Genomic DNA, 57,671 nt, shown 5'->3' on the forward strand with positions numbered 1-57,671 from the left:
AAAAAATTTTAAAAGCTGTTAGCGTCAGATTTACTCCTTCAAATTGAGCAAGTATTAAGTCAAATTGGTATTAGTTCAGGTAAGGTTTGAACTCGTCACTTGCATACGTCTTTATCCCCTCTGCACTCTTATACATAAGATAAACAGGCAACTGATGTTGCTGAGCATAAGCTTTCGCACGCTCAGTTCCCATCACCGTTAACGCTGTCGCGAGACCATCAGCAACCATTGCAGAAGGATGTAGCACTGTCACCGATACCAGCTCATGCTTTACAGGGCGACCAGTCATAGGATCAATTAAGTGAGTGAAAGTTTCGCCATCCATTTCATAAAAAATACGATAATCTCCCGAGGTCGCAATACCATTTTTGCCAGGTTCGATTACACGATGAATTTGACGTTGACCAACAGGCGCATCTGGCTTTTCTATCGCAATACGCCAATTACCGTCCGGCTTCTTACCTGATACACGCAGCTCTCCACCAATTTCCACCATATAATCGTGAATATCGTGACTTTCAATGACTGTCGCGACTTTATCAATACCATAACCCTTAGCCGTGGCAGAAAAAGATAGCTCTAGTCCAGGGATAATCTTTGCTAACCCAGCATCGGTAAGGGCAAGCTTATCTATACCAATGCGTGAGCGCATATCATCAAGTGCCAGCTGTGATGGACGTTTAGTTGGCCTTTTATCGGGCCCAAATCCCCATAAGTCAATCAAGGGCCCCATAGTTACATCTAATGTTTCCGTGGATTGTCCTAACCGAATTGATTCTTCGATCACAGTGCGGAAGTCTTCGCTAATTGGCATCACAGTATTAGCTGGTAACGCATTAAATTGATTTATCTCAGAGTCAGGAATATAAGTCGACATAGACTGATTTACCGCTTTTAGCGCTTGCTCTACCTCATCGTGCAGCTGTGCTTGAGAAAGGCTGTTTTGGCCCGGAAATACCTTGATATTATAGGTAGTTCCCATTGTTTTACCCGATAACACGATTTCAGTTGGCGGTTGCTGTTTTTCTTGGCAGGCGCTTAGAAAAAAGAAAAAAAACGAAACTATAAAAATTTTAGAGATTAAATTACCACTTATCTTCATCACAATTCCCTGAGTTTAATAAAAAAGCCCTCAAACAAAATAGGTTGTTTGAGGGCTTATATTTTATCTTAAGTTCATTATCAGACTAAAACCTAATTAACCACCGAAGTCATCAAGTAGGATGTTCTCGTCTTCAACACCTAAGTCTTTAAGCATGTTGATAACCGCCGCATTCATCATCGGAGGACCACACATATAGAACTCACAATCTTCTGGTGCTTCATGATCTTTCAAGTAGTTTTCAAGAAGTACATTGTGGATGAAGCCTGTATAGCCGTCCCAGTTATCCTCTGGTTGAGGATCTGAAAGTGCTACATGCCATTCAAAGTTGTCGTTGTCAGCAGCTAAGCCGTCAAAGTCTTCTACATAGAACATTTCACGCTTAGAGCGCGCACCGTACCAGAAAGAAATCTTACGCTTAGAGTTGATACGCTTAAGCTGGTCGAAGATATGTGAACGCATTGGCGCCATACCAGCACCACCACCTACGAATACCATTTCTGCATCAGTTTCTTTTGCAAAGAACTCACCGAATGGGCCAGAAATCATAACCTTATCACCTTCTTTAAGTGACCAAATGTACGAAGACATTTTACCACATGGTAGCGTAAGGTTATTTGGTGGCGGAGTAGCGATACGCACGTTAAGCATAATAATACCAAACTCTTCTGGGTAGTTTGCCATTGAGTATGCACGGATCGTTTCTTCGTCAACTTTAGACTCTAGATTGAAAAAGCCAAAACGCTCCCAATCTGAACGGTATTCTTCTGGAATATCGTAGTCTGCATATTTAACGTGGTGAGCAGGGGCTTCAATTTGGATATAACCACCCGCACGGAAAGGTACAACTTCACCTTCAGGAATAGCTAGCTTTAGCTCCTTGATGAAAGTTGCTTTGTTATCATTAGAGATAACAGTACATTCCCACTTTTTAACACCGAAGATTGAGTCTTCAACTTCGATTTCCATGTCAGTTTTAACATTAACCTGACACGCTAATCGGCAACCTTCACGCGCTTCACCTTTAGAAATATGGTCAAGCTCGGTAGGTAGGATATCGCCACCACCTTCTTTAATGTGTACTCGACATTGGCCACATGAGCCACCGCCACCACATGCAGATGATACGAAAATCCCCGCGTTTGCAAGCGCACCTAGAAGCTTACCGCCCGCTGGGGTTTTAATCGCTTTTTCAGGATCGCCGTTTATATCAATTGTCACGTCACCGCTTGCTACAAGCTTAGACTTCGCTGCAATGATGATAAGCACCAACATCACAACGATAGCGATGAACATGCTTACGCCTAATACAATAGTTTCCATCGTATAGTTTCCTCGCTACCCTTACAGTGAAATACCAGAGAATGACATGAAGCCAAAGCCCATCAGACCTACAGTAACAAAGGTAATACCTAAGCCACGTAAACCATCTGGTACATCCGCGTATTTCATTTTCTCACGAATACCCGCTAACAACACGATAGCAAGCGCCCAACCCACACCAGAACCTAGACCATAAACTACTGATTCACCAAAGTTTAGGTTACGTTCAACCATGAATGATACTGCACCGAAAATCGCGCAGTTTACTGTGATCAATGGTAAGAAGATACCAAGCGCGTTGTATAGTGCAGGGAAAAACTTGTCCAGAGTCATTTCTAGAATTTGAACAAGTGCTGCGATAACACCGATGAACGTCAAGAAGCGTAAGAAGCTTAGGTCTACCTCAGGGAAGCCTAACCATTCAAGAGCGCCTGGTGCTAGTACAGCGTGATAAACTAAGTTGTTCACTGGTACTGAAATACCAAGTACAACGATTACCGCGATGCCTAAGCCTAGTGACGTCGTTACTTTCTTAGATACCGCCAAGAAAGTACACATACCTAAGAAGAAAGATAAAGCTAAGTTTTCAATGAAAACCGCTTTTATGAATAAGTTGATATATTGTTCCATCTCTCTCCCCTTATGCCTTTGCTTCTACTTGCTCTTTCTTCCAAGTACGTAGTGCCCAAATGAAAGCACCTACGATGAAGAATGAGCTGAATGGCATAACTAGTAGACCCATAGGCTGGTACCAACCACCTTCAGAGATAAGTGGTAGGATTTCTACACCGAATAACGTACCAGAACCAAATAGTTCACGAATGAAGCCTACAGTTAATAGTACAACAGAGTAGCCTAAACCATTACCGATACCGTCAAGGAATGACATAGCCGGAGGTGACTTCATTGCATAAGCTTCTGCACGACCCATTACGATACAGTTAGTAATGATAAGGCCGATGAAGGTCGATAGCTCTTTTGCTGTGGTATACACAACCGCTTGTAGTACTTGGTCTACTACAATTACTAGCGATGCAATGATCGTCATTTGTACAATGATACGCACACTCGAAGGAATGTGATTACGGATCATCGAGATGAATAAACTTGAGAATGCACAAACTAATGTCAATGCAATTGACATGATAAGCGCATTTTTAAGGCTTGATGTAACTGCTAGTGCAGAACAAATACCCAAAACTTGCAGAGCAATCGGGTTGTTTGCAAAAACAGGACCAAACAAGACTTCCTTCATTTCTTTTGCATTAGCCATTAGTTCAATGCTCCATTACGTACTTTCGCAAGGAATGGACCAAACGCTTTGTCGCTCGTCCAAAAATCAACAGTATTATCAACACCGTTCGACGTTAGTGTCGCACCAGATAAACCATCTATCTTGTGCTCATTACCGCCAGCACTACCTTTCACTACATCGATAGGAAGCTCTTTATCATCCCAAAGTGCTGTCCACTTAGGATTTTGGATTTCCGCACCTAGGCCTGGAGTTTCCATGTGCTTGTAGAAGTTAATAGACTTGATTGTCTCGCCATTCGGTTCTAAAGCTAAGAAACCATACATAATTCCCCACAGACCGTAGCCTTGAATTGGAAGAATAATGGTAGATAGCTGACCTTGGTCGTCTTTTGCAAAGTAAACTGGTGAGTTATAGGTAATACGCTGAATACCTGCAACGTCTTCTTCTTTAGACAGCTTGTAGCTACGCTTAGCGTCAAACTTGGTCGCTTCAAAGTCGAAAGACTCAGGTTGTACGTCTTCAACAAACTCACCGCTTTCAAGGTTAACAACACGTGCTTCGATGTTCTGATTAAATACTTCAGAAACATCTTTCACTTTGTCAAAACCTGCAACAGCAAGTATGTTGCGCTGAATATCTTCGTTTTTGTTAGCTTGCTGCATAGGGCGAAGCTGTACAGAAGCAAAAGATACAACGATTGCACACACTAGACATAAGCCAACAACTACGCCGAGCGTTTTGCCCATTGATTCATTATTAGTTGACACGTGCCAATCTCCTCTTCACATTAGATTGAACTACGAAGTGGTCGAACAGAGGCGCAAATAAGTTAGCGAATAGAATAGCTAACATCATGCCTTCTGGGTATGCAGGGTTAACAACACGGATAAGTACAACCATTACACCAATAAGTGCACCGTATAACCACTTACCTTTGTCTGTAAATGACGCAGATACTGGGTCTGTTGCCATAAAGAACATACCAAATGCAAAACCACCAAGTACAAGGTGCCAATGCCAAGGCATTGCAAATGCAGCGTTAGTTTCAGAACCAATCGCATTAAGAAGGAATGACATCACAACCATACCGATGAATGTGCCCAGAACGATACGCCATGACGCGATACGAACATAGATCAAGAACAAACCACCGATCATAATTGCAAGTGTAGATGTCTCCCCCATTGAACCTTGAATGAAGCCATAAAACGCATTCCACCAAAGTTCCATGTTACTGTAATCTAGCGAACCTGCTACTGCTTGACCTAAGTATGTTGCGCCAGAGAACGAATCAACTGCTGTCCATACAGTGTCACCTGAAATGTCTGCTGGATATGCAAAGAACAAGAAAGCACGACCTGCAAGCGCTGGGTTTAAGAAGTTACGACCCGTGCCACCAAAGATTTCTTTTGCAACTACAACACCAAATGTAATACCTAGTGCAGCTTGCCACAACGGAATCGTAGCTGGCAGGATAAGTGCAAATAAAACAGATGTAACGAAGAAACCTTCGTTAACTTCGTGCTTACGAACCGATGCAAATAGGATCTCCCAAAAAGCACCGACAGCAAAGACAGTACCATATATGGGTAAGAAGAAACATGCACCATAAAACATCTTGGCACCCCAACCTGCATCAGCAGTGAGTACACCGCCAAGTGATTGGAAAATAGTAACCTGCCATGTATTTGCAAGTTCAAAACCGTTACCTAGCGCTACTGCTGCTTGGTGACCGATGTTAAACATACCAAAGAACATCGCTGGGAATGTCGCCATCCACACTAAAATCATAATACGTTTTAGGTCGATGTTATCACGGACGTGAGTTCCGCCTTTGTTTACGTAACCTGGCGTATAGAAAATTGTTGCCACCGCTTCATACAGGGCATACCACTTTTCGTGTTTACCACCAGGTTCAAAGTGAGGTTCAATGTCTTCTAAAAATTTCTTTAAGGCCATTTTTAACCTTCCTTCTCGATAGTAGTAAGGCAATCACGCAGGATTGAACCGTACTCATATTTGCCCGGACATACAAATGTACATAGCGCTAAATCTTCTTCATCTAGCTCTAATGCACCTAATGCAATCGCGCCATCTAAATCACGTGCAACCAAGTCACGTAGCAATAGTGTTGGCAAAATATCGAGTGGCATAATACGCTCATAGTTACCGATTGGTACCATCGCACGCTTAGAGCCACCTGTAGACGTTGTCATTTTAAACAAACGGCTAGGCGCCAAATGCGCGATAAAAGTACGTGTTACAGAGAACTTGTTACTGCCTGGAGCAATCCAGCCAAATAGTTCCTTTTCACGACCTTCAAGTAGTACCGATACTTGGTTATGATAGCGGCCAAGGTAAGCATGAGGGCCGATTGCTGTTTTACCAGCTAACACAGAGCCAGAAATGACTCGGTTATCACCGTCTTCAAGCTCGCCTGCAACTAAATCTGTTAGCGACGCACCAATTTGAGTTTTTACTAAGCGAGGATTTTTAACACGAGGTCCTGCCAGCGCAACCACTCTATCTGTATAGATTTCACCTGTCAGGAACAACTTACCAAACGCGATGACGTCTTGGTAACCAAGATGCCAAACTTGCTTGTTTGCGCCTACAGAATCTAAGAAGTGAATGTGAGTACCCACGTTACCTGCTGGGTGAGCACCTGAAAACTCGTGAACTTCTACTTGTGAGATAGAAGAGCTTGGCACGTTGGCACCGGCTTTCTTACACACAAATACTTTGCCTTCAGTCAGACGAGACACTACCGCTAGACCGGCTTCAAACGCTTCCACGTTTTCAGCGATAATAACAGCAGGATCTGCTGCTAACGGGTTAGTATCTGTCGCTGTCACAAAGATCGAGCTAGGTGTTGCACTCGGCACAGCGACACGGCTGAATGGACGCGCTCTAAGTGCTGGCCATTGACCAGACTCGATTAGCACTTCCTTCACTTTTTCAGAGTCTAAGTTGCTTAATTCAGCAGCTGAGAACTTCTCAAAAGTGATTTGCTCGTCGCCTTGAACTTCAATAACAACTGATTGAAGAACACGCTTAGCACCACGGTTGATTTCTTTAACTACACCAGAAGCTGGCGCAGTAAACTTGACGCCTGGGTTCTTTTTGTCTTCAAAAAGAACTTGGCCTTTTTTGACTTGGTCATCCACACGAATTTGCATGGTAGGACGCATACCAATGAACTCTTCACCTAGCACAGCCACTCGTTTGACGGCAGAGCCATCATGAATAACTTGCTGAGGTGCGCCCTCTATTGGTAAATCCAGACCTTTTTTTTATGTTGATCATACGCACTTGCATTACATTAACGGAAAGAAACTGAAAATATCTTTAGTCATCACTGCGCCACCTCGTTTGTACTAAGTTTTGGGTATATAAAGAGCAGAAAGTTATGAGTCCGGTTAGGGTTCTCAAAAGCCCCTTAAAACACCGCTCAACGCGAACAAAAAAGCAGCGTCGTGATAAAAGTCCTCACATATTTCTCTGATTTTAACATTAATCGTACTGAGTATGCGAGTGGAATTATGAAATTAATACGACTTTAACGTGGATTTAGATTAGTTGAAAAGCGTCAAACTTCAAGTCACGGAGCTAGGCGATTTGGCAATTATTCTTTAGTCGAAGAATAAGCTAACTAACCTGAACGCTGGATAAGAAGTTAGTTAATCAAAGGACGAGGTGAAGATTAAACAAACTCATTGGGTCAAACTTAATCACTTATCACAACATAGCGCATGGCCTGTACCATGCGCTACAATATCAGTGAACTCTGTTACTTTTACCTACCTTGCATCTTCCTCTTTAAAAGGAGGGAGCGTATCGATAAATGTCCTTGCTGGATGCTTTTTCCTGAGTTTAGCCATAAACCCAAGCATAGGTACATCCACATACTCAGAATCGTCCTCTTGTAAAATACGCTGTCTCACTTTTGATAACCGATAAAATGGCACAGATGGGTATAAGTGATGCTCGACATGTAAATTAAAATTGAACATCGAATACAAAGATAACCAACCGGGTTTCATCGAACTTGAGCGAGAAACAGAATCCTGTTCATATACACGTAGCGGCTTAGTTCGCGTCGCCATACTATGCACATATAAACCGGAATGTGGTGGTGCAGTTACAGCTTCATAAAAGAAAAAGTGGATTAGCGCCGCAATCGTAATGAAAGTAAAATAAGTCTGAACACCAACATACATGCACACCAATACGTGAGGTGTTAGCATCACGATGACTGAAAACAGTGCCTTCAGTGCCAGTTTGTAATTTTTGTTCATAAATTCTACCAATGGATTAAGCCACAGAACCGCAAAGAAGAACTGAATAGTAGGAAACGGCAACCATAGACGCCACACCACATTAAACATCTGTAATGTAACGGCTGAAACACTCTTAATTTTTCGCAACTGAGTTGACGATGGATCTTTATCCGCAAACCCAGTCCAACGATGATGGCCCTGATGAATATGCACCCACGACGTATATGGGATTAAGGCCAATGGACTGACAGCAAAACCAAAAAAGTCATTTACACGTTTGTTTGTAAACACGGTGCGATGTCCAAACTCATGAATAAGCACCGAAGATCTAAACATTAGCCAACCGAGTAATAGCTGCAGCACAAAAAAGCCAAACGAAAACGCTTCAACCTTTGTCAGTCCCCACAGCACAGCGGCAATAAAAACCGCTTCGACAAGGACAGTGATCAAACCAACTTTGTTGGATATTTTAAATGCCCCTTCATCATTCAGCCGCTTTTTTATTATCTTATAACTTTCCACTTTCATTGTTTTTTCCTTAAATACTGGATACAGATGATATGCCTTATCTTATTTTTCTAACAAATAAGGTATCGATTGCTTGCCACCAAAAGGGTCTTATTAAGACCCATGGCTCAATAACTCCTTAAGCTTTTTCACTAATACCACGATATTAGGTGGCTGTATTAAAGAGAAATGATTGCCAGGAATATGTGCGCATTGAACCTTGGATACACACTCTTTCCAATGAGCCTCAAGCGGTACCGTTAGGCTCAACACACTTCCCTCTTCAGCCATAAGTAGGTCGACGTTACCGTGGTAGCGTGACGGCTTATGAGTGGCAAAAAGCTGTAGATTTTTTGCAAAAATATCAAAGCGCTCTTGCACTATTGACTCAGGAATATGCTGAAACATATGCCCCTTATCTTTCGCTAGTTGTAATAGGCTTCTGGGCAAATCCTCAAACTTAGCACCGCTGATATACTGAGTTACTTCGTGCTGCTCAATTACAATGTCCAGTTCGCGAGCAAAAAAGTACAGTAGCCACTCTGGGTCGCGATAAATCTCGATATTATGCTGTTCAAACACAGGGTTTCGACTATCAATTAAAATAGTTTTATCTATTTTCACATCAAACTCATCACCAAGTGCTGCCATTTCCACTGCCACAGTACCACCTAGTGACCAACCAGCTACAACATATTGCTGGGCACCAATATGTTGATTGAGAAGCGCTAAATACGAGCGAGCTAAGTCGCTGAGTGAGTCTGTCGGATTTTTCTCGTAGTGCTTTAAATCCGAAGCAATAGCGTAGATTGCACGATCTGAGGACAATAGTTGAGCTAGTGGAACATAACTTAAAATACTCCCACCAACAGGGTGGATGAGTACCACTGGTGGTAAGTCTGAAGCGTGCTTATTCAAACACACGAGAGGTGATTCAGCGCCATTTTCTTCATTAGATTGAATAAACTCAGCAATGTCTATGATGGTATCGTAGCGTAGCAAGTCCACAACATTAATTGGTTTGTTCACCAAAGCGGAAATCATATTGGCAGCTTTTACCGCATTAAGTGAGTTAGCGCCTTGATTCCATAAACTCTCGGCAGCACTCAGCTGAACCTGCCCTAGCACTGTTGTCCAAATATCAAAGATGCTTTGCTCAAGTGTGTTTAATGCTCTGTTTTGTCGAGCTTCCTCTGCTTCCATCGAGACAACAGGCAACCTCTTGGTATCAATTTTGCCATTTTTATTTAATGGCATTTCAGGTAGTTGTATTACCTGCTTTGGCAGCATAGCCGGAGATAGACGACTTTTAAGTAACACAACGATGTCTTGTCGCAACTGATAATCTGTTGTTAGTGCATTATCACTTGTACAGTAAGCTACTAGGCGTTTATCGCCGTTGTCTGTAGTGTGCACATGAACGAATACCTCTCTCACCCCTGGACACTGATGTATCGCCGCTGTCACTTCACCCAACTCAATTGTGAAGCCATTGATTTTGACCATGTCATCGCGACGACCGATAAACTCTATTTCACCAACATTGTTGTATCGAACAAAGTCTCCCGTTGCATATAAAGTTTGACCATTTGCCAAATGAGGTAATACACGGAACTTAGCCTCTGACAGTGCTTTGTTGTTTATATAGCCTTGCGATAGCCCTACTCCACCTAGGAAGAGTTCACCACCAACACCTATACCAGACATCTCTCCGTGCTTATCAACAACATACATTTGTGTGCCACTAACCGCTTTGCCGATTGGGATCGTTGTTGCACTCAAATCTTTTTCAGACACGATATGATAAGTTGCAACCGTGGTGCACTCTGTCGGACCATAGCCATGGATCAGTTTGCCACTAAAGCGGCTTTCTAAAGCCCTTGCTACAGCTGCCATATTGACTTTTTCGCCACCAAATATAATTTGCTTTACAGATGCCAGAGGGAAATGCTGCGTATCTGCCAAACGATTAAGTAAAGCGGTCGTCACCAGAATGATAGTCACTTCATGATAATCAATGGTTGATGCCAGTAACTCAGGGTTTAGCAGAACATTTTTACTGATGCACACCACTGCCGCACCATTGAGCAGTCCGCCCCACAGCTCAAACGAAGAAGGGTCAAAGCTGAGGCTAGAGACATGAGCCACTCTATCTTTTGGCTTAATATCGATGTAGTTTGCATCAACAACACGACTAATGATTGCCTGATGAGAGACTGGCACTCCTTTTGGATTTCCGGTTGACCCTGAGGTATAAAAGATACATGCGGTGTCAGCAGCAAAAGTATGAATTGGCATATTTGACTTGCTGTAATCTTTTGTCACCTCAGCCAAGTGGCTTAGTGCTATCACCTTAGCCTCAACATCTAATTGTTCGGCCAAAGTGTCTGCCGCGACCAGCAAACTTAACTGTGCGCCCTCAACAATAGTTTTTACTCGTTCAATCGCATCTTCAGCACTAATCGGTACGTAAACACCACTACATTTTGCAATTGCCAATATAACCGTGATCACTTGTACACTTGATGGCGCGTAAAAACCAACCCTAACTCCAGGTGCGACTCCTTGAGATTTTAGATAGTGTGCAATTTGGTTTGCTGACTCATTTAACTCGGCAAAGCTAAGGGTTTCGTCTTGTGCAATAAGTGCTGCGCTTTGTGGTGTTTTAGCAGCTTGAGCCTCAAAAAGTAGTGCCAAGTTTGACATTTCATGTGGCAATGAAACGGGATCAGGGCTTTGTCCCCAAGCGACTATTTTTGCGCGTTCAGCGTCATCCAGCATGTTGAGCTTAGAGATTTGCGCTGTGCTGTTGCAAAGCACCGACTCAATCATATTTTGTAGATGGCTCAGCATATACTCAATCGTCGCTTGTTCAAATAGCGCCGTATCAAAGTGCATACTCAACTTATATTGTTCATTTGTGCCAAAGACAGCCAAGCCTAAATCGTCGAACGAGCCTCTTTGCCCTGATAGCGGATGAATTTCTTCAAAGATCCCCGTACCATTTTTTCTCATCAGCTCGCCGACCTTCGTTAAGGTCATAGAGGTTTGGAACACTGGTGAGCGGCTCACTTCCCGAGATTTATACAGCTCATTCACTATCTGAGTGAATGGGAATGTTTTGTGCTCAAAAGCGTTGATTAGGGCGTGTTTACAAATCTCTGCCAGTTCATCAAAACTAATCTCATCTGAAGCTTGAACGCGGGTTGCCAGTGGATTAACAAAATTGCCGACCGCAAAATCATTGTCTACTAATTCTCTGCCCGCATTTGAAATACCTATCACAATATCATCTTGACCGGTATACCTATTCAATAGTGCAAAGTACACACTCTGGAAAAAGACAAATGGCGTGATCCCTTTGCGCTTGCTAAATTCATCAATCCTACTTGATAGACCAGCTGGCAAGGCAACATTGACCCTCCCCCCTTTATACTGCTTAACTGCTGGCCTAACTTTATTTGGTGTCAGCTCCAACACCGGCAAACTATCAGTTACTAATGTTTGCCAGTACTGTTTGTCTTTTTCCGCTTGAGGGCTTGCTAAGTAGGTCTTTTCATTTAGCACATAATCAGCAATATCATAGGGCTTCGCAAGCGTCAGTTCACGCCCATCAGCCGCATTTAGATATAGTGCTTCAAGCTGCTCCATCAAAATTGCGATTGAGTAAATCTCAGTAACAATATGATGGGTGAGAAGTACAAACCATGATTGCTGGCTTTGACCGTCATTTAGCGACACGATATAAGCACGAAAAGGGCGTTCCAAGGATAAGTTAAAAGGTTGATCAGCAATCCACTCAAGTTTGTGGTTGAACTCATCTGAGCCACCCTGTAGCTGAATGTGTTCTATCTCGTAGTCTTCATTCGGATTGCGTAATTGGTAAAATCCTTCCTCACATTCATGGAATGTTGAAGACATTACATCTTGGTGCTTCAACACGGCATTAAATGCGTGTTGTAGCTTTGTATGGCAAGTACTGTGACTTAATTTATACGCAGTGATCAGATTGTACGCTGAGCTATGCGGATGCAATTTAAAATCAGCCCAATAACCCAGCTGATTGGCCGACATTCCAGACACACGTTTGCCTGTACTTAAAAAGTCAACCAACTCTGCCTTTTGCGCTTTTAGCTCAGCCAGCTCCTGTTCGCTCAGTGCCCCACTGGCACTGCGATATTTAAGCTTGTCTCCATCAAGCCAAAGTTTTACACCACTTTTTTCAAATCTTAAAATTGTTTCGATAGCCATTAAATTTCTCCTTCAACCAGCGATGACTGCTCAACGTCAGCGGTATGCGCTTGACGATCCGATGACTGGTGCTTCATGTCTTCCAGAATTAATACAGCAAGTTCCTGAATAGACGCTCCTTTTAAGATTTCTGAAATAGGCAATTCACGATTGAGCTGCTTTTTGATACCGGTATTGACCTCAAATGCCGTAAGTGAGTCCAAGCCCAAGTTCATCAATGGCGTGTCGGTTTGTATTTTTTCAATGCCAGAGCCAAGTGACTCAGAGACAAACTGTCGTAATAACTCCATCAACATCTGCTTTTTGTCATCCTCACTCACTGTGGGCTGTAGTAATGCTGCGATTAAATCCGATTTACCATCATCGCTTGTGGTTTGCTCAGTAGCAGCTCGAAGCTGCTCAAAAATGGCTAATGGGCGACGAAACTCCATGACATCCAAGAATTTAGAAATATTAATATTTGCAATCACTGGGTTGAGCATTCGATTTTCAATGACACTGCCCATTGCTTGTAGTGCCTCATTGTGTGACATTAATTGGAGCCCTACTTTTTCAGCTAACTGAGCATTGTCTCCGGCGACTGCCATACCAGAATCAGCCCATGGCCCCCAGTTTATCGACGTAGCCGGTAACGCTAACGCATTACGGTAATAAGCAAGACTATCTAAGAAACTGTTACCCGCGGCATAAGCGGCCATGCCTCCAGATCCCCATACCGACGCCACCGAAGAAAACAGCACAAAATACCGAGCTTGAGAAGCTAGTTGGTGTAAGTGCCAAGCACCTTGTACTTTTGCAGCTAGCACATTTAACATCTCAGACTCTGACAACGACTCGAATGCTGTCACTTGGTTAACACCTGCAGTATGGAAAACACCATCAATGGCACCATATCGGTTTGAAACATCAGACAAGACTGACTCAAGCTCAGTGTAGTTAGTAACATCGACAGAGATGTAGTCCGCCACGGTAACATGCGTGCGAAGACGCTGTAGTGCTGCGGCAATATTTCCACTCTCATCTCGCGCAATAGCCTGCTGCTCAGTGCTTCTGCCAAGTAATATGATATGTTGCGCACCTTGCTCAGCTAGCCACTTGGCAGTACTCAAGCCAAGTGCTCCAAGACCACCGGTGACAACATACGCTTTGTCTTTTGCGACGCGTAAATGTGAAAGCGTTGGCGCATTCAACTCAGACACTCTAGGGGCATAAGATATACAGCCACGAACCGCAAGCTGGGTCTCATTATTTGCGGCAAACAGTGCAGATGATAAGCCAGCCAACGCTGCGCTATCAGATAATTCATCACAATCTACCTGCCTTTGCCACACTGAGGGGGCTTCAAGAGCGATGGATTTACACAACCCAGCAATTGCCCCTTGTAAAGGATCGTAACGATATTGCGTACCAGCAATAGATGCAGCAAACTGGGTAATAACTGCCAGTGATACTCCAGCTTTGAGTGTGCAAATATCACGTAATTGACCAAATAAAGACGTTAACCGAGTTAATACGTCTGATGTTGGCTGTTCGCCACACAGATCCAGCCCCCAACCAAATACGATGCGTGTTACCGCACTATTACGATGAATAAGTGACTCATCCAGTGCAGCCACGTCGCTAATAACCTGGTAACTTTGCGCACTCAAATCACCGTAGCCTGTTGGTATCGTCTTATCGAATATTAAGGTATAGGTGTAACCTTGACTGCTTAGCCATTTTGTCCAAGGTGCAAGCTTGCCGTGTTGATCTGCAAAAATGAGTATATTACCGACGGCTCCGGGTTCAACCAAGGTATCGGTTGGGCGTGTTTGCCATTGTAGCTGATAAAATTTATCTGGATTATTCAGCGCCACATCCGAGTGAAAATGCGGTTGTACTTTAGGCAAAGGGTAATGCTTTAGCTCCATTGGATAAGCCGGTGTGTCAAGGCGCACATGGCGACTATCTTGATAATATCTCTGCCAGTCTATGTCAGCACCCGATTGATAGGCACTGTGTAGCGCTTTTACCAGCGCATGATGCAATGTTTGCGCATCTGACACTTCAATACTCCACGCGCCAAATTCAATAGCACTGGACAACATCATTGTGCGGTACTTCAGCGCATCTTCCCCAGCTTCAAACGTGGCATTGGCATGCTCCATTAGTTGCCTTGCTAACTCGGTATTCGCCAATTTGAATATACTCGGTAACACACCAAGCACTTTGCCCCCTGCGCTAGATTGCAAGCAATTGACTATGGCTGACTGCGCTTGGGCTTTTTCTATCTGACCACAGCTTAAGCGCGCAGATACATACATCAGGTCAAGGGACGCTTTAAACGGCAACCGCTGAGTCGCCAAACTCAGCATTGGTAGATCACCCGCCTCTGCGTTAATTTCGCTGAGCATAACGCCAAGCGAAGCCACATGCGATAACCACAGCCCTGATAGCAATGCGTTTGCCAACAAACATTGCAGCGGATCTGTCCATTCTATTTTTTCCGGCCAGTGGGCAAATGTATGCTGCTCCTGAACGCGATAGTATTCACTCGCCTTACTCAACATTTGTTTGGCTTTGTTATTGTTGAGCGCCCATGTGTGTAAGACAGGTAAAAAGTGATGGTCGCGCTCGGTGAGCGTGCAGCTAATCACAGGCTTTGCTGTCCCCTGTACCACACGGTTATTCAAAGCAGGTGTAAACTCTGTGAGTTGCGCTAGTAAGTCGGCTGTGCTGCTAGCCATAAAGCACGCCCGTATAGGCCAGTGCTCACTGCTAGTATTGGCAGAGAAGCACACCGAATGAAGGTCAAGCGCGCCTTGCGTAATATAGTCTTGAAATTGCTTAATCCGAGCTGCTAGCTGAACTTCAGATTTAGCCGATAACGCCAATATCGCGCTACCCTTTTGCTCACGCTCAGTCGCAGGCTGTTGTGATGAATTAAACTCATCTGACACAATCAGGTGCGCGTTCGAGCCACAAAATCCAAATGCGCTCAATCCCACATATTTAACTGGGTCATCATCCCATGCCGCGAGTGTTTTCGGTAAGGTGATTGACGTTTTTTCTAATTCTAGCTTCGGATTGGGTGTATCTAAATTAACGTTAGCTGGAATTTGTTGGTGCTTAAACATCAGCAACACTTTTATCATAGAAGCGATGCCTGCGGCACTTTCTAAATGACCAATATTTGGTTTTACCGAGCCAACCAGTAACTTTTTGCCACTTGGCGTATCACGTTTGTAAGCTTTAGAAATCGCCTCAATTTCTATGGGATCGCCCAGTGGCGTTCCAGTTCCATGAGATTCTACATAGCAGACTTGCTCTGGAGTTAATGCACTTTTTTGTAACGCTGCCTGAATCACCTCAACCTGCGCTTTACCGTTAGGTACTGGTAATGCGCTACTTCGGCCATCATGATTAATCGCAGAAGCCTGAATGACACCAATAATATTGTCGTTATTTTCAAGCGCATCACTTAGGCGTTTTAGCACTACAATTCCAGCACCTTCACCGCGTACATAACCATCTGCCTTTTCATCAAAAGTACTACACACTCCAGAGGGGGACAGCGCTTTAGCTTTACACATAATCATGGTCATGGCAGGGGTAAGCATCATATTGACACCACCAGCCAGTGCCAAATTACACTCACCATTAAGCAGCCCTTGCGCTGCCATATGAATACTAGTAAGTGAGGATGAACAGTTTGTATCCACTGATAATGAAGGCCCATGTAATCCTAAGGCATGAGATAAACGCCCAGAGGCAATCCCAATCCCATTGCCAGCAGCGGTATACATATCTATGGAAGCAGGATTTTCGACACTAAATTGGCCATTATCCTGATTCATAATACCTATATATACCCCACTGGCGCTGCCTTTAAGCTTACTGGCCGGAATACCCGCATTACCAAGCGCTTGCCAACAGACTTCCAATAACAGGCGGTGTTGTGGATCCATATACTGCGCTTCTCGAGGCACAATACCAAAAAAGTCATTGTCAAATTGGTCGATGTCAGTTAAAAACCCACCGGCATTGGTATACACCTTTCCATCGGCATCCTGATCCGCATCAAAGTATTGCTCAGCATCCCAGCGCTCACTTGGCACATCAGTAATATGGCATTCGCCATTTTTAAGTAGCTGCCAAAATGCCTGAGGATCATTCGCACCAGGGAAGCGGCAGCCCATACCTATTACCGCTATTTTTTCTTCATTTTTCGCTTGTAGCGTACTAATTTGTGCCTTCTGCTTTTGAATGGTATTCAGGGCATTGGCCATTAACTTCTGATAATTATTTGGCTTTGTTTTATCCATCATCGTCCCTTAATTCAGTTCCAGTTCTTGCTCAAGCAGTGCCGCTAAGTCATCCAGCTCCATATCTTGCAACTCGTCTGTTGGTGACTCGATTTCTATCTCACTTGAATACTCAACTTCAGCCACCCCGGTGTCCAATTGCAGGACATCGTTGACAATATGGTCAACCAGCAAGTTAAGGTTCGAGTAGTTGAAAATCACTGTTGAAGGCAATGAGATCCCAAGCTCAGCATCAATGTCCTTTTTGAGATCCATCGCGGCTATTGAGTCGGTTCCCATTTCAAAGAAACCTTTCTCTGGGTCTATCGTAGCTGGCGAGTCAATTTTTAATACTTTAGCCAGTGTCTCTCTCACAAACTCAAAGATTTTTTCGTACCTGAGCTCTGGCGACATATCGCAAATTTCTTCAATGAAGCGGATCTGACCGGCTCTTGAACTAGTCGGTGCCAACTCATCATATAAGTGGTCATGCTGTGCACCTGGGAAATTCTCTCTAAATACACGCCAATCTGCTTTTAGAGCCACGACTGAGTGTAACTCTGAACGTGCAATCTGCTCGAATAAAGCCATTCCCTGATTAAGGGTAAATGGCTTCATACCAACGGCCTCAAACAAATCAGATTGACTATGGCTTTCAGCCGCCATACCCACCGAGCCCCACGGTCCCCATTGGACGGCAAGCGCAGGCAACCCTGAATGCTTTCTATGCTCAACGATATAATCAATAAAGCTGTTCGCGGCGGCATAAATGGCTTGCCCTGGTGTACCCAATACAGCTGATGCCGATGAAAAACAGTAAAAATGATCTAAATCGATGTCTTTGGTCAATTGATGTAGATTCCAAGTACCTTCAACTTTCGAGCGGCTGACCTGCGTCACGGATCCCATATCAAACTTGTGTAATGGTGAGTCTTGAACAACGCCCGCAGCATGTATAACACTACCAAGGGATGGTAAATCATCACCAAAACGTTGGAATAACTGCTCCATACTGGATTGATCGGCAATATCTACCGCAACCACCTCGACACCAACCTGTTGTGCTCGTATCGCTTGTAAAGTGTGCTCCACCTCATCTGACCAAGTCGTTCTTCGCGACAACAACGTTAGATGCTTGGCTCCTTTACCAACCAGCCATTGACTGAGCTGAAGTCCCAATCCGCCTAAACCTCCAGTGATGAGTGTGGTCTTCTCACCAGCCACAGTATACTTATCAAGCTCAGACGTTGGCCGTGTTTTAGTCAGCCTCATGACCTTACGCATACCATTGTCAAGCAGTACTCTCGGTTCTTTGTCTTGATAGCGGCTATGCTCAATCACACCTGCAACAAGGTCTGATAGGTTTTCAGCATTGAGATCAAGAGTTTGACAACTGAACTCAGGATGCTCGGTTCTGACGACTTCAGCAATTCCCCAATGTGGTTTAGGTGCCCCAAGTAATGCCACATCACTTGTGCCATAATTAACAAACAGCAAGCGGCTATAAAGCTCCTGACCAATTAGGTTTTTGACCAGTGTGATAATGCTATTCACACTGTCGTAGTAGTTTGTTACGCAAACGCCTTGCTCTGCATTTTTTAAAGCGAAGATGATCTGATCTGGTTTCGTCGTTAACTGAGTCAGTGCTTCACTTAATTCATGCTGATCCAATAAATTGAGTCGACGTACTCCCGCTACCACTCCTTTGTCTTTGTTTGCATGCTTGAAAACCTGACATTCACCGAGGGTGTGAGATGCAAATGTTTGATGTGAGATAATCTCTTGGTCATCGTCAAGTATAAGCCACAAGCGCGCTAAGTCCTGCTCTGTATATGCCGTATCGTCGCTGTGGGCCTGTGTACTTTCTATCCACTCTCGCTGGAACAAAAAGCTTCCTTCTTCAGACTTTGACAAGAAAGTACTGGCATTGGTTTTATGTACCGAGAAAGAATCGATGGTAGCAACTGGCTCGCCTGAATCTGAAAATAGTGCAATATCTCCTTTGAGTATCGCCTTATCCTCAGCAATATCATCATCTAACTTGGCAAAACACCAAAGGGTTTGTGGCGCGCTTAATTGCTCACTGTGTGTATGAAGTTTATTAAAGCCAAATGGTACCGCGGTGATTTCTTTATTGTCGCCCATCTGGTTGACTGCCAATGCACCAAATACCTGGAAACATGAGTCAACTAGCCCTGGGTGCATACAATATCGCTCAGGTGCAATTATCGCTTTTGGTGTGTTTAATTTGGCAATGATATAGCCATCACCAAACCAACAGCTTTCCACCCACCTAAATGTGTCTCCATGGGCAATTTTTGTCATCTGCTCGATGCGCTCATAAAACTCAGGCATTTCCCACTGTTTTGTCGCGGCTGTAACCAAAGCGTTGGGGTCTATAGCAGCATTGGAGACAGACTCTGATGAAGTGAAGTAGCGCCCATGGGCATGAGTTAAAGCCCCCTGTTCAGACTGCGTTGAATTGACGGCAAAATCAGCATGGTTTAACGTTGTTGTTAACTGTGTACTCTCATTACCATCCGCAAGTAAAATTGGTGCACCAAAAAAGACATTTTCAAGTACCAGCTGTGACTCAGTGCTGTGATTTGCCAAGGCATTGAGTACCAGAGAAACGTGGTAACCGCCAGGTACCACTACTTCGTCATAGACTAAATGGTCTTTAAGCAGTGGCTGACTTTGTACGTTACACTGGGTTTTAAATGATGATGAGTGCGATCCCTTTTGAACATCCACAAAAAATGGGTCTTGCACTGACGCGTGACGCGCATGTACTCGTTTTTCACCTAACCAAAAAGACTCTCTCATAAATGGATAACTAGGTATTGCTGTTGCTGCGACCACTTGGTGATTAAAAACGCTCAGCCAGTTTATATCATGCCCTGTGCGATATAACGTGGCTAGCGTATTAGTGATATAGGTGGCTTGAGGTTGCTCTTTATCTTGTGAGCACAACCATTGATAGTGCACGAAGTCGAGAGTAGACTGGAGTGCTAATTTCGTCAGTACCGGATGCGGGCCGACTTCTATAACATCTACTTTTTTATTCGCCGCTAACGTGCGCAAACCCTCAACAAAATTAACGGGTAACTCAACATGCTGTACCCAGTATTCTGGATCTGTTAGCTTTTGATATTCTTGCTTTCCTGTACAGGTAGAAATGAAATCGAGCTTTGGTGTACTGTAGTTAACTTGCTGTGCTATGACTCTAAATTCTGCCAACATTGGTCGCATTAAAGGCGAATGGAAGGCGTGTGAGACATCGAGCATCACACATGTGATGCCTTTTTCCTTTCCTCGTTCAGCCACAACTTTAATGAGGGATTTATCTCCTGATAACACCGTTTGCCTTACTGAATTGTAAGAGGCAACGGCAATCTTCTCTGCTGGTAAGTCCGCCATCAATTCCTTGACGACATTACCATTTGCAACAACAGCCAGCATGGCACCATCACTGGGTAACTTTTGCATTAAACGGCCACGCGCAAGCACCATTTTCAGTGCATCTTGCAATGAAAATACACCTGCGATACATGCCGCTGCATATTCACCAATGCTGTGCCCCATCACGATTGAAGGCTGTACGCCCCAAGATTGCCACATTTTTGCTAGTGCATATTCAAGCACAAATAAACTCGGTTGCGTAAATTCAGTTTGTGACAAACGTTTGGCATCTGCTCCCCACATTACCGCTTTGATAGAAAAGCCTGCTGCTTTTTCGATGAATGCTTCACATTCGTCCACGGTACTTTTAAAGACGCGGTTTATGCCATAAAGGGCTTGTCCCATACCTTTATACTGTGACCCTTGCCCTGTAAACATAAAGGCAACCTGCTCACTTTTTACTTGCGGTTTTGATGCTGCTAGTGGCTTGGCCATCTGCGCTTGAAGCGCATCACAGAGCGCTTGTTTATTTGCTCCGGTAACCGCTAACCTATAAGGATAATGAGCCCGCCTCATCGCTGCATTTGCAACAACCTGTTCATGATTATCACTGCGTTCTAGCAGCGATAAATAGCTTTGTGCTAATATCGTGAGTTGTTGCTCAGACTTCGCTGAAATAGGCAACAATAAGGCATCATTATTGATCTCAGTGTTGCTTTGCTCAGACGGCGTATGAGAGGCCAAGATCAGGTGTACATTCGTACCAGAAAACCCAAAAGCACTGACCGCGGTATATATTTGAGTCTGCTCAGATAAATCGACAGTTTGTTTCGTGACCTGTATTTGCTGCTCATCGATTTCGATGAACTGATTTAGCGTATCGTAATGTACTTGTGGCGGCAGTTGTTTGTTTGCGGCGATCAACGCAGCTTTAATCACAGAAGCGACACCAGATGCTGCTTCTGTATGTCCTAAATTTGCTTTCACTGATCCCACATAAAGAGGATTATCCGCATCACGAGCAGGTGTATATACCGCTTTAAGGGCGTGCATTTCAATCGGATCACCAAGAGGTGTCCCAGTTCCATGAGCTTCTACATAATGTAATGCCTGCGGCGTCACTTTGGCATTTTTCAATGCTTGCTTGATCACCTGTTGCTGCGAATTGCCATTTGGTGCGGTAAGGCTTGAGCTGTGGCCATCATGGTTCATAGCGCCACCTTTGATCACAGCCAAGATCGTATCTTGATCTCTAATGGCGTCACGTAAACGCTTCAACGCAATAACACCGCAGCCTTCACTGCGTACATAACCATCCGCACGATTATCAAATGCCTGACATAACCCTGAAGGCGACAACATTTGTGCTTTTTGTAACGGTACGAAAGTATCGGTTGTCAGCATTAGGTTTACACCACCAGCAAGCGCTACATCGACCTCATTATTTTGCAAGGTTCGCATGGCTTGATATATCGCTGTCGCCGCTGAAGAACATGCTGTATCAAATGTCATCGCAGGCCCATGCAGCCCTAAACAGTATGCAACTCGCCCTGCGATCGTATTAACTGCATTTCCCGTAGCCCAATATGCTGAATCAGCAATATCACCGTACTGATAACACAGATCAGCGTATTCATTAGCCGCTGAGCCAATAAATACACCAATAGCAGCTGTATTTTTTGTTTCGCCAGCATAGCCTGACTGCTCCAGCGCTTGATACGCAGTTTCAAGTACCAGTCGCTGCTGCGGATCCATGGATTCTGCTTCTCGTTTTGAGATATTAAAAAACGCGGCATCGAATAAGTCGACATCACTAATAAGTCCGCCATGTAATTTGGCATGGCCTTGGCCTTTTAATGTTTCGTGAATTGTTTCAAGCGATCCTTCAATATCTTGTTCTACGACAGATTTACCGGCCATCAAAGCTTGCCAGTAATCATCTAGCGAATTGATGTTACCAGGGAACTTACAACCAGCACCGATAATCGCAATCTGATCTGCGCCTTGCTCTAATTCTTCGACGCGAGATTGCAGCTTTTCTATGGCTTTGTATGCAAGCTTTAATGTTGAATTTGTTTTACTTTCCATTTTTACAACTCTACTTCTAAAGTTTCTAACTTATTCCGTAATAGCGACTCTAACTCTGCTTCATTAAGGTCATCCCACTCAGGCTCTTCTTCATCTTCTGACACCGAATGTGCCGACGCTTCAATATCAGCTAGAGTGACATGCTCAATATCGAATAACTCGTCATATAAGAAATTGCTTAATAGGTTGGCAGTGGGGTAGTCAAAGGATGCCGACACTGGAATGTTGATATGAAATGTTGCCTCTAACCCTTCTTTGAACTCGATTGCTTTTAAGCTATTCATGCCCAAATCGGTAAAACCATCATCAGCTGAAATAGTCGCGCTGGCGACATTCAGTGTCACAGCAAGCTGCTCCATTACTCGTTCTAGAATCTCTTTGCGACGTGAGGTCTCTGGAAGCGCTAATAGTGTCTCTTTAAGCGGTGAACTTAAACGTGAATTTGCTTGTGGGTGTAACCCAAAAACAGACTCTGAAATGGTAGCAAATAGGCGATTTTCACCATGTAGCTCAATCAGCGGCAGAAACTTCGACCAGTCCATACAAGTAATCGTGAATTGTGTTTGTTCACTCGCCATAGCCTGCAGCATTTGTGCAAACATCTGCTCAGCTGGTGCTGGCAAAATACCACTTTGTAATAGCGTCTCTTGTTCATGAGCAGACGCTGCCATACCGGTGTTTAGCCAAGGGCCCCAGTTTAAGCATTGGGCATTGATTTTTACTGTATTTAAGTAATGACAGTAAGATTCCAAGAACCCATTGGCAAGTGCGTAACTTGCTTGATATGACGCTCCCCAAGTTGCAGCGATTGAGGAGAAGGCAACGAATTGAGGAATGTTGTAAGCTTGAACCTGCTCACCAACATATAACGTCCCTTGTATTTTTACATTCAAGGTCGCCAGCACAGCATCATCGTGACATTCAGAGAAGTGTTGGATCTCACCTTTTACCCCAGCTAAGTGATAAACACCATCAACACGGCCTTCTCGGTAGGTTTCAGCAAAAAGTTGCTGGACACTGTTTTTATCTGTGAAATCACATTGCTGTATGAGAACCTTGCAGCCTAGTGCTCTGAGTGACTCTACAACATTGCTGTCTTGCTCACTAAAGCGTGTATCTCTGCAAGCTAATATCAACTGGCTTGCACCTTGCTGAGCCAAAAAGCTTGCCAGTTTGAGCGCAATACTGCCCCTGCCCCCAGTGATAAGATACTTACCCGTCAACACCGGTGGATTTACCGCAACAGCCTCTTCAACCTGCACCAAGCGCGGAACGCGAAGAGTATTATCACGCGTTGCGACCCAGCGCTCCTGACAACCATGCAAAACGAAATCCGTCATTGTTTGCAATTCACGGTCGTTGACATCAACCGAGTTTATATCCAGCAAGCTACAGTGTAGTGATGGACATTCCATATCTATGGACTTAAGTAGCGACCACATTCCACCTTGACTGAGATTGACAGTGTCATCTGAATCCACGCAAAGTGCACCTGTCGTAATCGCCTTTAAGCGCATGTGCGAATTAGCACTCAGCACTTTGATACATGCCTTTAACATCAGTGCTTGCTGTGATATGGCGGAAAATACCGACACTTCTTCAAGACCTTGTGGTGCTATGAATATGACCTGACCTTTATCAGCAACTTGCTCGACCCAACACTGGAGCGCTTGCTCAAATGCAGCACTGTTCATCTCTGGGTGAACGAAGGAGCTAAGGTCAATATGGGTTACCCTTATTGTATTGTGAGTTTCATTCAGCTTGGTACTTAACAAGTGTGGTAGTAAAGTATCAAAGCCGAGCAACAATACATCATCAATCACTGTGGTAGAGTTTTGCTCTTCGGTCTCTATATACTGCTCCCAAGCGTAATTAAGCAGCTCCACCACCGACTCAGAATCATTCGCCGAATTACCTTCAAGGAAGCTAAAAATTTCAGGTAAACTGGCTTTTGCAGCATCAGATAAGTCAGCATCATTGAGCAAGTTTTTAAGTACATCAGCAGAGCTCTGCGCCTTTGTTAAAGGCGATACTTGCTCACGTAATGGGTTATGGCGCTCAAAATGTGTTCTTTGGAACGGATAGAGAGGAAGCCTTACTTTATTGGTTGGAATTGAATGTAAAACGGCATCAAAGTGAATCGACTCCCCAACTTCATACAATGACGCTAGACACGCATACAGGGTGTTAATCTGCTCATTAATCGCGATGTAGTGCGTCTCTGTTTGCTCACTGCGAGGTACTGATAACATCGCGTTTTGCATCCCAACAACCAACACATTGACATCTTGTAATTCCTGTAGCATAGCCGTTTGTGGTCGCGCTACAGTCGCATCAACGGAAGTTAATGACTCTTCGCTTAGCAACACAAACTCAACTTGTGCTTTGCCAAAGCTAAGCATGTTGTTAAGTATTTCGTTACTGGCAGCGAGACTTGCGGGCTCACCTAATAATGACCTTATCACTTCTTGAATTGTCAAAAGGCCGACAAAATGCGCAGCGAGCATACGTGCCAAATCAGAGTCTCCGCCTACCCCTTTTAGGGTCAATCCATAATCATCTAGACATCTGACTAAAGCATAAAAGTGACACGCAGTGAGGACTTGATGTACTTGCGGTGATAATTCACTTTGCGTAGCATACCATGCTAGCGGCTGTGCTAAATCTGATGCAATCCAAGCAGAAACTTGATTAAAGTGAGTAGCATACACAGGAAGCTGTGTCTGCATTGCTGCGATAACGCCTTGTAGGTCAGCTAAAGCGTGAAATTCAGTTAGCTGTATGTAATTTTCACGCTTTCCTAAAGTACTTGGTGCTGTCGGCGTTTTCTCTTTTAAGCGCGCAAGTAGACTTTCTCGACTATGAGCAAAGGTCGCAAAACGATATTTATAATGATTATTTGCCCGTACCGTGGATGCGCAAATATCAGCAAAGCTATCAGAGTCCCTCGAAATAACATCAATATAATCTGCTCGAAGTTGCTGTAATGCGCCCTCACACTTGGCGGATAAAATAAATGGATGTACAGCCCCGTCAGTATTGTCAGGTTGCGCTGCTACCTCTGATGATTGATACTCTGAAAGAATACAGTGTACGTTGGTGCCGCTCATCCCAAAGCCGCTTACTCCGGCAGATTTGTTAGTGCATGCTGGCCATGCCATACCTTCACTCACCACAGATAGCGGGTAACGTTGCCAATTAATATACGGGTTTGCAGACTCAAAATGTAAACTTGGTGGCAGATAGTGATGATGGATCGCAAGTGCGGTTTTAAAAAATGAAGAAATACCCGCTGCGGCCTCTAAATGCCCCATGTTTGTTTTTACAGCGCCGATGTAAAGTGGATTTTCTGCTGATTTGGCTGACTTAAAAATAGTACCGAGCGCATTTACTTCAATTGGATCACCCAATGAAGTGCCTGTACCATGTGCTTCAATGTATTGAATATCTTCAGCTGTTTTATTTGCGTTGTGTAGCGCACTTTTAATCAAAGCCGCTTGTGCTGAACCATTGGGCGCTGTTAAACCGTTACTTCTACCATCATGATTGACCGCGGAACCTGAAATCACGCAGATGATGTTATCCTTGTCTTTGATTGCATCACTCAAGCGTTTAAACACCGCAACACCACCGCCTTCCCCTCTAACATAGCCATCAGCAGACTGATCGAAAGTATGGCACTTACCGCTGGTTGAAAGCGCACCAATCTGGCTAAATCCGATGTAGCCATTAGGTGCTAGCATGAGGTTGACCCCAGCAGCTAAGCCAATATCACACTCTCGACTGCGTAGACTTTGACATGCTAAGTGGATGGCAAGCAAAGAAGAAGAGCAGGAAGTGTCGAGTTGCATCACAGGACCGTGCACATTGAGAAAGTGCGCCAGCCTACCTGCTGCAATCGCACGGTTTGTGCCTAAGCCAATTTGCGAATCTATTGTATCAGCAGCGGCAAGGTGCAATAACTCATAATCCGCCGAACCTATACCGACAAAAATACCCGCCGCGGCACCTGATATTTGTTTAAATGAAATGCCAGCATGTTCAAGGGCATGAACACTTAGCTCCAGTAACAAGCGCTGTTGTGGGTCAAGATTTTCAGCTTCAGCTGCTGACATGCCAAAAAAGCGCTCATCAAACCCGAAAACATCATCAACAAAGCCACCATAATCAGTATTATAGTGGCCAGTTTTAAACGGTGTTGAATCATAAAAACGCTCAGTATTCCAACGGTTTCGAGGCACTTTTGAGATGACATCTTTGCCATCTTTGAGTAATGTCCAAAACTCATCTAAGCTGCTTACACCACCTGGTAATCGGCAGCTGCCGCCAATCAAGGCTATCGGCTCATGTTTGGCTGCCCGCTCAAGTGCTAATTCCTGCTTTAGGCTCGATATTTTCTCTAACGACTTTTTTAAGACGCCATTTATTTTTTCGTCATTGATATTCGACATCAAACAATATCCTTGCTGTCAGCTAAAACTTGTATTAATCCTTCTGTTAGAAAGCGTGCTTAAAGCTCGCTTTCTAACATAGCTAGTAGTTCTTCATTAGATAATTCTGAAGTACTTGCCGGTTGCTCCTGAACTTGTTTTGCAAAGCCCTGCGGCGCGCTGCCAGCTCCCGTGCTCGCCACTGGTTCTGGAGGCGTCGTTATGTATTGTTTGATGTAATTTGCTAAAGTTTGAATGGTTGGATAAGACCACGCAGCAGTGGCATCTATATCTAATTGATACTGGTTCTCAATCGCCTCAATTAGTTCAACGGCATCAACCGAGTCCAACCCATATGCCGCAAACTGCTCATGCTCATCTATCTCACTCAGTGGCTTTTTCGCTTTATTCGCAATCCACTTTTTCAAGAAACTAGCAATCTCAGCGCTGTTGCATTGAGTACTAAGTTCCTCATCAATAGTATTTTGCTGCGTTTGCTCCATGTGAGACACGTTAGCATCTAACAATATTTGTTTAGCGCTTGGCGTATCCGACGATCTTAACAACACATCCAAGGTATAATCGCCACCCGGTGCGCTTTGCTCTGAGTCTAAGGTTTGACTGTGCGCTTTTTTGAGTAGCTGAGTGACAACAGCCATCTCGCTCTTTTCATACACAGTCGCTATATTTTTCTGTAGCGCAAAAATCTCTTTTTCTATCTGCATATCGAGCCAATTGGCCACAAGCGCTTTGGCACTGTCATCGACTTGAGTCGACACGCTCAGCGCCGCTTTTGCACAGTACAACCCTGCCAACCACCCTATAGTGTGATTCAATAACAGCTCTTTTTTCTTAGCGGTAACACTGGTGTTTTGTAGGGCACGTTCGACTTCTAAAATGTGAGCCTTAAAAGCAGACTGTAATTTATCGGAGCCATCAGCATCAGCAATAAAGACACTTAAGTTATCAGGGTTTGCAAGGTAACTTGCACCAACAAACACTTGCAATGTCTCTGTGGGGCCTTCAAAGACTCTTAGTAGTCGGGTATCACGGTATACTTGAGCAAAACCATTACTCTCTATATACCCTCGACCACCTAGCATCTGCATCGCATCATCAACACAATGCCAAGCAAACTCAGTGACAATGTATTTAACAATAGCGAACATCTCATCAGGTACATTTTGCTGCAAATCTGTCAGCATTGAGACTCTTTCTAACAATGCTTCTGATGCCGATAATGCAAAAGCATGAGCGGTTATCTTTTTCTGAGTTTCAGGGTTATCTGACAAGCGACCAGTAGAAATAATACGTTTGCTAGCATACCTCTGCATCACCGCAAGACTTCGACGCATAGTACCTATTGCCATCGCAGCGATACCTGCACGGCCAAGCATCATCGCGTCTTTTGCGACATCAAACCCTTTGCCTAATGTGCCAAGCATGCGCTCATCAGGTACAAACACATCATTGAAGTAGATTTTATTTTGTACCATGCCACGGAAACCCATAGTTAATGCTTCTGGGCCTTGCTGTATACCGACAGAGTTACTATCAACAACAAACCCTGTCATCCCCAGAGCTTGCCCATTATCAAAAGCAAGGGCGAACACATTAATTAGGTTTGACCAAGCTGCATTTCCTGACCAAATTTTCTCACCTGATAAGCGCCAACCGCCGTCTACTTTTTTCGCAGTAAGCTTAATCTGCCGAGGATCAGAACCTGCACTGGGCTCGGTGAGGGCAAAAGCTGCAAGCATGCGGCCTTGCGCCAACTCTGAGACGAATTGTGAGCGGATAGCTGGTTTTGCAGACATTAATATTGGACGAATCCCCAATACTTGGTGTAGTCCTACAAATAATGCCAAGGTAAGGTCTACTGATGCTAATGCAGAGACCACTTTAAATGTATCTGTGGTACTTAGACCAACCCCGCCTTGCTCTGGTGGCACAAGCAATCCTAGTATTCCTTGAGTGCTGAAATCCATGACAACATAAGGCGGAATACAGCGACGCTCATCAATCAATTGCGAGTTAATACGGCGGCTTGAATAATCTTGCAACCATTCAATTAATTCATTTGCTTTGTGCTGACTTTGCTGTAAATCGATGGCTGTTGCCGGGCGCTGTTGCACCTCAGCAGTCGCGGTTTCATTTACAAGACAAATAATATCAAGCTCATTTGCTTCATACATTTGTCTGATTTTTGTGCGTTGAATTTTACCACTGGTGGTTTTCGGGATGCGTTTAACAATCACAAGTTCAGCCACTTGAAGACCATGGTGCACAGATAGCGCCACCGATATTTTTTTCAACAAGGCATGTGCTTCAGCTTCACTCACTTTAACTGTATTTAATTTTTGAACGACAACCACTTTTTCTTCATCTTGATGAGATGAACTAAACACGGCACATTCATTCACTTTACAAAGCGCATCAACTTTAGTGACCGACGCTTCAATATCGTGAGGATAGAAGTTTTTGCCTCGTATAATAATGGTTTCTTTGATCCTGCCGGTGATATAAAGCTTAGCTTCGGACTTAAATCCAAGATCACCGGTTCTAAAAAACTGGTTGCTATTGCCCGCTACTGTGTTATTAAAAACGGCGTTTATTGCCTCTGACTTTTTATAGTATCCAGAGCAAACCGAAGGACCTGCAATCCAAATTTCGCCGATATTACCATCGCCACATACTTCGTGTGTTTCAGGGTCAACAATGAGAATTTCATGCTGGTCTTGAGAAATACCACAACTCACCCTGCCAATCCCTTGATATGGTACCGATTGACCAGTGTATCGCTCAGCTGATGTAAATAACACACACTCTGCCATACCATAGCTGGCATAAAACACATCACTTCTCAGCCCTAATGGCTTAAATACCTCAATAAATCGATTTAGTGTTTCTGCTTTAACAGGCTCTGCACCGTTAATCATTTTGTCTAACGTCGATAGATTGATATGGCTGAGATCTTTTCCGGCAGCTTTACGAACACAATAATCAAAAGAGAAGTTTGGACCGGCCAGATAAGTGCCTTTAAATTTTGAAATAGCTTCTAACCACATCAACGGGCGTTTTAAGAAGTTAGTACTAGAAAATACCACTGACTTCCCGCCATTATAAGTTGGGGTTAAATAACACCCTACGAGTCCCATATCATGGAAAGGTGGTAACCAAGAAACGCAAACAAGCGAGCTATCAAACCCATATGCCGATTTGATACTCTCCAAATTCGCGATCAGATTTTCATGCTTAATGATCACGCCCTTCGGTGATCCAGTTGAGCCTGATGTGTACTGAAGATAGGCGATGTCTTGTGGATGAATGATAGGAAGATCAAAGCTCTCATCAGATAGCCCTTCAAAGCTCAACTCATCAATAATCAATATTGAAAGTGCACCTGTAATAAGCTGCTGCTCAAATTGGGATTTAAGCTTATCTTCATGTTGACGCAGGCAAACAATAGTCGTCGCACCTGCATCTTCCACTACTTTTTCAAGATTCGTCAAATTAGCGGCTGAATCTGGTAACACTTGAGGAATGGCAATACGCTTGGAAATAAAACATCCCAGTAAACTCGTAATAAAGAATTTTCCGGTCGGCACAGCGATAACCACCGCACCTAGCTTTGGCTGTTTAAGCAGTACTGAACTTATCTGTTTTGAATACTGGAGTAATTGCAAGAAGCTCAATGACTCAACATCATCGATATCTTTAGATCGGATAAATTCAAAGGCAGTGTCGTGCGGTTTGTTTTTGGCATGCTCTTGTATAAGAGAGACGTAAGTTAAGGCTTTACTATCACCTACAAATTCATTCTCGTTACTACGATTATTATAATTCATAACTTATACTACTTTATAATTCCTTGCCTAATTAGCAATAATACATATAGAGCCGAAATACTTAATACATAAAAATGTAAAAATGATAATTACGACCATCCCTCCCTCTCCAACACTTTAATCAGAAAAAACTAAGAAAACATAGCTAATTCATCACCCTTTTTAGTGTCTCGAGAATTATGAAAAATTAAGCTAACCGATAGGTAAAAAAGTGTCAACAAAAACAAAACAAACCAAACACAAAAAAAATAAACCGTTGACTTAAAAAAAACCGAGTGCAATCATAAAACCATATAAAACACCAAGTAAACAAACAAACTATTGCAAATAGCAAAATAAAACAAAACAAATTAAAACGAAATTGATCAAAAATTTAAAATAAAAAAGAAGTGTAAAAAGGCTCACTCATAAAGCTAATTAACGGGTTCCATATATAAGTATTGGAAACAACAAGGAAGAATGTGGTTTGTGGGAAGGAAGTTATTTAGTTGCGGCTTCATCAACAGTAACTACCACCCCTTATAAATCAATCAACCTCCCCTTGCTGTGGCGAATTATCATAAATAATACAATCACATATGAGGTTTAAGTTTGAAATCAAATAATAGAGTTCGTATTTTTGATACAACATTGCGAGACGGTGAACAGGCACTGCGAAGAAGCTTATCAAAAGATGAAAAATTACAACTTGCAAAGGCAATTGCGAAGCTAAATGTTGATGTAATGGAGGTTGGGTTTCCCGCTTCTTCTCCTGGGGACTTTGCCTCTGTAGAGTTAATTGCAAAAGAGATTCAAGGACCTACGATCTGTGCACTGGCCAGAGCAGTGCCTGAAGATGTTATCGCATGTGGTGAAGCATTAAAGCCCGCGCAACATAAACGTATTCATATTTTTATTGCAACTTCACCTATACATCTTGAGAAAAAGTTAAATATCAATTTACAAGCGGCCACGGATAAAGCTGTAGAGGCGATTTCCATCGCTAAAGAGTATACTGATGATATTGAATTTGGGTGTGAAGATGCCACTCGCACCCCACCTGAAGATCTTTGCTATATCATCGAAAAAGCCATTGCAGCTGGGGCTACAACCGTTAACTTAGCTGATACAGTAGGTTATACCACACCGAAAGAATTTCATCAGCTCCTGAGCCACATCAAAGCCAATGTTTCTAATATTGATCAAGCTATTTTATCAGTTCACTGCCACAATGATTTAGGTCTAGCAGTAGCAAATAGTGCTGAATCACTGTTAGCCGGAGTAAGGCAAATTGAGTGCACGGTCAATGGTATTGGAGAGCGTGCCGGAAACTGCGCATTAGAAGAAATCACCATGCTACTAAGTGCTCGCAAAGACCTGTTCGGCCTTTACAGCAATATTAAAACTGAGCTTATCAAACCAACTTCAGAGCTTGTCAGCTCTGTAGCTAGAATGCCTGTGCAGTTGAATAAAGCGGTTGTAGGAGGTAACGCATTTGCACATTCATCAGGAATACATCAAGACGGCGTTATCAAATCCAGTATTACTTATGAAATATTTCACCCAGAACAAGTTGGCATAAGTAAAAACGAACTTTACTTCACAGCTCGTTCTGGCCGAAAAGCTATTGCACATTTTTTAACACAAACAGGCTGCCCATGTGAAGATCAAGAAATTAACAACATTTACAATCAATTCCTACAACTTGCTGACAAAAAAGGGCAGGTTTATTGGTACGATTTAACATCTTTGTATTACAAGAACAAAGTAAATCTCTGTGACAAAAGATATAGCTTAGTGAGTGCTATCACCAAGTGCGCTTCTGAACGCGCTATTTCGGTTAATTTAGTCCTGCAAAACAATCAAAAATTACAGAGTTTTGAATCAGATAGCACAAATTTAATTGAAGCATTACAGAATCTAAAAATAACGAATGAGGCCATAATTATTCGAGATCTATCTTTAGAATTCGCTCCTGAAAATTTTATTTATAATGCAAAACTTAGCATCACCTTAAATAACAAGCCCATTTATGGAGAAGGCTCTGATGAAGATCCAAATATAGCAATAATAAAATCATACATTTCTATATTGAACATCATTAATATGCTTAACCAGATAAGGGAACATCAGCATTCTTTGCAATCAGCCTAAATAAAATAAAAATGCAAAATAATAAACAACAAACAAAATCTTAATGAAATTGAAGAAATGCAATACAAATGGGAAAGATTGTGAAAGCAAAAACACTTTACGATAAAATTTGGGAAAGCCACCTAGTGAAGGAAATGCCCAACGGATTTTCTTTATTATATGTTGACCGACATCTCATTCATGAAGTGACATCTGCACAGGCATTTTCTGGTTTGTCAGAAAAGCAGCACAGTGTTCGGCAACCGCTGCTTGCCATAGGCACCATGGATCACGTAGTGCCAACGGCAAAAGATCTTATCGACGTCATGTCCGCTGAGCAACGTAATCTTCTAGCATTAATGCACAGTAATTGTGAAACCCATGGTATTCCTCTGTTTGATTTAGGTCACACTCGTCAAGGGATAGTGCATGTCATCGGCCCAGAACTTGGTTTTATTCTTCCTGGAACAATTGTAGTGTGTGGAGATTCGCACGCTTCTACACATGGCGCATTTGGCGCACTTGCATTTGGTATTGGCGCTTCTGAAATCGAACATGTACTTGTCACTCAGACGCTTGTACAAAAGAAACAAAAAACATTTCGGATCACCGTTGAAGGTCGACCTAATGATGCTATTTCCGCAAAAGATATTATTTTGAAAACCATCCAAACTCTTGGTGTAAGTTCAGGCAACGGCTATGTAGTCGAGTTTTGTGGGTCGGTAATTGAAAACTTATCCATGGAACAAAGAATGACGCTTTGTAATATGTCAGTTGAACTAGGCGCAAAAGCAGGGCTAATAGCTCCGGATCAGAAAACCATTGATTACATCAAAGGTCGGCAATTGGCTCCAAAAGGCGATGCTTGGCTAGAAGCTTTGGCAGATTGGACAGCATTACGTAGCGATAATGATGCCATCTTTGACAAAGAAGCAAGTATCAATGTCGACGATACTCACTCTTTTGTAACTTGGGGAACCAGTCCAGAACATGCGATTGACGTTACTAGTTTCTTACCTTTCCCAGAGCAAGAACAAGACGAGAACAGAGCACAAGGAATGAGCAGAGCCTACTCGTATATGCAGTTAACGCCGGGTATGCGCTTAGATGAAGTAAAAATAGATGTTGCTTTTGTTGGTTCATGCACGAATAGCAGAATCGAAGACTTACGAGCAGCGGCTACGCAAATAAACAAACGTCGTGTTAGCCCAACAGTTAAAGCGATCATTGTTCCAGGCTCAATGGAAGTCAAAAAGCAGGCTGAAGCTGAAGGGCTTCATATGCTTTTCGAACAAGCCGGATTTGAGTGGCGTCTCCCGGGCTGTTCTTTATGCGTTGCAATCAACAACGACACTTTATCCGCAGGCACTAGGTGTATTTCTACTAGCAACAGGAACTTTGAAAACCGCCAAGGTAAAGGCGTACTTACCCACCTTGCTAGCCCTAGAACCGTGGTGGAATCAGCAATCAAAGGACATATTGCTAACCCAGCATTATGAAATAATTAAATTAATTAGGAGTTTAATCATGTCTTTCAGCTTAGTATGTAATGCTGACAAAATTAATAATGACTTATTAAAAAGCTATGATGCGTTGCCAGCCGATCCTTACATCAAAGATGGCATGAAACGTTTTAGAACTTTTTCTTATGGTGAAGTAAAAAATGGTAAAGTCGATTGGAATGCGACTAAGCCTTTTTTTCAATCTAATGAAGCTAACTCATACGCTGGTGGAATTAAAAGATCGTTCCAACATACGGGTGAGGAGGCCAAAAAATTTGCGCAAGCGATTGTTACTGACGCATTAGAAAAAGAGTGGGTCAATGCCGATCACTTTTTTATTGGTTGCCATCAAATACGCGTTACCGCAGATGCTAAGATTGTCGGCTACCCTGCCCCTGAAGGTTTTCACCATGATGAAACCGACTTTATCGCTATCAACCTAATCAATGAGCATAATGTGAACGGTGCTATCTCTTTTATTAGCGACTTCAACGACACCAGCAACATTTTATTTGAGAAAAAGCTAGAGCCTGGACAAAGCCTTTATGTTGAAGATCTCAAGCACAAGCATTATGTGTCTCCGTTCACACCTAAATTACCCAATATTGAAACGTATCGAGATATTATTGGCATCGCCTTTTATATGAACGATAGATAACTTAGCCAAGCGCGGGAAAATAGGTTATACCGCAACGGCGTGAGCTTTGAGTTGCAGTTAGGTAGCAAAAAATGCGATACATTTGCTAGTAATGCTATCTGGCTGCACATTGTATGTAGGGATATTGAATAAACCAATGAACAAAATTTATAAAGTAGCTGTATTGCCTGGAGACGGAATTGGTCCAGAGGTCATGGCTGAAGCACTGAAAGTACTAGATATAATTGCAGATAAATTTGCATTAACATTCGACTTTCAACATTACGATGTTGGAGGTATCGCCATTGATAAACATAACCATGCGTTACCACAAGAGACACTTGCAGGTTGTGAGTGCGCCGATGCCATTTTATTTGGCTCTATTGGTGGACCGAAATGGGATAGTTTACCACTCGATCAGCGCCCAGAGCGAGCCGCATTGCTAAAGCTTAGGTCACACTTCGATCTCTTTTGTAACCTTCGCCCAGCGACAATATATCAAGGGCTGCAACATCTATCACCATTACGCAGCGACATTGCACAGCAGCAGGTTGATATGATGGTTGTTCGAGAGCTCACAAGTGGTATTTATTTTGGCCAACCAAAGGGACGTGAGTTGAATAACGACCAAGAAGTCGCGTTTGATACCATGCGTTACTCAAAGTCAGAGATAACTCGTATTGCTCACCTTGCTTTCTTAGCTGCTCAAAAAAGAAATAAAAAAGTAACCTCTGTCGATAAGGCAAATGTGCTTGAGTGCAGTCGGCTATGGCGTGAAACGGTAGATGAAGTAGCTACAAGCTACCCAGATGTACAACTTGAACACATGTATATTGACAATGCAGCAATGCAGTTAATTCGTAAACCTAGCGATTTTGATGTCATTTTGTCCTCAAATCTATTTGGGGATATTTTATCCGACGAGTGCGCTATGATCACAGGTTCCATGGGTTTACTCGCATCGGCAAGTATTAACCAATCCGGTTTTGGGTTATTTGAACCAGCGGGAGGCTCAGCTCCAGATATTGCCAACTTAGGCATCGCGAACCCTGTTGCACAGATCCTTTCAGCTGCAATGTTACTGCGCTATAGCCTAGATCAAAATGCTGCTGCTGATGCTATTGAACAAGGTGTCGTGCATGCACTTCAACAAGGGGTATTAACCAAAGAGCTTGTTCCTAGTGATGAGCAACATCTTGCTAAGTCAACTTCAGAAGTAGGCGATTACATCAGAGACTATATTGCAAGGAGCTACTAATAATGCCTAAAACCTTGTATGAAAAAGTGTGGGATGCGCATGTCATTACGCAAGACGGTGATGAAGCATTGCTTTATATTGACAGGCATTTAATACATGAAGTCACCTCTCCTCAAGCATTTGATGGGTTAAAGCAAAAGCAGCGCAAATTACGCAGCCCAGATAAAACATTTGGCACCATGGATCACAGTATCTCTACTCGCTCATTAGCCATAGATGCGTGCGGCGATAACAACCGCAGACAACTACAAGCCTTGATTGAAAATTGCGAGGAGTTTGGCGTTCAGCTATACCCTGTAGGTAATGTGAAACAAGGGATCATACATGTTATGGCACCAGAGCGTGGACTCATTCTACCGGGTATGACGGTCGTATGTGGAGATTCACACACCGCAACACACGGCGCATTTGGCGCACTGGCATTTGGGATTGGTACCTCTCAAGTCGAGCACGTTATGGCCACCACAAGTCTAAAGCAGCATAAAGCCAAGACGATGAAAGTTGAAGTCAACGGCACTTTACCATTTGGGGTGACGGCAAAAGATTTGATCCTCGCTATTATTGCCAAAATCGGGCATGCAGGGGCGACCGGACATGTTATCGAGTATTGTGGTAGTGCAATAGCAAATCTCTCTATGGAGGCTCGAATGACTATCTGCAATATGTCTATCGAAGCTGGAGCCAAAGCCGGAATGATCGCACCAGATGAGGTTACACTTGCCTATTTGAAAGATAAAGAGTTTGCACCAAAGGGCGAACTGTGGGAGCTTGCTTGTCAAGACTGGAGCCAACTCACAGCAGATCCCAACGCACTCTACGACACGGTTGTAACCCTCAATGCCAACGACATTCAACCGCAAGTGACATGGGGCACTAACCCTGGGCATGTCTTGGGTATTAATGACATAGTACCAGATCCAAGTAGCTTCACGGATCCTGCCGATCAAGAAGCTGCCAAAAAAGCATTACACTACATGGATCTCACGCCGGGCTCTAAAATTTCAGACATTGAGATAAATCATGTATTTATTGGCTCATGCACCAATGGTCGCATCGAAGATCTCCGTGCCGCTGCAAGGGTAGTCGAAAATAATAAGATTGCATCTGGTGTGTCAGCAATTGTGGTACCTGGCTCTGGTGAAGTGAAAAAACAAGCCGAAGTGGAAGGGCTTGATAAGATTTTCACCCAGGCTGGATTTGAGTGGCGCTTACCTGGTTGCTCGATGTGTCTAGGTATGAATGATGATTTGTTGCTTCAAGGAGACAGGTGCGCTTCTACCAGCAACCGAAATTTTGAAGGACGACAAGGTCGCGGTTCACGAACCCACTTAGTCAGCCCTGCGATGGCCGCATTGGCAGCCATAAAAGGCAGATTTACCGATATTAGAGAATTTATTAAGGAATAGCTATGAGTTGTGGTATTACAACGGTAACAAGCAAAGCCGCGCCGCTCGATCAGGTTAATGTGGATACAGATCAGATAATCCCCAAACAGTTTTTAACTTCGGTCTCTAAGCAAGGCTTTGGTCGGCACTTATTTCATGACTGGCGTTACTTAGATAGCGCTGGCACGCAGCCTAATCTTGAGTTCGTGTTAAACCAGCCTCAACACCAAGGCACGGAGATCCTGCTCAGTAGAGAAAATTTTGGGTGTGGTTCTAGTCGAGAACATGCGCCTTGGGCATTAGCAGACTACGGTTTCAAAGTGGTGATCGCCACCAGTTTTGCTGATATTTTCTATGGCAACTGCATCAACAATCAACTGTTACCCGTTTCGTTGTCTAAATCAGAGATGGATGCTTTGTTTGACGCGGTACAAAGCGCCGCCGACACGGCTATCACCGTTGATCTGGTTAATCAAACGGTAAGCTGTAATGGTGATAACTATTCATTTACCATCAGTCCTCTTCACAAAGAGACGCTCATTAAAGGACTTGATGCAATTGGACAAACCCTTGAACAAGAAGCGTTTATTCAAGCGTATGAAAAGAAAATCCCACAGTGGCGATGCGCACCACACTACGAGTGAAGTCCGGAGTTAGCCGCGACGTAAAATAAGGCTAGGTGTAGCCCTAGCCTCAAATCATATAGTTTGCTAGATTAGATGATTAATCTCTACTGCAGCTTCTACATCAGCATCATAATCAACTGTTTCTAGACCAAACCCAAATAATTTTAAAAACTCATTATGATAGCCAACATAATCTGTTAGCTCATCAATTGTGTCTGTATCTACTGTATCCCAAATTGTTTGCACGCGAGCCTGTACGCCCTCTTCTAGCTCTTTATAGTTTTGGAATAAATGACCGCCCTCGTCAAAGCGCGGAGATTGTCCGTATAGGTTTTCGCGGAACAAACCATCTATCTGCTCAATAGTCCCTTCATAGGTACCATCCCCTTTCATAACTTTAAACAGTGCAGAAATATATAAAGGCATAATAGGAATCGCCGAGCTTGCCTGCGTCACAACCGCATTTAACGAAGAAACATAAGCCTCACCATTAATATCAGATGTCGTCTCGCGGATAGCAAGTGTCGCACGGTCTAAATCTTCTTTCGCTTTACCAATTGTCGCATGTCCATAAATTGGCCAAGTTAGCTCTTTACCGATATACGTATAGGCAGTCGTCTTAAAGCCATCGGCGAGTACATCCGCTTGTTTAAGCGCATCAATCCAAAGCTCCCAATCTTCACCACCCATTACTTTAACTGTATTTGCAATTTCTTCTTCATTTGCTGCCTCAACAGTCACTTCGTCGATAATACGCTTTGATGTATTTAGGTTTTTAGTAGTAATAGCAGAGCCAATTGGCTTAAGCGTCGAAGAGTAAACCTCTTCAGACTTAGGATCTTTGCGGCGAGGGGAAGCAAGGCTGTAGATGACAAGATCGACTTTTCCAAGCTCAGTCTTAATGGTGTCGATGGTTTTTTGCTTTAACTCATCAGAAAATGCGTCACCGTTAATATTCTTTGACCATAAACCGGCTTCTTCAGCTGCTTGCTGGAATGCAGCGGTGTTGTACCAACCCGCAGAGGCTGTTTTTTTCTCTGTGCCTTCTTTTTCAAAAAAGATACCAAGGGTTTTCGCGCCAGCACCAAATGCCGCGGTAATACGAGAAGCCAAACCATACCCTGTTGACGCACCGATCACTAAAACATTTTTAGGGCCATTTTCAATTTGACCTTGTTGCTTTACGTACTCAATTTGCTCTTTTACATGTTCGGCGCAGCCTACAGGGTGCGCGTTCGTACAAATGAATCCACGAATTTTTGGTTTAATGACCATAAGTGATCCTATCCATTAATTTGATACAAAAAATAAAAGTGAGTCTACGCCCACTTTATTAGAATTACTGCGTAGTGTACTGGTAGAAATGCAAAACACACATCTGATCAGCTATCAAACTTTGAGCCACCTAAACATGTTGGTGATACTGGTGCTTGACCTTCTTTTTCTGAAAACTCTTCCGGTGTGTAGGCATGTATTGCTAAAGCATGGATGTGATTTTGTAATTCATCCTTCAGTACTTCGTTAATTTTTCTGTGACGCTGAAGTAAGCGCTGCCCTATAAACTGCTCACTCACAACGATAACCTTAAAGTGAGAGTCTTCGCCACGGCTGTGCATGTGACTTTCATTAATAACATTAAGGTGTTTGCAGGCAACTGCTTGCGCGATTTTGTCGTAAATTTGTGATTGCATTGACATTAAACTTTGTCTCCCATAGCAATTCGTGGCCTTACTATACGCCTATCACTCAGCATTTCCAACACTTCGAAAAGTCAGATTAATACGCCCTTGCGTGACTTTTGCTTGCTTGGGTAAGGCATGCTGGTAATCTTGCTGGCTGCTGCCTTGCATCATTAACAGGCTCCCGGTTTCTAGGAAAATATCGGTCACCTCCTGAGTGTTTTTGTGACGTATTTTAAATTTCCGTGTTGCCCCAAGTGACAAGGATGCAATCACAGGTGTAGCCCCTAGTTCAGGCTCATCATCACTATGCCAACCCATACTATCTTGACCGTCGCGGTAATAGTTTGCCAATAACGCATTGAATGAGACGTCAAAGCGCTGCTCAAGTGTTTTTCTAATACCTTGCAATATCCCTGGCCAAGGCGCACTGTCGAGTAGTTTTCCTGAATAGCTGTAGCGCACACCAGGATCGGCAATAAATCGCTCAAGTCTGGGGATTTTATGGGTCTTACCAAATAATGTGATGGTATTTTGCTGCCAAGGAATAGTGCTACAAAGCGCATCATATAGGGCTAAACTTTTCTCAAAGCTAATGGCACTTGGCTGATAGCTAAAACCGCTTGGCAAGTTCCGTGCGTTGTCTACTGCTCTCATGTTAAACTATCCGCTGCTTTTATTTACAGAAACGACTCATGACGACTGATGCAACTCTAGCCGGAAAACCATTTACGCTACATAGGTTTCCACTCGATCAAAAAAATCGTAGCTTACAAGCTTGGGATTCAGCCGACGAATACCTGTTAGATTATGTCTTTGAACACCACATTGATGCAAATCGTATCTTAATCATTAATGACGCATTCGGGGCATTATGTTGCGCACTTGCCGACAAACATTGCACCCTAGTGACTGATTCTTTTGTCAGTACCTTAGCTTACCAACACAACCTAGAAGTCAATGAACTGGAGCACGCCCAAGTTGAGGTACTCAGTAGCATCGACACATACCCTGAAGATATTGATTTGGTTGTGCTTAAGCTGCCGAAAAACGCTGGCTTATTACAGTCACAATTGGCGAAGCTGAGTAAACTTGACGCTGATATTCCGGTGATTGCGGCAGGCAAAGCGAAAGAAATCCACACCTCAACACTAAAAAGCTTTACTCACTTTCTAACCGAGCCTACCACAAGCTTAGCAGTTAAAAAGTCACGCCTAATATTCAGCAAGACGTCAGCCAAAGCAATTGATAGTAAATTTCCTGTGTCCTGGCCTTTGGAAAAAACAGACTTCGTACTGTCTAATGAGGCCAATGTATTTTCAAGAGACTCTTTGGATATTGGCGCTCGATTTTTTATCAATTATTTGCCTATGGGGAAAAAGCCTCTCAAGGTTATCGACTTGGGATGTGGTAATGGGGTAATTGGATTAATGACGTTAGCGAAAATGCCTAATGCCACTGTGACTTTTATTGATGAATCTGCAATGGCTGTACATAGTGCGCAGCAAAATATTAGTCACAATTTGCCGGAACGAGTCAAAGACTGTCGTTTTATACAAAATGATTGCTTGACTGGTTTTGAAAATGAAGGGGCTGATCTGATACTGTGTAATCCGCCATTTCATCAAGCAAATGCAATAACCGACCATATCGCTTGGCAAATGTTTATGCAGGCAAAGGCCGCACTTCGTCACGGTGGAGAGTTGAGAATAATTGGCAACCGCCACCTTGAATATGACGATAAACTGAAACGCCTGTTCGGAAATTGTAAAACACTCGGAAACAACAAAAAGTTCACTGTATTAAGTGCGACTAAAAGGAGCTAAATAAATGCGTGTTATATTGTTAATTGCTGTGCTCTCTTTTCTTTTAGCTGGGTGTAGTAGTACACCTCGCAGCGTAATTTTGCACCCACAGTATCAAGGTCCGTCTTCGAATGCTTTGAATACCAACATGGCATTACAAGTCAATGACTTGCGCACGACTAAATACACTATTCGCGTGAAAGATCAGGAACCGGCGCTGTACATGCCGGATGCAAACTTGCCAGTCAACCTTAATCATGTGATGACACAAGCGCTTGCAGCGCATGGCGCACAAGTTACACCTATAGCACCAACCAAAGTTGTGGTGAACATCAACCGCTTTAAAGCAATTATCGCAGAAACCCTATCACAGCACCAAAGTGACGCTCAAACCAATGTAACGATACAAGTTACGCAAGGCACTAGAAGCTTTGAAAAGCAGTATAAGGGGAGCGCGAGCTTGTCGGGGCCGCTAAAGCATGATCAAGCCAAAGTGGAAGAACAGCTTAATAACCTAGCTCAACAAGTCGTTGCCCGCATCGTTCAAGACCCAGAATTTATCCAGTTTGTGAGAGGACGTTAATGAAAAAAATAATCTTTAGTTTAACTATCTTACTATTTAGTGTCTGCGCCTTTGCCGATATGAACGGCAAGTTTGTGCAAAAAAACAATCTATTCCCACGGGTGCAAATCAATACCACCAAAGGCCCCATTATCGTTGAACTAGATCGCTCAAGAGCACCTATCACGGTCAACAACTTCCTCACTTATGTGATTAATAAAGACTACAATGGCTCTGTTTTTCATCGTGTTGAGCGCGATGAAGCCAACGAAAGAGACTTCGTCATTCAAGGTGGAGGCTACGACAAAGAATACGATGGTATGTTTGAGCGAGAGGCCATTTTTAATGAAAGTGGTAATGGTTTGAAAAATGATATGTACACCATTGCAATGGCTTATCAAGATAATAAACCACATTCTGGTACTCGACAGTTTTTCTTTAATATGGCTGACAATGACCATTTAAATCCGGGTCGAGGCTGGGGTTTTGCTGTGTTTGGAAATGTAATGGAAGGCTATGAAACACTGGATGCTATCATGCAAGTGGAAACGGATTACAATGAAAAACTTGGCTATACCTTTATTCCCAAAGAGCCTGTTGTGATCCTGTCCATCGACGTACTAAAGCAACCTGAGTAAATCTTCGTTATGTTGGTATCATTTAGCTTTTCACAGTACCTCAGTTACTACAAGGACAAACGCCTACTTACCATTTTTGCCTTTGGAATAAGTAGTGGTTTTCCTTGGGTATTAATTGGCTCGGTGATGTCAGCTTGGCTCAAAGACGAAGGTTTGAGCCGAAGCACCATAGGTCTTTTTGGTCTGGTTTATGGTGCATACACCATTAATTTTCTTTGGTCTCCACTCGTCGACAGAATCAAAATACCGCTGTTGCACACTTGGTTAGGTCAGAGACGCAGCTGGATAGCTAGCTGCCAAGTTATTGTTATTGTTGCCACCTTTGCACTGGCAAGTGTGTCGATCACGGAACACCTTTCACATGCCGCATTATTGTGCTTCATTATTGCGCTTTTCTCAGCAACACAAGATATTGCAATAGATGCTTATCGTATTGATATTTTGCCCGAGAACGAGAGCGAGAAAGCAACCGCTGCCGCCGCGATGGCAACGTCAGGATGGTGGTCGGGTTATGCTTTATTAGGAGCAATTCCATTTTTTATCGCCGACTTGCCCGGATTCAGCTGGCCTATTATTTACCAAATCTTAAGTGCTGTTGTTTGCTGTCTATTTATCATCACACTCTTAGCCAAAGAGCCTGAGTCTCATCGAGATCAGGTCCAAGCGCAGTTACAGCAAAGCTATGAGCAGAAGCTGACACTCGCCAGCTCACCTTCTGTCTATACCAAGGTGGTAGCGTGGTTAGCTGTAACCTTAGTAGAACCATTTAAGCGCTTTTTCGAGAAAAATGGAGTGAAAACAGCGTGTGCACTGCTTGCTTTTATTTTTATGTTTAAGATTGGTGAAGCGTTTTTGGCTCGAATGTCTATCGTCTTTTACAAAGAAATCGGCTTCACTAACACCCAAATAGGTCAGTACTCTAAGCTCGGAACAGGTGTTATTACTATCATATTTGCTTTTTTAGGCAGCATATTTAATCACAAATATGGCATCGTCAAAGGCCTATTTATCAGTGGTGTTGCCATGGCAGCGTCTAACTTGATGTTCTCTTGGATTGCAGTAGCAGGTCCGCAAGAGCACTTATATTTGATGGCTATTATTATTGATGGATTTACACAAGCTTGGTCGCTCGTGGCCATGGTTGCATTCATTTCGATGCTTTGCGATAGAGCTTTCAGCGCTACTCACTATGCGCTACTCGCCTCTCTTGGGAGTCTAGGACGTACCATGCTATCGGGTTATAGTGGTTTTGTAATAGATGATTTACTTGGAGGAAATTGGGCGGTCTTTTTCGCGCTAACAGCACTAATGGTACTACCATCCTTGTTGTTCTTATATCTCATTAGACACAAACTTTATGCAATTGAACGTGCATATCACACTAACAAGCGCTAGAGGTGCAGTTCCTTGCACCTTTTCATTTTGCTAGCGTAGCGCTTATTGCTCTTCTTTAATTAGCTGCAATCCCTCGTAAGGGTCAACTTCAAGCGCTTCGCAATAACGTAAAAACTCGATTACATCCAAACGACGCTCTTGGTTTTCAATTTTACCAATGAAAGAATGTGGTGTACCTAGCACTTGAGCAAGGCTACGCATTGTATGACCCTTCTCATGGCGTTTTGATTTAAGCCACTTAGTTAGTTTGCCGTTTTCTTCGGAAGAAACCGTTTTACCCATCATATTAAACATCTCCTACTAGATGAAAGACTAAATTACCTAAATGAAATATGCCCGTCTCATTTAGTGTTTGCTCAAATATCACAGTTGACTCTTTAATGCTAAGCGCGGCACCCTCCGCCAGCTCAACATCAAACCAGTACAAAGCTCTGCTCAGTAAATTGTTTTTATTGACTGCTAAAACGCTAAGGTTGCGATCACATATCACTGAACCATAAATTGTAACATATCGACAAATTGGCTTTGTCCCCATGTACCCAATTAGGTATAGACTAAAAAACAGTTAACACCTAATTAATTTTTTACTTTTTCTTAATTCATCAAGCACTGTAATATCCAGTAACACTTTAACAAATTTTTTAAAAAATGTACCAGTATTTGAAATAAATTATTTTTCTTTAAAAAATAAAAACTTATAGCTAGTATTCAATAAAAGGTTAAAAAAGAGGCCGATACAAAATGATTCGACTACTGTTTTTGCTGCCAATTTTACTGTGTTTTGGATGGTATTTCTTTTTGCGTTCAAACGGCGTGCCACTGAAACGAGGAAAGAAAGGTTTTGTATACATCCTAGCATTTTCATCATTTGTGCTGGGCTTTTTCGTCCTGATGATGTATCTGACGGGAAGTTTATGAGGTCGATTGCTGGGCTTTTATACACCAAGTCATGAGTCTATAAAAACAAAAAGAGTCATGTAAACATGACTCTTTGAGTGACTTCTTTAGGTATTACCGTTATACGCTAAAGCTTGCGCCACAACCGCAAGTCGTTGTCGCATTTGGGTTATTAACAAAGAAACGAGCGCCTTCTAACCCTTCGGTGTAATCTACAATGCCATCAATTAGGTATTGAATGCTCATCGGATCAACAACCATAGTAACGCCATTTTTTACGATTTCTAAATCACCAGGGTTAACTTTTTCATCAAAGGTAAACCCATATTGAAAGCCAGAGCAACCACCGCCTGTAACATATACACGCAATTTAAGGTTAACGTTCTCTTCTTCCTCTATTAGCTCTTTTACACGGCTTGCTGCTGCATCAGAAAACTGAATTGGTAACTGTTCAGACATAGATGTGGACCCCTAATCCTGTAATTTGTAAATTATCTAATACCTGAGTATTTTAATCAAGTATAGCGTCATACCCTTTTAAGTCTTCGAATGCGTACATAGGATGTGTAACCTGAACTTGGGATAACACAAGGATTTAATGTCAAAAATTTGGTATTCTTAAGATGTTAATTATCGTGGAATTACGTTTATGTCGCTGGATGCACTGAGACGAAGTCTTGCTAAACCGAAAACCTCAGCCCAACTGTGCCTCTTAGGAGCAGCCGCAGGGTTACTCGCAGCCATGCTGATAATCACATTTCGCCTTACTATAGAACTATTCCAGGGCACTTTTCTCGATAAACCCGATGACTTTACAGAGCTGTCAGAGTTACACAGACTATTTTTACCTGTACTAGCAGCCTTACTCATCGCAACTTTCGCAGCACTTACTGGGTTTAAGCATTATCGCCTCGGGATCCCGTATGTGATCAACCGCATTAAGCACCACTACGGTCACATGCCGATTTGGAACTCTGCTAACCAATTTTTTGGTGGTGCAGTGGCCTTGATCAGTGGCTTTTCAGTCGGTCGTGAAGGGCCATCTGTTCATATGGGTGCGACCGCCGCGAGCGTCTTATCTGAACGCTTACATTTACCACTAAATGCAGCAAGAACATTGGCAGGCTGCGGGGTAGCAGCCGGTATTGCGGCATCCTTTAATACGCCACTTGCGGCTGTAATTTTTGTTATGGAAGTGGTGCTAAGGGAGTACAAAATTCACATTTTTGTACCTGTGATGTTGGCCTCAGTGATTGGTGCAATGAGCACACAATATGTGTTTGGAAACAATTCCGAGTTAGCTCTTATTAATATTACGCCTTTGAGTTTTTGGCACTATCCTTACCTGATTATCTGTGGTGCCGCACTAGGGGCTGTCGCTTTTGCCTTTAATCAAAACCTCATGCTTATCATTAAAACCTTTAAACCGATCAGCATGTTTCCTCGATTATTGCTAGCGGGTTTAATTGCCGGTTTAATCGGTTATGCGGTTCCAGGTGCCATGGGCTCCGGCATGAGTGCCATCACCCAAGCTGTAGAGTCCCCCCATAATTTACAGCTACTCACCACGATATTAATTGCCAAACTTCTGGCTACTTTATTTGCTATTGGCTTAGGTATTCCCGGAGGGATTATTGGTCCTGTTATTGGACTTGGCGTAATTATGGGCACTCTAATGTCATTTTTTGCCCAATTTATTTCACCGAGTGTGGATGTCGCTGGCACTTATGGCGTACTTGGTATGGCAGGTTTACTTGCCGCAACCTTACACGCTCCCCTTGCCGCGCTGACCGCCGTAATGGAGTTGACTTCAAATCCCAAAATTATTGTGCCTGCAATGTTAGTGATCACCACCGCTTATGTAACCGCGTTACAGGTTTTTGGCAACCGTTCAATATTCATCCAACAGCTAGATTTTCAAGGTCTACCTTATCAAGTTTCACCGGCGAAAGAGGCATTACAGAAAGTAGGGATTGTGGCTGAAATGGATGAAAACTTTAAATTGCTCTATTCAGACGACAAAGAGCAAATAAAAGAAACCCTATCGGCGGTCGACAGCCAAACTCCGCTGATTGTGTACGATGAACAAAGTGGTTATCGTCTTGCTGAATACGATTTGAACCTGATCTCACAAGAAAGCGTATCGGTATCTTACATAGAGTTGCAAGGCTTGAGTACCCAAGCAACACTTGCCGATGCCTTTGATGTATTAAAAGACAAGCGCTCAGGTGCGGTATACATTTATAACCAAAAGGATAATAAACAAATACTTGGGTTATTGCGATGGGATCAAATTCGTCACATACTCACCACTAGAAACAGTCTACTCTAGGGGCTGTTTACCTTAATTTACTACTTGGGACTGACAATGAGCTTATTGTTAACATATAAAGCCTTACATATCTTTTTTATGATCGCTTGGTTTGCAGGCATTTTTTATCTACCACGCTTGTTTGTTTACCATGCCTTAACTGAAGAGAAATCTTGTAGTTCTATGCTCAAGATAATGGAAAGACGATTGCTCTACTTTGTCACTCCGTTTGCAATCCTTACTGCTGTATTTGGCGTGTTGACCATTATTGAGTATGGCAGGGAGTGGTTTAAACACAGTATGTGGCTGCACTACAAACTCGCCATAGTCACTGTACTTTACATTTATCACGGCTATTGCTTTAAGTTACTCAACGACTTCAAACGAGACCGCAACCAAAGAAGCGATAAGTTTTATCGTTACTTTAACGAATTTCCTGTACTGCTGCTATTAGCTATCGTCTTTCTTGCCGTCTTAAAACCTGCACTGTAGCCGTGCATTATGAGGGGTACTTGGGTATAATATACGCCCAAGTAACCGCCCACATTCTGCGTGTTATCTGGTTGGGTGAGCGCCCTGCAACCCGGTAGTCAATTTGTCTTTAGGAATCGCCACATGTTCAGTTTCCAAGGTGAAAACATTCTTTCTGTCAATCAACTAGACAGAGATTCTATTGAACACATCTTCTCCATTGCTAAAAAAATGGAACCCTATGCTAAAAAGCAAAAACGCACTCAAGTACTTGATGGCGCGATTTTGGCAAATTTATTCTTTGAACCAAGTACCAGAACACGTGTGAGTTTTGGTACTGCGTTCAACTTGCTAGGTGGTTTGGTTCGCGAAACCACAGGTATGCAAAGCTCAGCATTAGCCAAAGGTGAATCTTTATATGATACTGCCCGCGTGATCTCGGCTTATGCTGATGCTGTCGCGATGCGTCACCCTGATGCCGGCTCAGTCGCTGAATTTGCAACAGGATCGGATGTACCCGTTATCAACGGTGGCGATGGTCCAAATGAACACCCAACACAAGCGCTTTTAGATTTGCTCACCATTGATCGCGAGCTTGGCCGATTTGGTGCAGGAATTGATGGTATGCACATCGCCTTAGTCGGTGACTTAAAATATGGCCGCACCGTGCACTCGTTATCAAAGCTGCTCAGCCATTACAAAGATATCCGTTTTACCATGGTTGCCCCTGACGGCTTACAAATGCCACAATCAATTTTAGATGTGGTTGATAATGCTGGGCATAAGGTTGAACTGGTATCAAAAATGGAAGGTAATCTAGCTGCTGATATTGTTTATCAAACTCGCATTCAAGAAGAACGCTTCCCTTCTCAAGAAGAAGCAAATAAATACCGTGGCGGCTTTAGAATAAGCCAGGCAATTTATGACGCACACTGTAAACCTAGCTCAGTTTTAATGCACCCACTGCCACGAGATAGCCGCAGTGATGCAAATGAACTTGATAATGACCTAAATAATAATGACAACCTAGCTATCTTCCGCCAAGTACAAAATGGTGTATTGATCCGTATGGCACTTTTTGCCTTAACGCTAGGTGTTGAAAACCAAGTGGAAAAATACGAGGTGGATGTACCTTGGTTTAGCCGCAAACGTGAAAGCTAAAAAGGATCGACAATGACAATCAGTCAAGATTTATTCGAACGTGCCCTCGACTCAATTCCAGGTGGCGTAAACTCTCCAGTTCGCGCATTTAATGGCGTTGGTGGCACACCACTATTCATTACCAAAGCACAAGGCGTTCATACCTTTGATGCCGATGGTAAACAATACATTGATTATGTAGGCTCTTGGGGTCCGATGATCTTGGGTCATAATCACCCCGAAATTAAGCAAGCAGTACTTGATGCCGTTGAAAATGGCTTATCTTACGGTGCTCCGACTGAAACTGAAATTTTAATGGCGGAAAAAGTAAAAGCGTTGGTTCCCTCCATTGAAAAAGTGCGTATGGTAAGCTCTGGTACTGAGGCAACAATGAGTGCTATCCGCCTTGCTCGTGGCTACACTGGCCGTGACAAGATTTTGAAGTTTGAAGGTTGTTATCATGGTCATGCCGACTCTCTACTGGTAAAAGCTGGCTCTGGCGCACTGACTATGGGTGTACCTAACTCACCGGGTATTCCGGCTGATTTTGCCAAACACACGTTAACGGTTTCATTCAATAACCTAGACGAAGTAAAAGCTATATTTGATCAGTACAAAGACCAAATCGCTTGTGTGATCATTGAGCCTGTCGCAGGTAACATGAACTGTATTCCTCCTGTTGAAGGCTTTTTAGAGGGGCTACGCGAAATCTGTACTGACAATCAAAGTGTCCTTATTTTTGATGAAGTTATGACCGGTTTTCGGGTTGCACTAGGGGGGGCTCAGCAGTACTACAACATCCAACCTGATCTTACCTGTTTAGGCAAAGTGATCGGCGGCGGTATGCCTGTCGGTGCGTTTGGTGGTAAAAAAGAAATCATGGACTACATCGCTCCTGTGGGCCCGGTTTATCAAGCAGGGACGTTATCTGGCAACCCAATCGCTATGGCGGCCGGCTTAAAAGCACTAGAGCTACTTTCAGAGCATGGCTTACACGAAGAGCTTGAAGCAAAAAGTAAAGCATTGTGTGAAGGCTTCCAAGCCGCTGCTGATGAGGCTGGTATTGCACTCACCACAAACTATGCTGGTGGCATGTTTGGTTTCTTCTTTACTGAAGCTGAGAAAGTGACAAGTTACCAACAAGCAACAGAATGCGATTTGGCGCGTTTCAAAAAATTCTTCCACTTAATGCTTGATGAAGGCGTGTACTTGGCTCCATCAGCATTTGAGGCTGGTTTTGTGAGTACGATGCACTCTGATGAAGAAATTGCCAAAACTATTGGTGCAGCAAAGCGTGCATTTGCCAAACTATAAATAAAATTAATCATTTAAAAAGCCCGCTCAGGGCTTTTTTTGTTTTTTCAGCTACCCTTTGAATAAACTTTTGAAAAGATTCGGTCTACTTGTACCGTATCTTTGAAATAGACTATTCATACAGAGGAAGTGATGGCTGGATTCAATACCATAGTTAACCCTGCAACTCGCTTGATGGCAAGTTTGCAATATAAAACCAAAATGGCAGTTGTTTTTGGCCTGTTGTTATTACCTTTAAGCCTCAGCTTGTTTTTTCTCAATGGTGTGCTCAATCACTCGATTTCCGTCAGTGATATGCAGCGACAAGGGCTCACATTCTACCCTCAAATGTTAGGAAACATTCTAGATGGTGATAGTGCGAATAACACCAGCCTACTTAAGCAAGCCAAATTACCTTCGTTCAGCGCGCCAAATGCCAGTGCACTTGAGCAGCTTTCAATAGCCTCTCAGCTCGCGGTTGACGATGATCTTGGCCGTAATTATCTCAATCGTACATTGGTAGAGTCTACTCCTCAGTTAATCGCACAAATTAATCAAATTGAAGTGCAAGCACGACGCGTGATCAGCAGAGGAAGCTTTACTCCTGACAGTTTTATCGCTCTATCTAACTTACATAAAGGCTTGCCTGCGGTAATAAAGCAGTTTTCAGGAACGCTAAACATCGCGATGAATCATAATAAACAACTAAAAAAACAATTAAATCAATCTCTAGCAGATCTCAATGCTAGCTTGTCAAACTATCAAAGTGCGGTTAAAACAGGGCTACTTGATCCAGACGAGTTAGCGCTATCACAATCGCAATTCAATCGACATTATCAGCAAGCTAGTCAAACTATTAAGCAGTTTGTTAACATAGCCACTCCCACGTTGGCAGCATTAGTTGCTGAAAAGCAAAGCCAACAACAATGGATCAGAAACACTGTAGCGATTGCATCTATCCTTGCGCTATTGCTGGCTATTTATCTTATGATTGGTTTTTACTTATCTGTCATCGGAACCATTACCACTTTCTCAAAAGCGGCACAAAGTGCAGCAAGTGGAGATTTGAGTGTTAAAGCTAAGACGATAGGCTCTGATGAATTAAGCCAAATTATTGATCAATTTAACGCGGTTTTAGACGCTTTTATATCGCTACTTGGTAACGTCAAGCTCACGAGCAACGAACTACAACAAGCAACGAAAACACTCAATCAAATAAGCCAAGACACCGAAAAAGATGTGGCGCAGCAAGAGAGTAAGATCCAATCGATTCACCACTCACTTGAAAATATGGCACAGTCCGCACGCTCAGTGGAAGATGCTGCATTTAATGCAACTGAATTGGCATCAGTTGCCGCTCAGCACGTCAAGCAAAGTAGTATCAATACCACAACGCTTGCGGGACAAATGACAGAGTTACAGACAGAGTTTCAACAAAGCCGGGCATCATTAGATAAGCTTGCCGAAGATACGCAAAATATCAGTCAAGTAAGTTCTGCGATTAGAGAAATTGCGGAGCAGACTAATTTACTGGCGCTAAATGCTGCAATAGAAGCCGCACGAGCTGGTGAGCAAGGTCGCGGGTTTGCGGTAGTTGCAGATGAAGTCCGTACCCTAGCGCAAAGAACTCAGCAGCAGACGGAAGAAATACACAATATAATCCAGTCCTTGCAAGCGGCCTCTAAAGATACCCAAAATAAAATGCGCAGCAGTGAAGAGAATATGGCACAGAGCGTCACCGCTGCCAATGAAACAAATAATGTGTTACAGCATGCAGAGCAAAGTATGCGTGATATTGACGAGCAAGGAAAACTCATTAGTCAACTTGTTCAGCAGCAAACACAGGCGACCGAACATGCACTCAGTGGCTCTCAAGATATCAACAATTTAGCGCAGCACACATTAGGTTCAGCTAGAGCAACACAAGCTGACGCTAAAAAACTCGGTACCCTATCGCAAACCCTAAATAGGGAAATTGACAAATTTAGAACGTAATAGCATTTAGCCGTAATCATTACTCAATATGTGGGAGTAAAGCAGAAGCGATTGGCTTGTACCAAACCAATCGCTTTTTTGACTTATAGATTATCTATAGACTCAGTATATTAAACAAAGGTTAGGATTAGCACCTAGGTCTTGGCTCAAACATACTCGATCGAATAGGCAACTGCACAACAGGGCCACAACTAGGAGGTGATTGTTTACCTGTTTTAGGGTTAATGAATGCCCAACGGATTGAATCAGGGCGTTCATCCACAATAGCTTGAGGGTTAAGTGGTTTGAGGTAACGAATGTAAAGTTCGAGTGCACCTTGACTTCCTGTCAGCCCCGTTGGTTTATTATCATCTCTTCCTATCCAAGTCACTGTCACTGTATTTTGGTCAAACCCTGCAAACCAACTATCGCGTAAATCATTACTCGTCCCTGTTTTACCTGCTAGCTGGATAGAAGGGAAATGTAAGTTTAAACGCTTAGCTGTTCCCTTCTTCGTCACCCTTTTTAGTCCGTACTTCGTCATATACACAGCTTCTGGGTCTAATATTTGCTGTTTTTTCACTCTATGGTCGTAAAGCAATTTACCGATTGAATCCGTGATTGCCATAACACTTGTTAATTCACTATGTTTGCCATCAGCCGCAATCGTTGTATAGGCTTGTGCCACATCTAAGCTAGATAATTCCAATGCCCCTAACAGTAACGATGGATAAAGCGTGATAGACTTATCGACCCCAAGCTCATTTAATGTTTGTGCTACGCGGTTTACTCCGACATCCAAGCCTAAGTTCACAGCAGGAATATTAATACTATTACTAAAAGCATCAAACATAGGGACTTTGCCTCTAAATTTATGGTCAAAGTTTTCTGGCGACCACACTTTACCTGAGCCATCTGTCACTTCCAGCGGGTTATCATCCAATAGCATACCTAAGTGATAATTTGGATTAGCTAATGCACTCAAATAAATAGCAGGTTTTACTAATGAGCCTATGTTTCGCTCTGTATCCAGCACCCGATTAAACCCTGAAAACTTTAATTGCCTACCGGCAACTAGTGCTGACACGCCAGCCTTTTCAACGTTAACAGATAACATTGCGGTCTCTAGATCTTCAGTTTTAAAGCGGCGTTCTAAATATGGTAATCCCTTTTTAACCGCTTCCTCCATTGCCGTTTGTTTTTGTAAATCTAGATACGTGAATATTCTCAGTCCGGAGTCAATCAGGCTATCATCAGGAACTAGCTGTTTCAGCTCGCGGTTAACCAACTCTAGATATCCAGGATACGACTGTAAACGACTGGCTTTTAAAGGCTCAACATCAATCGGTCGCGCCAATGCTACGCGATATTCAGGCGTTGTAATTAAGCCGTTTTCTACCATTAATCGTAACACTAGGTCACGTCTTTCCATCACCCGTTCAGGGTAACGTCTGGGATTATAAAAAGAAGGACCTTTGACCATTGCAATGAGCATTGCAATCTGGTCGAACTCTAATTCATCTACAGGCTTTGCAAAATAAAACTCTGCCGCTAACCCCATGCCATGCACGCCTTGGTTATACGCTTGACCTAAAAACACTTCATTTAAATAGGCTTCCAGAATTTCATCTTTACTGTAGCGAAAGTCCAAAATTAACGCGATAAATGCCTCATTCACTTTACGAATCAGTGTACGCTCACGAGTAAGATAAAAGTTTTTTGCCAACTGCTGAGTTAACGTACTTCCACCTTGCACCGTGCGCCCTGCTTTTATATTGGTATAGAGCGCACGCAAAATCGACAGCACAGAAACGCCGTGATGGTCATAAAAGTTTCTATCTTCCACCACTAACAATGTTTCTTTGAGAATATTGGGAAACTTATCAAAAGGTACAAACTCTCTATCTTGGCGAGTTTCGTTACCAATACGTGCTATTTGCACAGGCTCAAGGCGAGCAGCGGATAAACGTCGTCCCTGATTATCAACAATACTTGCAAGCTTTTTACTAGCAAAATTTAGGGTAAAAATACGCGCATTTTCAGGCCCATCATAAAATTCAAATGCTCGACGGTGAATGGTGATAGTGCGACCTTGTACCGTATATTGACCGGTACGGCTAATACGATTTACACGGGAGTAGTTAAGCCGTTTTAACTCCCATAATACCTCTTTTTCATTCAAGTATTGATCAGGAAAAAACTGCATTGCTCTGGCATACACTTGAACCGGCAGTTCCCATTTATTTCCTTCAAATTGCCTGCTTATTTTTGCATCTAGATAGATAACATACATTGCCACGACAAATATCATCGCTACAGTGCCTTTCCACACAAAAGACCATGTCGCGCTTAATATTTTACGCTTAACTTTTTGCATCTTAGTGCTAGCAGGTTGGGTCTTTTTTTTTACGTGAAGTGCTCGCTTTGACGTTTGATTTTTTGGTCGGTGTTGTTTTCTTTTTGTCCGTCATGACCCAAATAAAACTGAAAAGTGAATTGCAAGATAGTAGAGTAACCTAAATTAACAACTGCTGAAAGCACAATCACGGTGAATAAGAAAAGTGAGCCCACTGGACTCACTTTATTTAGACAACGAGAACTCTAAGAGCGGCTTATCTGTTCACTGACTTTGTCTTATATTAAGCAAACCATTGTAAACATAAAATAAACCACTCCTCACATATTGACCTAGAGCCAATAAGTATTACTGTCCGCGAACTGTCACGAACTCTGGGTAGGCATCTACGCCGCAGTCATGTTGATCCATTCCGCTCAGCTCTTCCTCTTCGCCAACTCGGATCCCCATACTTGCCTTAAGTACACTCCACACAATGTAGGATGTGATAAACACAAAGCCAAGAATCGTCACAAGTCCAACCGCTTGACCTTGAAATGTGGCGTCTGAGTTTGAAAATGGCACCATCATCACTCCTAATGCTCCACAAACACCGTGCACTGAAATTGCTCCTACTGGGTCATCAATTTTAGCCTTATCTAGCGCAATAATACTAAATACCACAAGTGCTCCGCCAAGCGCACCAAGGATAAGAGCCAGTACCGGTGTCGGTGAAGCAGGCTCTGCGGTAATCGTTACTAAGCCAGCTAATGCACCGTTTAGCACCATTGTTAAATCTGCTTTACCCCACATCATTTTACATACTAATAAAGCCGCCACCGCCCCCGCAGCGGCTGCGGCATTGGTATTGAGCATAATTTGACTTACTGCAATGGCATTTTCCTTATCTGCCAAAAATAATTGTGAGCCGCCATTAAAGCCAAACCACCCCATCCACAAAATAAACGTACCAAGTGTGGCTAGTGGCATATTTGAGCCAGGAATAGGATAAACCTCGCCATTTTTACCATACTTGCCTTTACGTGCACCGAGTAATAATACTCCTGCTAAGGCCGCAGCGGCGCCAGCGCCATGCACAATGGCAGAACCTGCAAAATCCACAAATCCAAGCTCAGATAAAAATCCTCCACCCCAAGTCCAATACCCTTCAAGAGGATAAATAAAGCCGGTAAGCACAACACAAAACGCTAAAAATGCCCACAATTTCATTCGCTCAGCTACCGCACCAGAAACAATAGACATCGCGGTAGCCACAAAGACAACTTGAAAGAAAAAGTCAGACTGCAACGCATGATCCGCATCAGTAGCGGCGCTTCCGATTAACGCGCCAATACTTGGCAGGACACCACCCTCAGCGTTATCAACATACATAATGTTATAACCAATAAGCAGATACATAGTACAAGCTATCGCGTAAAGCGCGACGTTTTTGGTTAGTATCTCAGTGGTGTTTTTGGAACGAACAAGTCCAGCTTCTAGCATGGCAAAACCTGCTGCCATCCACATCACCAGCACACCCGAAATTAAAAAATAAAAAGTATTTAATGAGAATTTGAGTTCTATAATTGTATTTTCCATCGTTAGGATCCCCTTAAATCGCTTCTTCATCAAGTTCGCCGGTACGGATCCGAACGATTTGGTCTAAGTCATATACAAAGATTTTTCCATCACCAATTTTGCCAGTGAAAGCTGCCTTTGTTACTGTCTCTACTACACGTTCTGCATTTTCAGCCAAGGTCGCAATTTCTATTTTTATTTTCGGTATAAAATCGACCTGATACTCAGCACCGCGATATAACTCGGTGTGACCACGTTGACGTCCAAAGCCTTTGACATCAACAACCGTCATCCCTTCAATCCCCAAGTCGGCCAACGCTTCGCGCACTTCGTCGAGTTTAAATGGTTTTATTATTGCACTTATCATTTTCATACTAAGTCCCCTTAGGACAGTTGATCCTGTTACATGCTGTAATCCAACCTTTATGCCAAATTTTTTATTCCTTAATTAACAATGAATTAATACTGAACCGCACTTTTTACGCATAAAAAATGCACCATCTAGGTGCATTGTTATTAAGTCTGAACTGGGTTGGTGCAAAACTCTATACTAAAGCAATATTAATGCGCAATAACACAATTTCGCTGCTTATCTTTAGCTTGATATAGCGCTTTATCGGCTTTACGCATCACCTCACTCAGCGTATTTGATTGACACGCCGCCATACCTATACTGATAGTGCATCGGTATTTCCCCTGCACAATCGTAAACGTTTGTTTAGCTAAACGCTCTCGGAAATCTTCTAACATTTGCTTTGCTCGATTAAGATCTGAGCTTGGGATCAATAGCGCAAACTCTTCACCGCCAATTCGAGCGACTATGTAACGCCCAAAAGCACTGCGTAATAAGTCAGCGACCTGTTTAAGTACTTCATCGCCACTTTCATGGCCATATTGGTCATTAATCGACTTAAAGTGATCGAGGTCGAGTAAAGCAAGAATATGCTGGTTGGGTTTATTTTTTATTAGGCGCTCAGCGTGTTGGCAAAAGTATCGGCGATTGTACAACCCTGTCAGATAGTCTCTGTGCGCATACTCTTTGATTTCCGCAATCAAATTAAGCTGCTCCATTGTTTGCATAATTCGACAATGGAACTCCTCACTCATAAATGGTTTCGCCAAAAAGTCATTTGCACCGTATTTGATAAACTTTGCCGACAGCCCATGACTGCCTGCCCCAGATAAACCAATAATGGCAAGTTCATCTCGACCGCGACTATTTCGCACCGACTTTACCAACTCAAAGCCGTCCATTGTTGGCATCGCAAAGTCAGTAAGTAGTAACTTAATATCGTGATCTCCGA

Annotated in this window: 36 protein-coding genes and 1 pseudogene (1 of these 37 running past the window's edge); 15 read left to right on the plus strand and 22 right to left on the minus strand. The window is 43.1% G+C overall.

All coding sequences use genetic code 11. The features are described 5' to 3' along the window. Positions 1-70: 70 nt before the first annotated feature. The 13 genes from D9603_RS00975 to D9603_RS01035 form a co-directional block, all read right to left on the minus strand. Positions 71-1,102 carry an FAD:protein FMN transferase gene (locus D9603_RS00975; RefSeq protein WP_128729714.1) on the minus strand — a complete coding sequence of 344 codons (1,032 nt, stop codon included), beginning with the start codon at positions 1,100-1,102 and terminating at the stop codon, positions 71-73. 96 nt (positions 1,103-1,198) lie between these two features. Continuing rightward, a complete protein-coding gene (nqrF, locus tag D9603_RS00980; RefSeq protein ID WP_128729715.1) occupies positions 1,199-2,425 on the minus strand; it encodes an NADH:ubiquinone reductase (Na(+)-transporting) subunit F in 1,227 nt (408 codons plus the stop codon). A 21-nt stretch (positions 2,426-2,446) separates the two neighbouring features. Then, positions 2,447-3,055 (minus strand): NADH:ubiquinone reductase (Na(+)-transporting) subunit E, encoded by a 609-nt coding sequence (gene nqrE, locus D9603_RS00985; protein WP_088529916.1) that lies wholly within the window; start codon positions 3,053-3,055, stop codon positions 2,447-2,449. Between the two features lie 10 nt (positions 3,056-3,065). Then, entirely contained in the window at positions 3,066-3,698 is a 633-nt protein-coding gene (locus tag D9603_RS00990) for an NADH:ubiquinone reductase (Na(+)-transporting) subunit D (protein ID WP_125250928.1), read from the minus strand. Further along, positions 3,698-4,447 carry a Na(+)-translocating NADH-quinone reductase subunit C gene (locus D9603_RS00995; RefSeq protein ID WP_125250929.1) on the minus strand — a complete coding sequence of 250 codons (750 nt, stop codon included), beginning with the start codon at positions 4,445-4,447 and terminating at the stop codon, positions 3,698-3,700. Before D9603_RS00995 ends, D9603_RS00990 begins: the two co-directional genes overlap by 1 nt. After that, positions 4,437-5,639: an NADH:ubiquinone reductase (Na(+)-transporting) subunit B gene (locus D9603_RS01000; RefSeq protein WP_125250930.1), complete on the minus strand. Its 1,203-nt coding sequence runs from the start codon at positions 5,637-5,639 to the stop codon at positions 4,437-4,439. The genes D9603_RS00995 and D9603_RS01000 overlap by 11 nt, the downstream gene beginning before the upstream one ends. A gap of 2 nt (positions 5,640-5,641) precedes the next feature. Next, positions 5,642-6,964 (minus strand): Na(+)-translocating NADH-quinone reductase subunit A, encoded by a 1,323-nt coding sequence (locus D9603_RS01005; RefSeq protein ID WP_128729716.1) that lies wholly within the window; start codon positions 6,962-6,964, stop codon positions 5,642-5,644. A gap of 516 nt (positions 6,965-7,480) precedes the next feature. Beyond that, positions 7,481-8,488 (minus strand): fatty acid desaturase, encoded by a 1,008-nt coding sequence (locus tag D9603_RS01010; protein WP_128729717.1) that lies wholly within the window; start codon positions 8,486-8,488, stop codon positions 7,481-7,483. A gap of 93 nt (positions 8,489-8,581) precedes the next feature. Next, on the minus strand, positions 8,582-12,718 hold the full coding sequence (locus D9603_RS01015; protein ID WP_128729718.1) for a non-ribosomal peptide synthetase: 4,137 nt from the start codon (positions 12,716-12,718) through the stop codon (positions 8,582-8,584). After that, positions 12,718-17,025 (minus strand): SDR family NAD(P)-dependent oxidoreductase, encoded by a 4,308-nt coding sequence (locus D9603_RS01020; protein ID WP_128729719.1) that lies wholly within the window; start codon positions 17,023-17,025, stop codon positions 12,718-12,720. The genes D9603_RS01015 and D9603_RS01020 overlap by 1 nt, the downstream gene beginning before the upstream one ends. A 6-nt stretch (positions 17,026-17,031) precedes the next feature. Then, positions 17,032-22,491 (minus strand): type I polyketide synthase, encoded by a 5,460-nt coding sequence (locus D9603_RS01025; RefSeq protein WP_128729720.1) that lies wholly within the window; start codon positions 22,489-22,491, stop codon positions 17,032-17,034. Positions 22,492-22,493: 2 nt separating this feature from the next. Further along, positions 22,494-26,942, minus strand: coding sequence for an SDR family NAD(P)-dependent oxidoreductase (locus D9603_RS01030; RefSeq protein ID WP_128729721.1), 4,449 nt, complete (start codon positions 26,940-26,942; stop codon positions 22,494-22,496). Between the two features lie 59 nt (positions 26,943-27,001). After that, positions 27,002-30,769: an AMP-binding protein gene (locus D9603_RS01035; RefSeq protein WP_128729722.1), complete on the minus strand. Its 3,768-nt coding sequence runs from the start codon at positions 30,767-30,769 to the stop codon at positions 27,002-27,004. A gap of 591 nt (positions 30,770-31,360) precedes the next feature. Here D9603_RS01035 and D9603_RS01040 point away from each other — a divergent pair. The 6 genes from D9603_RS01040 (at position 31,361) to leuD (ending at position 38,307) form a co-directional block, all read left to right on the plus strand. Further along, entirely contained in the window at positions 31,361-32,902 is a 1,542-nt protein-coding gene (locus D9603_RS01040) for a 2-isopropylmalate synthase (RefSeq protein ID WP_128729723.1), read from the plus strand. A gap of 80 nt (positions 32,903-32,982) precedes the next feature. Continuing rightward, positions 32,983-34,380: a 3-isopropylmalate dehydratase large subunit gene (gene leuC / locus D9603_RS01045; protein ID WP_347232141.1), complete on the plus strand. Its 1,398-nt coding sequence runs from the start codon at positions 32,983-32,985 to the stop codon at positions 34,378-34,380. Between the two features lie 28 nt (positions 34,381-34,408). Further along, positions 34,409-35,041 (plus strand): 2OG-Fe dioxygenase family protein, encoded by a 633-nt coding sequence (locus D9603_RS01050; protein WP_125250940.1) that lies wholly within the window; start codon positions 34,409-34,411, stop codon positions 35,039-35,041. 136 nt (positions 35,042-35,177) lie between these two features. After that, positions 35,178-36,278 carry a 3-isopropylmalate dehydrogenase gene (gene leuB, locus D9603_RS01055; RefSeq protein WP_128729725.1) on the plus strand — a complete coding sequence of 367 codons (1,101 nt, stop codon included), beginning with the start codon at positions 35,178-35,180 and terminating at the stop codon, positions 36,276-36,278. 2 nt (positions 36,279-36,280) lie between these two features. Beyond that, positions 36,281-37,684: a 3-isopropylmalate dehydratase large subunit gene (gene leuC / locus D9603_RS01060; protein WP_128729726.1), complete on the plus strand. Its 1,404-nt coding sequence runs from the start codon at positions 36,281-36,283 to the stop codon at positions 37,682-37,684. A gap of 2 nt (positions 37,685-37,686) precedes the next feature. Further along, the gene (leuD, locus tag D9603_RS01065; protein WP_128729727.1) at positions 37,687-38,307 is read left to right on the plus strand and encodes a 3-isopropylmalate dehydratase small subunit; all 621 of its coding nucleotides are present in this window, start codon (positions 37,687-37,689) and stop codon (positions 38,305-38,307) included. 66 nt (positions 38,308-38,373) lie between these two features. On the opposite strand, the gene fabV is transcribed toward leuD, so the two are convergent. The 3 genes from fabV to D9603_RS01080 form a co-directional block, all read right to left on the minus strand. Beyond that, the gene (gene fabV / locus D9603_RS01070; RefSeq protein ID WP_128729728.1) at positions 38,374-39,564 is read right to left on the minus strand and encodes an enoyl-ACP reductase FabV; all 1,191 of its coding nucleotides are present in this window, start codon (positions 39,562-39,564) and stop codon (positions 38,374-38,376) included. Between the two features lie 107 nt (positions 39,565-39,671). Continuing rightward, positions 39,672-39,986, minus strand: a complete 315-nt coding sequence (locus D9603_RS01075; RefSeq protein ID WP_125250945.1) for a BolA family protein — start codon at positions 39,984-39,986, stop codon at positions 39,672-39,674. Positions 39,987-40,031: 45 nt separating this feature from the next. Then, on the minus strand, positions 40,032-40,625 hold the full coding sequence (locus D9603_RS01080) for an alpha-ketoglutarate-dependent dioxygenase AlkB (RefSeq protein WP_128729729.1): 594 nt from the start codon (positions 40,623-40,625) through the stop codon (positions 40,032-40,034). A gap of 38 nt (positions 40,626-40,663) precedes the next feature. Between D9603_RS01080 and D9603_RS01085 the strand changes: the two genes are divergently transcribed. Genes D9603_RS01085 through D9603_RS01100 form a run of 4 tightly spaced genes read left to right on the plus strand, consistent with a single transcriptional unit; the run spans position 40,664 to position 44,368 of the window. After that, positions 40,664-41,794: a methyltransferase gene (locus tag D9603_RS01085; RefSeq protein ID WP_128729730.1), complete on the plus strand. Its 1,131-nt coding sequence runs from the start codon at positions 40,664-40,666 to the stop codon at positions 41,792-41,794. A gap of 4 nt (positions 41,795-41,798) precedes the next feature. Continuing rightward, on the plus strand, positions 41,799-42,356 hold the full coding sequence (locus D9603_RS01090; RefSeq protein WP_125250948.1) for a YajG family lipoprotein: 558 nt from the start codon (positions 41,799-41,801) through the stop codon (positions 42,354-42,356). After that, positions 42,356-42,973 carry a peptidylprolyl isomerase gene (locus tag D9603_RS01095; RefSeq protein ID WP_128729731.1) on the plus strand — a complete coding sequence of 206 codons (618 nt, stop codon included), beginning with the start codon at positions 42,356-42,358 and terminating at the stop codon, positions 42,971-42,973. Before D9603_RS01090 ends, D9603_RS01095 begins: the two co-directional genes overlap by 1 nt. A 9-nt stretch (positions 42,974-42,982) precedes the next feature. Next, positions 42,983-44,368, plus strand: coding sequence for an MFS transporter (locus tag D9603_RS01100; protein WP_128729732.1), 1,386 nt, complete (start codon positions 42,983-42,985; stop codon positions 44,366-44,368). A gap of 42 nt (positions 44,369-44,410) precedes the next feature. On the opposite strand, the gene D9603_RS01105 is transcribed toward D9603_RS01100, so the two are convergent. Then, on the minus strand, positions 44,411-44,653 hold the full coding sequence (locus tag D9603_RS01105; RefSeq protein ID WP_125250951.1) for a helix-turn-helix transcriptional regulator: 243 nt from the start codon (positions 44,651-44,653) through the stop codon (positions 44,411-44,413). A gap of 732 nt (positions 44,654-45,385) precedes the next feature. Then, positions 45,386-45,724: an iron-sulfur cluster insertion protein ErpA gene (gene erpA, locus D9603_RS01110; RefSeq protein ID WP_088529908.1), complete on the minus strand. Its 339-nt coding sequence runs from the start codon at positions 45,722-45,724 to the stop codon at positions 45,386-45,388. Between the two features lie 190 nt (positions 45,725-45,914). Here erpA and D9603_RS01115 point away from each other — a divergent pair, with 190 nt between their 5' ends. The 5 genes from D9603_RS01115 (at position 45,915) to D9603_RS01135 (ending at position 52,475) form a co-directional block, all read left to right on the plus strand. Next, positions 45,915-47,597, plus strand: coding sequence for a chloride channel protein (locus tag D9603_RS01115; RefSeq protein ID WP_128729733.1), 1,683 nt, complete (start codon positions 45,915-45,917; stop codon positions 47,595-47,597). 36 nt (positions 47,598-47,633) lie between these two features. Next, the gene (locus D9603_RS01120; protein WP_128729734.1) at positions 47,634-48,068 is read left to right on the plus strand and encodes a CopD family protein; all 435 of its coding nucleotides are present in this window, start codon (positions 47,634-47,636) and stop codon (positions 48,066-48,068) included. Between the two features lie 123 nt (positions 48,069-48,191). Further along, positions 48,192-49,208 carry an aspartate carbamoyltransferase gene (locus D9603_RS01125; protein WP_125250954.1) on the plus strand — a complete coding sequence of 339 codons (1,017 nt, stop codon included), beginning with the start codon at positions 48,192-48,194 and terminating at the stop codon, positions 49,206-49,208. A gap of 12 nt (positions 49,209-49,220) precedes the next feature. Next, entirely contained in the window at positions 49,221-50,501 is a 1,281-nt protein-coding gene (gene hemL, locus D9603_RS01130; protein ID WP_128729735.1) for a glutamate-1-semialdehyde 2,1-aminomutase, read from the plus strand. Between the two features lie 132 nt (positions 50,502-50,633). Beyond that, on the plus strand, positions 50,634-52,475 hold the full coding sequence (locus D9603_RS01135; protein WP_128729736.1) for a methyl-accepting chemotaxis protein: 1,842 nt from the start codon (positions 50,634-50,636) through the stop codon (positions 52,473-52,475). 127 nt (positions 52,476-52,602) lie between these two features. Here the strand turns inward: D9603_RS01135 and mrcB are convergent. The 4 genes and pseudogenes from mrcB to D9603_RS01155 form a co-directional block, all read right to left on the minus strand. Then, positions 52,603-54,925: pseudogene (mrcB, locus tag D9603_RS01140) on the minus strand (penicillin-binding protein 1B). A gap of 233 nt (positions 54,926-55,158) precedes the next feature. Beyond that, positions 55,159-56,388 (minus strand): ammonium transporter, encoded by a 1,230-nt coding sequence (locus D9603_RS01145; protein WP_128729737.1) that lies wholly within the window; start codon positions 56,386-56,388, stop codon positions 55,159-55,161. 13 nt (positions 56,389-56,401) lie between these two features. After that, positions 56,402-56,740 (minus strand): P-II family nitrogen regulator, encoded by a 339-nt coding sequence (locus tag D9603_RS01150; protein ID WP_125250959.1) that lies wholly within the window; start codon positions 56,738-56,740, stop codon positions 56,402-56,404. 188 nt (positions 56,741-56,928) lie between these two features. Continuing rightward, positions 56,929-57,671, minus strand: the 3' portion of a protein-coding gene (locus D9603_RS01155; RefSeq protein WP_128729738.1) for a diguanylate cyclase. 487 nt of this gene lie beyond the right edge of the window; 743 of the gene's 1,230 nt are visible here — the last part of the coding sequence; its start codon lies beyond the right edge, outside the window — the gene reads right to left on this strand; the stop codon is at positions 56,929-56,931.

It is taken from the genome of Pseudoalteromonas sp. PS5 (assembly GCF_004103255.1).
GTDB lineage: Bacteria > Pseudomonadota > Gammaproteobacteria > Enterobacterales > Alteromonadaceae > Pseudoalteromonas > Pseudoalteromonas peptidolytica.

Coding starts and splice junctions, on each gene's coding strand:
- D9603_RS00975 (WP_128729714.1), bottom strand. CDS start 1,102: ATGAAGATAAGTGGTAATTTAATCTCTAAAATTTTTATAGTTTCGTTT.
- nqrF (WP_128729715.1), bottom strand. CDS start 2,425: ATGGAAACTATTGTATTAGGCGTAAGCATGTTCATCGCTATCGTTGTG.
- nqrE (WP_088529916.1), bottom strand. CDS start 3,055: ATGGAACAATATATCAACTTATTCATAAAAGCGGTTTTCATTGAAAAC.
- D9603_RS00990 (WP_125250928.1), bottom strand. CDS start 3,698: ATGGCTAATGCAAAAGAAATGAAGGAAGTCTTGTTTGGTCCTGTTTTT.
- D9603_RS01000 (WP_125250930.1), bottom strand. CDS start 5,639: ATGGCCTTAAAGAAATTTTTAGAAGACATTGAACCTCACTTTGAACCT.
- D9603_RS01010 (WP_128729717.1), bottom strand. CDS start 8,488: ATGAAAGTGGAAAGTTATAAGATAATAAAAAAGCGGCTGAATGATGAA.
- D9603_RS01015 (WP_128729718.1), bottom strand. CDS start 12,718: ATGGCTATCGAAACAATTTTAAGATTTGAAAAAAGTGGTGTAAAACTT.
- D9603_RS01020 (WP_128729719.1), bottom strand. CDS start 17,025: ATGATGGATAAAACAAAGCCAAATAATTATCAGAAGTTAATGGCCAAT.
- D9603_RS01025 (WP_128729720.1), bottom strand. CDS start 22,491: ATGGAAAGTAAAACAAATTCAACATTAAAGCTTGCATACAAAGCCATA.
- D9603_RS01030 (WP_128729721.1), bottom strand. CDS start 26,942: ATGTCGAATATCAATGACGAAAAAATAAATGGCGTCTTAAAAAAGTCG.
- D9603_RS01035 (WP_128729722.1), bottom strand. CDS start 30,769: ATGAATTATAATAATCGTAGTAACGAGAATGAATTTGTAGGTGATAGT.
- D9603_RS01050 (WP_125250940.1), top strand. CDS start 34,409: ATGTCTTTCAGCTTAGTATGTAATGCTGACAAAATTAATAATGACTTA.
- leuB (WP_128729725.1), top strand. CDS start 35,178: ATGAACAAAATTTATAAAGTAGCTGTATTGCCTGGAGACGGAATTGGT.
- leuC (WP_128729726.1), top strand. CDS start 36,281: ATGCCTAAAACCTTGTATGAAAAAGTGTGGGATGCGCATGTCATTACG.
- leuD (WP_128729727.1), top strand. CDS start 37,687: ATGAGTTGTGGTATTACAACGGTAACAAGCAAAGCCGCGCCGCTCGAT.
- fabV (WP_128729728.1), bottom strand. CDS start 39,564: ATGGTCATTAAACCAAAAATTCGTGGATTCATTTGTACGAACGCGCAC.
- D9603_RS01075 (WP_125250945.1), bottom strand. CDS start 39,986: ATGTCAATGCAATCACAAATTTACGACAAAATCGCGCAAGCAGTTGCC.
- D9603_RS01080 (WP_128729729.1), bottom strand. CDS start 40,625: ATGAGAGCAGTAGACAACGCACGGAACTTGCCAAGCGGTTTTAGCTAT.
- D9603_RS01085 (WP_128729730.1), top strand. CDS start 40,664: ATGACGACTGATGCAACTCTAGCCGGAAAACCATTTACGCTACATAGG.
- D9603_RS01090 (WP_125250948.1), top strand. CDS start 41,799: ATGCGTGTTATATTGTTAATTGCTGTGCTCTCTTTTCTTTTAGCTGGG.
- D9603_RS01095 (WP_128729731.1), top strand. CDS start 42,356: ATGAAAAAAATAATCTTTAGTTTAACTATCTTACTATTTAGTGTCTGC.
- D9603_RS01100 (WP_128729732.1), top strand. CDS start 42,983: ATGTTGGTATCATTTAGCTTTTCACAGTACCTCAGTTACTACAAGGAC.
- D9603_RS01105 (WP_125250951.1), bottom strand. CDS start 44,653: ATGATGGGTAAAACGGTTTCTTCCGAAGAAAACGGCAAACTAACTAAG.
- erpA (WP_088529908.1), bottom strand. CDS start 45,724: ATGTCTGAACAGTTACCAATTCAGTTTTCTGATGCAGCAGCAAGCCGT.
- D9603_RS01115 (WP_128729733.1), top strand. CDS start 45,915: ATGTCGCTGGATGCACTGAGACGAAGTCTTGCTAAACCGAAAACCTCA.
- D9603_RS01120 (WP_128729734.1), top strand. CDS start 47,634: ATGAGCTTATTGTTAACATATAAAGCCTTACATATCTTTTTTATGATC.
- D9603_RS01125 (WP_125250954.1), top strand. CDS start 48,192: ATGTTCAGTTTCCAAGGTGAAAACATTCTTTCTGTCAATCAACTAGAC.
- hemL (WP_128729735.1), top strand. CDS start 49,221: ATGACAATCAGTCAAGATTTATTCGAACGTGCCCTCGACTCAATTCCA.
- D9603_RS01135 (WP_128729736.1), top strand. CDS start 50,634: ATGGCTGGATTCAATACCATAGTTAACCCTGCAACTCGCTTGATGGCA.
- D9603_RS01145 (WP_128729737.1), bottom strand. CDS start 56,388: ATGGAAAATACAATTATAGAACTCAAATTCTCATTAAATACTTTTTAT.
- D9603_RS01150 (WP_125250959.1), bottom strand. CDS start 56,740: ATGAAAATGATAAGTGCAATAATAAAACCATTTAAACTCGACGAAGTG.